Raw genomic sequence first — 57,671 nt, 5'->3', positions numbered from 1 at the left:
ACCCTGGACTTAAGTATACAAACGGTATTGATACAATTTCTGTTTTAATTGCCCTTGTATTAGGTACTGCAGGTCTTCCACATATCTTAATGCGTTTCTTCACAGTAAAAGATGCAAAAACAGCTCGTTCTTCAGTTATTTGGGCTACTTGGATTGTAGGTCTATTCTATGTATTAACAATCTTCTTAGGCTTCGGTGCTGCTGCATTCGTTGGTAAAGAAGACATTATCGCTGCAAACGCGGCTGGTAACATGGCTGCTCCTCTTCTTGCAGAAGCACTTGGTGGCGACATTCTGTTCTCATTCGTTTGTGCAGTAGCATTCGCAACAATCTTAGCGGTAGTAGCAGGTCTTGTACTTTCAGGTGCATCTGCCCTATCACATGATATTTATGGTCAAATTATTAAAAAAGGTAAGATTACAGAAAAAGAGCAAGTACTTGCTGCTCGTATCGGTTCTATTACAATCTCTATAGTATCAATCCTTCTTGCACTTGGTGCACAAACATTAAACGTTGCGTTCTTAGTATCACTAGCATTCTGTATTGCTGGTTCAGCAAACTTACCAGTAATTATTTACACAATTTATTGGAAACGCTTTAATACGGCTGGTGCAGTAACAGCGATGTTAACAGGTTTAATTTCTGCTTTAATACTTGTAGCTGTATCTCCAAACGTTTGGAATCCAGTTGAAGGTAAAGCAATCTTCGTAGGTAATCCGTTAATTATGTTAACGAATCCTGCAATAATTTCTGTACCACTTGGTTTCCTAGGTGGTTTCATCGGAACGTTACTTTCTAAAGAATCTGATGATGCGAAATATCGTGAAGTTGATGTAAAAGCAAACACTGGTATTTCAGTTCAAGACGTATCTCACTAATACTATCACTAAAACCCCGTAAACTTTATGCTTACGGGGTTTTACTTTTCTCCCTCTTTTCGGTAATATATTGGTAATGTGAAATGGAGGGATTAGCATGGCACTATCCAAAGCTAAAAAGAAACGTATGCATTTAAAACGGACGCAAGGTAAGGATGTTGAAAAAAAACGTCAAACTGCCCCTTTTAGTACGCATGAGCGCGTGACAAAAACGAAGCATGCTACATTAGAACACAATAGAACAAAACATAGGAAACAGCCACACGGAGACGATTACTCGCTCTAAATGTGGCTGTTTTTGTCGTGTCTTTATAAATCGTAAAATAATTTTGTGTTTCGTGTCAAAGTATTGGCCGTTTCTTGCGTTGTTATACCTTTAAGCGTTGCAATGACTTCGATACTTTTAGCCATCATAGACGGCGATGTTCGAGCCTTGTCAAAAGGTCCTTCAAATGGCCAAGGTCCATCCGTTTCCACCATCATCAGTTCCAATGGATACTTTGTAATCAAATCTTGTATTTCCGCTTCATAAACACAATCAGGCGTAATGGAAATATAATAACCATTATGTATCATGCGCACAATTGCCTCTTCACTTCCCTTGAACCAATGAAAATGAGCTTTCTTTACACCATGTTTCTCAAGTAAATCACAAGCGATGAGTGCATCCTCATAAACAGCATGTAACACTATCGGTTTGTGAAGTTCTTGCGCTAACAAAATAAATTGTTCTAATAACGCAATATAAGGGCGCTCATCCAATACATGCGTCTGTTTTCGATAATAAGGTAAACCAACCTCTCCAACAGCAATCATCTCACTTGCGTGCAGTCGTATCCAATTAAATAAAGCTTCTTTCTCCTTATCATTAGGCAACGACTGTTCAGGATGAAAACCATATGCTGCCTTGACCTTCGCATAGGCTCTCGATAACTTCAGCGTTTTCTCACAAGATTGTAAGTCCGTACTGACCGCTATAACCGTTTGCGCCTCATCAAGTAGCAAAGGTACTTCTTCTTCTTGATACTGATCTAAATGAATATGTGCATCAATCAACATATGCATCGTCCTTTTCTTCCTTTAAATACTGAAAAAGTTGTTGTTTTAACTGTGTAAATTGAGTGGAATGACGAATTTCCTCGGAACGTGGTCGTGCAAACGGCACAATGATTTCTTCCTTAACCGTCGCTGGACGTTTCGTTAATACAATAATACGATCCGCTAAAAATAGCGCTTCTTCAATACTATGTGTCACGAATAGGATAGATTTTTTATGTTCCTCCCAAATAGATAACAACCATGCTTGCATTTCTAATCTTGTAAACTCATCGAGCGCTGAAAAAGGTTCATCTAAGCATAGTATCGGTTTCCCGCTGACGATAGCACGCAAAAACGATACACGTTGCTGCATGCCTCCTGATAATGCATGCGGATAAGCATTTTCAAACGAAGCAAGACCAACCTTTTCTAGCCACGCTTTGGCAAGCTCTTTATTCGGACGACGCTGCAATTCCTCAACAATCATGACATTTTCTAAAATCGTCCGCCACGGTAATAAGCAAGGTTGTTGGGGCATATAGCCAATGCTACCTGTTTTTCGTTGAATATTGTCTCCATTTAACAAAATAGCGCCGCGATCGACAGGCGTTATTCCTCCTATCAATTGAAAGAGTGTGCTTTTTCCACTACCTGAAGGACCAATGATTGCCACAAATTCACCTTCCTGTACGGTAAAGGATAAATTATTAACCACTTCAAGCGAGCCAAAGGACTTAGATATGTCTTGAATGTTCAGCATGTGCGCCCCTCCCCTTTACAACAAGCTTTTCTACAAAACGAATCACACTAAATAACAATAAACTTAATAAGACAATGGCAAATATCGCTACAAAGACGCGATCCGTTCGAAACGATGATTGTGCGAGCGTCATATAAACACCAATTCCCTTTTTTGCACCAAGCCATTCAGCAATGACCGCTCCCATCACACTATAAGTCGCCGCAATCTTAATACCGGAAAAGATGGATGGATACGCATAAGGCCATTCTAATTTCCAAAATGTTTGCCCCTTCGTAGCACCAATCATTGCAAAATAATGTTTAAGCTCAGGAGAGGTTTGGCGAAACCCATCCATCGCCGCGATAACGATTGGAAAGAAGCAAACGAGACAAATAATAATCAGCTTGGGTAACAGGCCAAAGCCAAACCAAATAATTAATAATGGCGCTAAAACGAGCACTGGCACATTTTGAGACACAATAAGAATCGGATAAACAAACGCTCTAATGGTTGATGAGCGATGTAAAAATACCGCAACGCTTAAGCCACACATCACACCAATAGCAAGCCCTAATAATGCTAGCTGAATCGTGGCCCAAACATGGGGAATAAACGTTGAATACGATTCAATACCTTCAATCATAATGGCACTTGGCGCTGGCAATAGCCAATGCGGGATATCAGCTACACGTATAATAAGTTCCCATATGAATAAGAGGAAGGCGATAAAAATAATCGACCTTCCTTTCAGCATTACCTGTTTCACCCTCGATATTTCTCCGTTAATGTTCCCATTGTAATACCAGCTGGCTGATATAAAATTTTCACTTGTGTAATAACATTGATAGCGCCTAAGTCAATCATCTTTTTATTCATCTCTTCAATAATTTGTAACAAAGTGGATAATTCACCCTCCATTGTTGTTTCCAGTGGATGCACCTCATAGTGCACACCGGAAGCATCGATTACAGCAATTGCCGCATCTACAAATGGGATCACATCCTCATATTTTTCTGTTTTAGGTATGATTTGTACACTAATTAATGAATTCGCCATTTATTTTGCTCCTTTCTTTGGTAAGAAGTCGTTTGTAAATGCTTGTTGTGCATTAAAGTCGCCTTCTAAAACGTTATTCTGTGTCATCCAGTCCGCATAGTTTTCCCAAACTGCTAACTTTTGTTCTCCCCATTGCACCGCATCATCTTGATATTTACCCGCTAACCATTCCTGACTTTTATGCACAAGCTCTTTATCCAAATCAGGTACCGCTTCAAGTAAAATATCAGCCGCTTCACTCGGATGCGCTATCGCATATTCATAGCCTTTGGCAGTAGCTGCGACAAATGCCTTTACGACATCAGGATTATCCTTTATCATTTTTTCATTCGTTGCCAATACAGGTGTGTAATAATCAAGCTGCTCACTATAGTCGGTTAAATACTGCATATTTAACTTTTCCCCACGAAGTTCTGCCTCAATACCTGTCCAAGCATAATAAATCCACGCAAAATCAATATCCTTTTGCATCATTGTGAAAAAGTCGATATCTCCCGCATTGACGATATCTAATTTGTTTATATCAGCATTTTCTGTTTGCATCAGTGACTGTAAAACAGCTTGTTCCACTGGAGCACCCCAGCCACCATAGGTTTTTCCTTCGTAATCTTTTGGTGATGTAATGCCTTTTGAAGCGAGTGATGCAAAACCTGAAGTATTATGTTGAATAATTGCCGCAATCGATACAAGTGGTACACCTTGTACACGAGCTTGCGTAATGCCTTCTTGGATGCTTACGCCAAACTCTGATTTCCCAGACGCCACAAGCTGATCAGCACCTGCATCACCTGGTAAAATAATCTCTACGTCTAAGCCTTGCTCTTTAAAATAGCCAAGCTTTTGCGCCACATAAAGTCCCGTATGATTCGTATTAGGTGTCCAGTCCAGTACAACTGATACTTTTTTTTCTGAACTGGCTTCCTCTTTTTTGTCTTCTTTTGCGCTACACCCAACTAATGTAATTAGTGCAGCAACCATAATGATTAACCATTTTTTCATGCTATATCCTCCTAGCAAGTAATTTGAAAGTGTTCATGATTGAATGTTTCACCAGAAGAAAAGCGTATGCTGTTTTTAATCTGTTTGCAGACGATGCTCATTGTTTTCTATCTGCTTAAGGGAATTATCATCCTTAAACAAAAAACGCCTAGGAATTATCCCAGGCGTTTGCAAACGGTATCAAAAAATAGTGTACGAATATTTTTGAATAGATGTTCCCTACGCTGGTACGAGCCAAATCAGGTTCAAAGGGTCAGCATCTGAACGGACGCAATCTCAGCTGGCAACTTCCAGCCCCCCTACATTCTTAACTTATGAACTTTTCGTTGATTATTATACCCCTATCTATCTTCAAATGACAAGCTCGTATTTTTAAACCTTTAAAATCAGCCTTGCTGTCGATGCCTATCATAAGCGAGCAAACTTCTTTCTAATTAGTAATTCGTTTTCCAAAGCATTTTGCTAGATGAAAAAAGCCCAGTTCTGTATAAGAACATGGGCATAATAAATTATTCTTCTTCTTTTTTCATTTTCATTACATGAGAAATGGTACCGTCTGTAGCGATATCTATTTTAAAGGAGCCATTCGAATGGCGATCTGCGCGCGTTAAACCTTTGACATCAATGATTTCTTTTACGCCTTTTTCTGTTTCAACAATGACTTGCTCCTGATCACTTGCTTTTACTACCGCAACAATACGATGTGGATTGGCTTTTAATTCGGTTAACACTTTTAAACCACGTTTTGCTCTACTTGCCATATCGACTTCAGCGACATTCATCTTCTTCACAGCACCTCGTTGGGTAACAATCACGACATACTCTGTATCAGACGGCTTTAATATTGTTACACCAACAAGTACTTCCCCATCTTTTAACGTGATACCTTTCACGCCACCCGTTTTAACACCTGTGACAGGAAGTTCTTCAATTGGGAAGCGGATAGCGTAGGCTGTATCAGTAATCAATAACAGCTCTGCCTCGTCTGAAACAATATCCGCCATGATCATTTCATCGCCTGATTTGACATTCATCGTCTTAATCGGCTTCGAATAACGTGTTACTGCATAATCTGGCAGTGGCGAGCGCTTAATTTGCCCTTCCTTTGTAGCGGTTAAAATATAGGTGTTTGGCTGTTCAAAGGAATCAAAACCATAGACCGCAATAATTGTTTCATCTTCACCTGTTGGCACAATACTTGAGATATGCTGACCAAGATCTTTCCAACGAATATCCGGCAATTCATGTACAGGCTGATAAATATAATTCCCACGATTTGTGAACAACAACAGATGATGCTGGGTATTTAACGTTGCCTCATACAGTAAATAATCGGAGTCTTTCATGGCGAAATCTTGTCCATTAGATGCTGCATGCGAACGTGTGGATGTGCGCTTAATATAGCCATCCTTCGTCACTGTGACCACAACATCCTCACTTGGAACAAGCACGTCTAACGTAATTTTAATTTCTTCAATCTCTTGTTCGATTTTCGAACGGCGTGGTTCAGAAAAACGTTTTTTAATGTCGAGTAATTCTTGTTTAATGACACGTACAAGTTTCGCCCCGCTATGCAAAATACCTTCTAGTTTCGCAATCAGTGCATTTAACTCATCTTGTTCACGACGTAGCTCTGTAATATCCGTATTCGTTAAACGGTATAATTGTAAGCTCACAATCGCCTCCGATTGTACTTCAGTAAAGTCAAATTTCACCTGTAAATTTGTTTTTGCGTCGCGCTTATCATTCGATGAACGAATTGTTGCAATTACTTCATCTAAAATCGACAGTGCTTTAATCAAGCCATCAACAATATGAGAACGGTCTTTTGCCTTTTGCAAATCATAAATGGAGCGGTTTGTCACCACTTCTTTTTGATGGGCTATGTACGCATCAAGTAGCAGTGGCAATGTCATCATCGTTGGACGACGATTATGGATCGCAATCATATTAAAGTTATAGGCTACTTGCAAATCAGTAGTTTTAAATAAGTAATTTAAAATGCCCTGTGCTGGCACGTCTTTTTTTAACTCAATCACGACACGTAAACCAGTACGGTCTGATTCATCTCGAATTTCTGCAATGCCTTCCAGGCGTTTATCGACGCGTTGTTCATCAATTTTCTTTACAAGATTTGCCTTATTCACATCATAAGGTAACTCTGTAATAACGATTTGCTCTTTCCCACCTTTTAATGGTTCAATGGCTGCTTGAGCTCGAACAATAATTTTACCGCGTCCAGTTTCATATGCCTTTTTAATACCATCGACACCTTGAATAATCCCTCCTGTTGGGAAGTCAGGGCCTATAATCACCGTCATTAGCTCATCGACAGTCGAATTCGGTTGATCTAAACGCATTAAAACGGCATCTAACACCTCATCAAGTGCATGTGGGGGAATATCTGTGGCATAACCAGCAGATATTCCTGTCGACCCGTTGACAAGCAAATTCGGGAAGCGAGCAGGCAATACTGTTGGCTCCATATCCTGATCATCAAAATTCGGTACAAACTCCACTGTCTTTTTACCAATATCACGTAACATTTCAGCTGCAATTGCTGACAATCTTGCTTCTGTATAACGCATCGCAGCAGGTGGATCTCCATCAACAGAACCATTATTTCCGTGCATTTCAATCAGCATATGGCGTGCTTTCCAATCTTGACTCATTCGCACCATCGCTTCATATACCGAACTATCACCGTGTGGATGGTAGTTACCGATTACATTCCCGACCGTTTTGGCAGACTTACGGAACGGTTTATCGTTCGTATTGCCTTCTGTATACATCGCAAATAAAATACGTCGCTGTACAGGTTTAAGACCGTCGCGCGCATCTGGCAACGCTCGGTCTTGAATAATATACTTACTATAACGACCAAATCGGTCTCCCATTACTTCTTCTAATGGTAAATCTTGAAACTTTTCCGTACTACTCATGCTTGGTCCTCCTCTTGTTGGATGAATTCATTGTCTAAAATGTTCGAATCATCCTCCATGCCGAAGTTAACATTTGCTTCGATCCATTTACGGCGCGGCTCTACCTTATCGCCCATTAACGTTGTCACGCGACGCTCAGCACGTGCCCCATCTTCAATCGTGACACGAATTAACGTCCGTGTCTCAGGGTTCATCGTTGTATCCCACAGTTGGTCAGCATTCATCTCACCAAGTCCTTTATAACGTTGTAGGATATAGCCTTTCCCCACTTTTTTAATGGCTTTTTGTAAATCATTTTCGGTCCAAGCATATTCAATGACCTCCTTTTTCCCTACACCCTTTGATACTTTATAAAGAGGTGGTAACGCAATAAATACTTTACCAGCCTCAATTAATGGGCGCATATAACGATAGAAGAATGTTAATAGAAGCACCTGAATATGTGCGCCATCCGTATCAGCATCGGTCATAATGACAACTTTATCGTAGGCTGAATCTTCTACTGAGAAATCGGCTCCGACTCCTGCACCAATAGCATGAATAATTGTGGAGATCTCCTCGTTTTTCATAATATCTTGGAGCTTCGCTTTTTCGGTATTAATGACTTTACCGCGCAACGGTAAAATCGCCTGAAACGTACGATCTCGCCCTTGTTTCGCTGAACCGCCAGCAGAATCACCTTCGACTAAATATAATTCGTTTTTCGCAGCATTGCGAGATTGTGCAGGTGTTAGCTTTCCTGAAAGAATCGTACTTCCTTTTTTACTTTTCTTCCCGTTACGAGCATCTTCGCGTGCTTTTCGCGCCGCTTCACGTACTTGTTGCGCACGAATCGCTTTTCGCACAAGCGATGCAGACAATTCCGCATTTTCTTCTAGCACATATAAAACTTGTTCAGAGACAACACTATCGACTACCGAACGCGCTTCACTTGTACCGAGCTTTCCTTTCGTTTGCCCCTCAAATTGTAGTAAATGTTCAGGAATACGGACAGAAACAATTGCTGCTAAACCTTCGCGAATATCTGTCCCTTCAAGATTTTTATCTTTATCTTTTAGTAATCCTATTTTCCGTGCATATTCATTGAAAACTCTTGTCAAGGCAGCTTTTGCACCGGTTTCATGCGTACCACCATCACGTGTACGGACGTTGTTTACAAACGATAAGATTGTTTCTGAATAACCATCGTTGAATTGGAAGGCAAATTCAACTTCGATATCGTCTTGCTCACCCTCTACATATTTGACAGGATGAAGAACATCTTTTTCCTCATTCAAATACGCAACGAAAGCTTCAATGCCGTTTTCGTAAAAGAAAACATCACCTTTGCCTTCCTCGCGTTGATCAATTAACTCAATTTTTAATCCTTTTAATAAAAATGCAGACTCACGTAAACGTTCTGCCAGTGTATCATAATTAAATTTTGTGACGGAAAAGATCGTGTCATCTGGCAGGAAATGGACAAGTGTGCCTGTTTGCTTTGTCTGTCCGATTTCTTCTAAAGTCGTCACAGGATGTCCACCGTTTTCAAAACGCTGTTTATATTTTTTGCCATCGCGATGAATCGTCACTTCTAAAAATGTCGATAAGGCATTAACAACGGATGAGCCAACACCGTGTAAGCCGCCACTCGTTTTATAGCCGCCTTGTCCAAATTTACCACCTGCATGTAAGACTGTGAAAATAATTTCAGGGGTAGGTTTGCCCATTTTATGCATACCTGTTGGCATTCCACGTCCAAAATCGCGAACGCTTAAACTTTGATCTTTATGAATTGTGACAATGATATGAGAACCAAAGCCAGCAAGTGCTTCATCCACCGCATTATCTACGATTTCATATACAAGGTGATGAAGTCCTCTGCCATCTGTGGAACCGATATACATGCCGGGTCGCTTTCGTACCGCTTCTAATCCTTCTAATACTTGAATTGCGTCATCATTATAGACGCTAGGTGACTGTTTATTCGCCAAAAGATTCCCCTCCAAAAAACAAACGCATGTTCTGATTACGTTCTCATCCTAATAATAATAGCATTTCCTGTCAATAGCTAGTGACAGATATATATTTTTTTAATTACGCTACAACGTAATTGCTTCTATGAACTTTGTTTAGAGGCCAATCAAGGGCAGGCTGCTGTCATGAATGACTGCACTTATTTTAAGCTTACTGCCTTGTACGACCAAACAAAAATCCACGACAACTGTAGGAGGCGCTATCTTCACTAAAGCGAGCATTGAACGCCTTCTAATTACTTAACATTACAGCCTACCAAAACATCATCGGTAGGCGTTTTCTGTTGAGTGATGATTTTTAATAGCTTCACAAGAGAAATTAAAGATAGACTTCTATTCTACCAAAGGAATGTGTGATTGACAAAATTGCCATTTTACCTATATTTTAAGAAAGCACTTAGGTATTAATACAATACTAGTTCCGAATAACCGTACATAAGCTATCATAAGCCTGTGACTTTTAAAATCATGAAGTACTATTTCCTTTTGTATTGAATTCAAGGCTCATGATGAAATCTCCTTCATATCATTGTAGATTAAAGAGAAAAAGTGTAAAATACTTGTTACAAACTATTAGTACCAAGTGTTATTATTTGGATGAAAGGAGTCCACCTATGTTAAACGGACTTATTATTTTATGTGCCTATCTCATCGGCTCTATACCTTCTGGGTTATGGATTGGCAAAATATTTTACAAAACAGATATTCGCGAGCATGGTAGCGGCAATTTAGGGGCTACCAATACTTTCCGTATATTAGGAAAAAAAGCGGGTTTAGTGGTGACGGTGATGGATGTTTTAAAAGGAACAGCGGCCGTGTTACTAGTGACGCTACCAGTATTTGTTGATGTCACGATCCACTCACTTATTCTAGGGCTTGTTGCGGTCATTGGACATATGTTCCCAATCTTTGCAAATTTCCGTGGCGGTAAAGCGGTTGCTACTTCAGCTGGCGTCCTTCTAGGCTATTCTTTATTTATTCATTTTACTATTCATCACTTTTATCGTAACATTAAAGCTCACGAAAATTGTCAGCCTCACATCCATGATTGCGGCACTCGTCGCATTAATTTATTCGATAATCTATTATTTTGTGACAGGCGACTTTGCATTAGGGATTTTAGTAGCCTTTTTATTTACCTTTATCATTTATCGACACCGAGCAAATATTTCGCGCATTAAAAATGGCACGGAGCCAAAAGTTAAATGGCTTTAAAAATGAAAGGAGTTCTCGCATGAATATCGCACTGACAGCGCAAGCTTTACAATGGTTTAAAAATGAAATGGAAGTCGAAAAAGGTGATTCAATTCGCTTTTATGCTAGATATGGCGGCTCAAGTCCATTTCATGAAGGTTTTTCCCTAGGGATGACACGTGAAGAACCGATTGAGATAGGCGTTCAAACTGTAGTAGACGATGTCACATACTATATTGACGAAAAAGATTTATGGTTTTTTAACGATTATACCTTACACGTTGATGTAGACGAACAACTTCACGAATTAAAGTATGACTATAAAAAATAACACAGTATTTCCTTTCGCTATTGAAAGGAAATGCTGTTTTTTTATTTCAAAACTAAACCATCTTAAGTTGACTTGTTTTGGTTTAGCTCTCCGCAAAATTGACCATCCTCATACTAGTCAATCTATACTCTGAGGAGGAATATAAATGCCCGTTTCAGAAAACAACAATACCTCCCAACAGCCATTAACGAATTTACTGCACACTTCGCTTTCAGAAAATATTTTTACAATCAAAGAAGCACTTGGTCATAGTAATGATGTGATTATTCGTGAAATTATTATCGACAAACTTGATTGTTTATCTATCGCCATTATCAACATTGATGGTATTTCTGACAAAACTATTATTACGGATTTTATACTTGAAAATCTACTGCTTGAAATTGACAACGAACCGGAAAATAAAATTGACAACATAAATGACTATATGAAAAAACATTGTTTAGCGGTAGGTGATGTAAAAGATCTTTTTGATTTTACCGCATTATTTACGTCCATTTTAAATGGTGAGACCGTCATTTTATTAGAAGGGCAATCCGTGGCGATTGGAACAGATACTAAAAACGCAAAAGATCGAGCCGTCACCGAGCCACAAACAGAATCTGTGATTAGAGGGCCCCGCGAATCTTTTACTGAAACATTGCGGACCAACACAGCACTCATTCGTCGCAAAATAAAAAGCCCTAATCTTTGGATAAAATCTCGGGTCATAGGAGAGGTAACCCAAACAGATGTAGCTGTTATGTATATCAATGGCATAGCCAATGACAAAATTGTACAAGAGGTGCTTGACCGATTAGATCGAATTAAAATTGATGGTGTATTAGAAACTGGCTATATTGAGGATTTTATTCAGGACTCGAAATATTCCATATTTCCAATGATTTATAATACAGAACGGCCAGATGTTATTGCCGGTGAATTATTAGAAGGTCGAATTGCGATATTAGTGGATGGAACACCTATTGTATTAACCGTCCCTGTCGTATTTACATCCTTTTTACAGGCTGCAGAAGATTATTACCAAAATTGGATTATTAGTTCCCTAATCCGCCTTTTACGTTTTTTTGGTATTTCGCTTGCATTAATTATGCCTTCTTTATATGTGGCTATTACGACCTTTCATCAAGAAATGCTTCCGACGCCAATGCTTATTAGTATCGCTTCACAGCGAGAAGGCGTGCCCTTCCCCGCCGTCGTTGAAGCACTAATTATGGAAGTTGCCTTTGAAATATTGCGAGAAGCAGGTCTACGGATGCCAAGAACGATTGGTCCAGCCGTATCCATTGTTGGTACGTTAGTAATAGGACAAGCTGCCGTGGAAGCTGGCGTAGTATCCGCGGTGATGGTCATTATCGTGGCATTAACAGCCATTTGTAGTTTCCTGTTTCCTTCTTACGGCTTATCAAATACGATTCGTGTCCTACGCTTCCCTCTTATGATATTAGCTGCGATTTTTGGTTTATTTGGGGTGATGTTCGGCATTATGATGATTATCCTTCATTTATGTAGTTTAAGATCTTTTGGTGTTCCATATATGAGTCCCTTCGGGCCATTAATTGTAAAAGACCAAAAAGATGCGATGGTCTTGTTCCCACGCAGAAAGTTATTGACAAGACCGCGATTGGTTAGTCAAAAAAATAATGTTCGAGAACAACAATATCACGAAAAAAAGAACTAAACATTAAAGTGCAAATGAGGAATCCATCATGTCAAACAGAAAGATGATTTTGTTATTCTTAATCCTCACTTTATTATTGAGTGGTTGCTGGAGTAAGCGAGAATTAAACGAATTAGCAATCGTCGTGGCACTAGGTATCGATAAGGTCGATGAGGATTTTGAAGTTTCCATTCAAGTAGTAGATCCGAGTCAAATTTCTTCAAAGCAACCATCCAGTGGACGCGCACCCGTTGTTACCTACCATGCTAAAGGAAAAAGTGTGTTTGAGGCCATTAGAAGAATGACAACGTTAACACCTCGGAAACCTTATTTTGCTCATTTGCAAATTGTCGTAATAGGTGAAGAATTAGCAGAGGCAGGCTTAAACGAACCACTAGATTTTATTGCAAGAGATCATGAATTTAGAAACGACTTTGATCTTGTAGTATCTCATAAAACAGCGGCAAAAGAAGTGCTGAATGTCTTAACACCCATTGAAAAAATGCCCGCCAATAAATTATTAAATTCGATCAAGGTGTCGGAAAAATCATGGGGTTCAACCTTATCTGTTCGCACAGATGAATTGCTCAACACCCTTAGTGGTAAAGAAAAAAGTGCCGTTTTATCAGCAGTTGAGATACAAGGAGATTTGCAATTAGGGATTGACCAAACCAATGTAGAAAGAATTAAAACACCTGTTATTTTAAAATATGCGGGTATCGCTATGTTTAAAGAGGATAAATTAGTCGGGTTATTATCAGAAGATGACAGTATTTATTTTAATTACTTGAATAACAAAATTAAAAGTACAGTAGAAGTTCTCGCGTGCCCTAAAGGTGGAGAGTTATCCACTGAAATTACGAGTTCGTCCTCCAAAATTAAAGGGACTTTCAAAAATGGTACGCCGCACATCACGATAAAAATTGATGTTACGCAAAATATTGGTGAAGTGAATTGTGCCATTAATTTAACCCAAAACCACACCATTCAACAGATCGACAAAAAGACAGCAGAAAAGATAAAAGCACATACAGAAAAAACTTTAGCTATTATTCAGAAAAATTATAAGCTCGATTTATTAGGTTTTAGCGAGGCACTCCATCGCAGCGATCCGAAAAAGTGGGAAAAGATTCATAAAGAATGGTCAACACTTTATCCAACTGTACCTGTTACGATTCATGTACAGGTCACAACCCAAGGATTAGGAACAATCCAAAACTCATTATTGTACAATTCAAAGGAGTAACTCACGATGTTCATTAGCATGATCGTCATACTTGTTTCGTTGATGATTGCTTATCTTATGATTCCCCCATTGTTGAAAAAAGGCGAAAAAAAAACAATATTCGCCTTTTCTATTTTATTGTTTATAGGCGCCATTTTAAATATCGCCATTGGTTTAAAAATAAATATCCCTAGCCCATTAGATTTTATTACATTTATTTTTACACCTATTAGGAAAATGTTATTATCATTTTTTTAATAAGAATGACTAGAAAGGGTAGTGACTAATGGAAAAACAATTACTTAGTGCCAGACAATTTACAATCATTACCCTTCTCCATTCTATTGGAACGGCCATATTAATTGTGCCAGCGAGCATTACAAAGCAGCTTCATCAAGATGCATGGATTGGCGCAACTATTGGCGTCTTATTAAGCTTTTTAATTGTAAAATTGTATACAAGCCTTGGAACTCAAACACCGCACCTTACGTTTGTCGAAGCAAATGGAAAAATTTTAGGTAAATTTTTTGGAACTTTGACCTCTCTAGGGTTTATCACTCTCGCATTTTTTTCGGCTAGTGAATTGTTATATTTTATTGGCATCTTTATGCAAACAGAAGTAATGCCCGAGACACCTACTTTGTCCTTTGCTGTATTATTTACCATTATTCTTGTTTTTGCATCGTTTCTAGGCATTGAAGTGTTTGCACGGTCAGCAGAAATCCTATTTCCTATATTTCTATTTATATTTATTGTATTTCTTGTTTGTATTTCGCCTCAAATTAATATTGAAAATATCCAACCTATTTTTGAAACAAAGACAACATCTTTAATAACCGGTATTCTTAAATTTATGAGTATTTTTTCATTCCCGCTCGTTATGTTACTTATGATTTTCCCTTCTGCTGTCAATATACCGAAAGCAGCACAAAAAGGATTTTATTTCGGCACGCTCTGCGGAGGAATTGTATTAATTATCATTATCGCCCTCTCAACACTCGTAATTGGTCCAACGAATACTTCCATTGAGTCATTTCCTAGCTATGCACTGGCTCAACGGATTTCTATAGGCAATTTCTTTCAACGTGTTGAAATTGTTATGGCTGTCATGTGGATTATCTCCATCTATATTCGAACTTTTCTCTATTTTTATGCTTCTGTAATAGGTATAGCACAAATCCTAAATATTAAAGATCCACGACCATTGATTTTGCCATTAGGAATGTGCATGATTGCGTTGTCTCAAATTGTTCATCCGAATATTGTGCATTCTAATAATTATAATCAAAAAATTTGGCCTCTGTATTCAGGCTTATTCACTGTCTTGTTAGCCCTCTTATTACTTGTCATTGCAAAAATGCGAAAGATAAAAAGCAAAACAGCCGGTGATTGTTCAAATCAACAAACTGACCAAAGTACATTGAACTCAAGTGAAACAACATAAAAAATCCAATTTCTCAGTATTTCGATTGAGAAATTGGATTTTTTAAATCTTCACAAAAGCAAATGGAAAGCGACAAATTAGATATGGTATTCAATTTCATCAACAAAATCCCATTCATACGGCGTTTCTTGATAAACATAGTAGTTTAGCCAATTGGAGAATAATAAATGGGTATGTGCTCGCCATGTATTAATAGGTTCTTTAGCTGGATCATCATTCGGGAAATAGTTAACAGGCACTGCAATGTCGATTCCTTTTGCCACATCGCGACTATATTCATCGGCTAGTGTTGTCGCATCGTATTCTAAGTGCCCAGTAATCATAATATTTTTATTATCTTTTGATTGGACAATAAAAACGCCTGCATCTTCTGAATACGATAGTAAACGTAATTCCGGATGATTGCGTACTTCTTCGATTGAAACAGAAGTATACCGAGAATGTGGTGCTGTAAATAAATCACTAAATCCTCTTACTAAATCGACCGTTAAATCCGTAATCACATGTGAATATACACCCGAACACTTTTCTGGTAATTCAAATTTTCCGATGCCATAGTGATGATATAAGGCAGCCTGTGCACCCCAACAGATATGCAAGACAGATGTGACATTCTTAGCAGACCAATCCATTATCTCTGAGATTTCTTCCCAATAATTCACTTCTTCAAATGCCATTTTTTCCACTGGTGCACCCGTAATAATCATCCCGTCAAAGCGACGATGGCGTATCTCATTAAATGTTGAATAAAAGAGTTGTAAATGCGATTTACTAACATTTTTAGACTCGTGTGTTGCCGTATTTAAAAATGTTATATTGACTTGTAATGGCGTATTTCCAAGCAATCGAAGTAATTGTAATTCTGTTTTCTCTTTTTCCGGCATTAAATTAAATATTAAAATATTTAACGGACGAATTTGTTGTGTTTTGGCACGATCTTCTTCCATGACGAATATTTTTTCCTCACGTAAATGTTCTCCAGCTGGTAAGTTTTTCGGAATATTAATTGGCATATTGTTGTCCCCTTTTCTTTCATTTTTTTCTCTCTATGTAAATTAAAAAATCCCCCTCATTCCATAAGAGCAAGAATGAGAAGGATAATTATCACGTTCACTCTTATCTCTCAAAGGAAAAATCCTTTGGTGGAATTAGCACCTTTCTAACAATGTTAGAGGTTGCTGAAGCGTCATAGGGCCAAATCCCTCAGCTTCTCTTGATAAGATTATTCAATTAAAAAGAATTGTATCATGAACAATTAAGAATTTCAATAATACATAGAATATTTTGTATTTAAACGAATGGAAGCTTATGAATTGTTAAACACTACTATCAAGTTATATTTTTGACAGCCAGTCCCAATTCTAATAGGCATACACGAAAATTAATGGAACCAATAAATCGTAATGGCAATCATAGAGGTATTATGTTAACATATACCTTTAGTAACAGAGAGGAACGTGAATATTTTGATTAAAATTGAACTCCCAAAACCAGACTTAGTAATTCGTCAACGTGAGCAAGTATTAAAACCAGGGGATGTAGAAATTACGCCTTTCCACGGTTTTATTGATTTCCATAAAATCACTCGCGAAAAAGGTGGCATTTTCTTATTTTATAATGAAAAAAATGAGCTATTATTTGTAGGGAAAGCACGTAAAATTCGCCAACGTATTAAAAAGCATTTTGAAGATAATGTATCACCAATGAAAAAATACCGTGATGAAATTTTCAAAATCGAAGTGTATGAAATTGATGATCCAATGGAACGTGAAATTTACGAAACATATGCGATTAACACATTCCGTGCAAAATATAATCTAGATAAAGTATTTTATTAAGATTCAAGCCGTTAGCATACATGATGCTAACGGTTTTTCTATTCTATAGTGGCAAAAAGAAAAACCCCAAGCGTTGTCACTCGAGGTTTTCATCATTAGATAAATAGTTTTTCATCTTTAAATTTATGAGCTGTTAGCCAACTGACGATAACAAAGATAATCAATGAAGCTACTATCGGGATGGTCACCGTATGCATACCAAAAATCGTCGGATAAAAGCGATCAATCATAATATATAACGTCATGCCCGTAATCATGGACGCAATCGCCCCGTATTTATTGGCTTTTTTCCAATACAACCCTAGCACAACTGACCAAATAAAGACAGCCTCTAAGCCACCAAATGCAAATAAATTGAGCCAAACAAGTAAATCTGGCGGATTTAACGCAAATACAACGACTGCTAAACCAATCACCGTTGTTACCACGAAGCTAGCACGCTTGATTTCTCGATCATTGGCAGTGGGCTTGATATAGTTCAAATAAATATCCTTTACCACTGTTGAACTAACTAGCATCAGCAACGCATTCACGGTAGACATCGTCGCTGCCATTGGTGCTGCTAACACAATGCCCGCTAAAAACGGCGGCAACACTTTTAACGTAAGCAACGGCATTACCTTATCACCAATTTCAATGCCAGGAATTACTGGACGGGCTAATACACCAATCAAGTGCATCCCGAACATAATTGTCCCAATAGCAATTGTGCCAATAATAATCGCTAAATGCATGCTTTTGGAATCTTTATAGCTCATGGCGCGGACTGCTATTTGAGGAAGCCCTACCACACCAATGCCGATTAAAATCCAAAATGTTGAGACGTACAATGGTGTCAGTTCCCCTTCAGCACCAAATGGTGACACTAGGTTTGGATTTTCCGCAACAAGGGACGTCATAATTTGATTGATGCCACCACCGGCAACGATTGTCCCAATCAGTAAAATTACAGTACCAATCACCATAATGGAACCTTGAACCGTATCCGTTAACGCTACAGCACGGAATCCTCCTATAATCACATAAATTAATACTGAAACAGCAAAAATAAAGAGTGCTGCTGTATAGTTAAGACCTGTTAATGATTCAATTAAGCGCGCGCCCCCGACCCATTGTGCCATCATCGCAGAAAATAAAAAGACAATAATACTAATCGCTGACAATATAACGATGACATGGCTTTTGTAGCGTTCACGTAAAAAATCAATTAATGTAATCGCTTGATAGCGGCGAGCAATAATGGCAAATTTCTTGCCTAGTATCATCAGTACAAAATAGCCTGCTGGCAGTTGAGCCATCGCTAACAAGACCCATCCAAGCCCTTTATTATAAGCAACACCCGGTCCACCGATAAAGCTGCTTGCACTACCATACGTGGCAATCATCGTCATTGCTAGGATAAAGCCGCCCATTTCACGACCGCCAAGAAAATATTCCTGTAAAAATGAATTCGATGAACGAACATGCTTATTCGCCCATATGCCAATCCCAAAAATAATAATTAAAAAAACAAGAAGCGGAAAAATAACTTGCCAATGCATTATTCATCCACCTCCCCGTCATCAAATGGTACCTCTTTAAAAAAGAGCTTTAAGACGAGCCAGATTAATACAATCATAAAACCTGTTCCAGCGATGCAACTATAGAAAAACCAAGCTGGGAAACCCAATACATACGAATACGCTGTTGGATCCCCCGAACCTAGACCATAGGCAAAGCCATACCAAATCGCAAAGTTGACAAATACAAGTCCAATGCCAATAAGCGCCTCACGATGCGCAATTTTAAAGCGTTGATCTTTCAAAATAGAATCCCCCTAACCTACTCTATTTTACTGTGATGTAGGACTAATGGGAAGCATTGTGAGAAAAGTAGATAAAAAAAGCAAAAGTTAGCGAACAATCCCTATCAACTGGGTATCTTACAAGGCTCCAATCCGAATACGCTTTCTGCCTTTTCGGACGATTGTTGTGATTTTTGTGGCGATTTCCCCCATCTTATTGGCGGTGTCGGCGTCTTTCGTGGCGATTTCCCCCACCTTACCTATCTTCAAGAGCTTTTTAATTGCAATTGAAGTGCTTTTTTATCAATTTTCCCAACAATCGTTTTTGGTAATTCATCAATCATAATAATTTTTTTCGGGATTTTATAGTGACCTAAATAGCTTCGACACAGGTTTTCTACTTCGTCTACTAACGTATCTGACTTATGATGGCAGACAATAAATGCTGTGACAACTTCGCCCCAATAATTATCTGGTGCTCCAATGACTGCCGCTTCTTTTACGAGCTGATGACGAAGTATGCATTGCTCCACTTCTTGCGGATAGACGTTCTCCCCACCACTAATAATCATGTCTTTCCTACGACCGACGATATAAAAATACCCTTCTTCATCCATTGTCGCTAAATCACCAGTCCTTAACCAGCCATCTCGTATCGTATTGTCGGTTTCCTGCTGATTATTCCAATAAAATCGAAACATATGCTTGCCTCTAACGAACAGTTCGCCTACTTCATGGGCAGCGCAGCTTTCACCCGCTTGATTGATAATTTTCGCCTCATTAAATTGCATACTTTTACCCACTGCCCCCTTTTTGACATAAGCCTCTTCACGTGAGATATAAAAATTGTTCGGTCCAGCCTCTGTTAAGCCATAACCTTCTTTAAAAAAAAGTCCCTTTTTAAAAAACGCATCATATATCGGAAGTGGGCACGGTGCGCCGCCAGATAAAAACACTTTTACAGTGGGAAAACTACTTTTGTGAAAATAGTTTGTCGTTATCATGGCTTGATACATCGTTGGGACAAAAAGCGAAATCGTTGTCTTATAGAAATTAATTGCTTTGAGTGCTGTTTCCGCTTCAAACTTATCACCGATAACAACCGTCCCACCTGCCATTAACAATGGAATGGATAGTGCGTTAAGCCCACCCGTATGAAACATGGGCATATAGTTTAACGTACAATCGTCTTCACATAACCCCCAACTAATAATTGTATTAATTGCATTCCAATTTACAGAATTGAAAGACAACACTACCCCCTTTGCTTTGCCAGTTGTGCCACCTGTATAAATCATTAGCCAAGGTTCATTTAAATCCAGTTCTATTGAGCTCGCAATAGTCGCTGACGGCAGAACTTGTTGAATAGGGTACATCATTGCAAGTTGTAAAGGGCATGGTATTCCTTGGTCATATAAAAGTAAAGAAGGTGTAGCATCTGCAACAATTTCATTTAACTCCTCTGCACTTAAGCGCCAGTTTAAAGGAACATAAATCAGCCCCCGTAATCCACAAGCAAATAATATAGCAAATAAGTGACTATTATTTCGAGAAAAAACCGCTACTCGGCTACCTGATTGTAATCCTTGAACTTCAAAAAAATGGCTCCATTTGGCGATTTCAAGTGTTAATTGCCGATAAGTCCATTGTTCATTTGTTTCTAAGTTCACTAATGCTGGCCGATTCGGTGTTAAAGATGCACGATTTAAAATCCAAGCTTGCTCTGCAAACATCTTGAACTCCTCCTTTATCACATCATAATAGCGCCATCCACATGGAGTGTATGACCGTGGACATAGGAAGCCTCTTCAGATGCTAAAAATAAATAAGCATTAGCAATATCCCTAGGTGTACCTAATCGTTGAAGTGGCACGATTGCACGCATTTTTTCCAGTACCGTTTCAGGCATCTTTTTGACCATTTCAGTTTCTGTAAATCCAGGTGCCACCACATTTACATTGATGCCTTTACGCCCTAACTCTTTTGCCCATGTTTTTGTCATACCTACAATCGCCGCCTTTGAAGCAGCATAATTTGTTTGCCCTACATTTCCATATACACCACTTACCGAGGAGGTATTAATAATTTTTCCGTATCCAGCAGCTATCATATGAACACTAACTTCTTGCGTGCAGTGGAAAACCCCTGACAAGTTGACATCAAGTACTTGTTGAAATTGGTCTTCTGTCATTTTTGACAACATGGCATCGCGTGTTATTCCTGCATTATTTACTAAAATATCAATGCGACCAGCTTGCTCGATCACAGTTGTCACAAGCTTTTTCACACTCTCTCTATCTGCTACGTTAACCTGCACGAATATAGCTTTTTCACCTAGTTGATTGGCTGCCATTTTTCCCGCATAGTCATCAAAATCCGCAAGATATACAACCGCTCCTTCTTCTATGAATCGTTCTGCTGCAGCAAATCCTATCCCGTTTGCCGCCCCTGTAATAATGGCTACTTTATTGTTTAAGCGCATTGATTTTCCCTCCAAATTGTAAAAATGTTTCAATTTCAAATAGCAGTTGTTGTAAATCATCGATTAGCGGAGAATGCCCACAATTTTTTAAACTAACAAATTGTGCATGCTTTGCTAAATCGCCCATTGTTTCCTCATTCATTTGCTCCGTAATCACTAAGTCACGGTCTCCTCTTAACACTAAAATCGGAATGTTTAGTTGTTGTACTTCATTCGTCCCTTTCGCCACTTCATTATCTACTGCACTTAAATTAAAAGTATTTAACGCGTGGTAAACTTCGGCTAAATTTCTTTGTGTGAGCATATCGGCTACATAGGCATCATAGTGTTCAGGGTCGGGCTGACGATGGGTATAAATGAATGTATCCCAAATCGACTTCAAACCTTGGCTATTTTTTGTATCATAGAAACCTTGTACCGTCTTTGTTTTCGACGTATCCATCAGTACTTCTTGATACGTGGCAGCTCTTTTGAATGCGGCTGGATTGCCCGTACCGAAATCACTATAAAATGGATACCCCCTTGTCGAAGCGGAAGCTAATAAAATCAGCCGTTGACAATAACCCGGATAATTTGCAACAAACTGCATGCATACTGCTCCGCCTGTGGACCAGCCAATCATGTCAAAATGGTCTAAGTCAATGGCATCCACAAATAGTTTGACATCATCACTAAAATCTTGAATTGCGCGAATAGGTCGATGATAAGATGAACCTCCAAAACCTCTTAAATCAATGGCATAAATCGTGTAGTTTGTATCTAGAGATTCCAACAGCACATCCCAATGTTTGGAGGAGGTCATATTCCCATGAATACACAATAACGTTTGGTTACCTCCATCCCGCTTACGATAAGCCATTGTTTCCCCATTTTTTAGTTGAACCGTTTGTAACATCGTGCTTCCTCCCTATCCCCAGCGAATTGTTATAGCTCCCCATACATAGCCGATACCCGCACTAACAAGCGTGACAATGTCCCCATCCACAATACGCTTTTGCTCTAACGCAAGCTGTAATGATAATATTTGATCAATTTGTCCAATATGACCATAGTCTTGAAGATAAATGGATTGTTCCTCTTTCAAACCCAGTTCTGATAGGATATATGCGTGCGCAGAGCGCTTCATATGAAGCATGGCGATGTAGCGAATATGTTCTTCTTTTAATCCACTTTTCGCTAAAGATGTACGAATGACCTTTAAAAAATTATTTAAAGATTTTTGCTCAAGCCGTTCTTTCATACCGACTGGATCTAAAACATCTAATTGGTACAAGTTATTCGCTAAATCTTCTGGTGTCAGAGGCTTTTTAGTGCCCCCAACGGGGACAACAACATCCTCTGAAAAAGAACCATCTGTCATAATATCCGCCTCTAATAAATGGTTGTGCTTGTAATTTTTTTGTAAAACAATAGCACCCCCGCCAGCGCCCAAATTATACATAAAGCGTGTTCTCGGATTGCGATAATCGATAAAATCAACATTTCGATATCCTCCTGCAAGTAACACGGTGTGAATGCTGTCATCAGATTCCATTAAGCTTTTCGCTAACTTTAGTGCCATAATCGTCGTCCCACAGCGTAACTGCACATCGAATGCCCAAGCATTGACGGCACCAAGCTCTTCTTGCATTTTGATGGAAGCCGTCCAAAGTGGATATTCCTTATGTTCTTCTCCTATATACATCACGACATCAATTGTTTTAGGTTCAATCCCTGCTTTTTGTATAGCCTCTTGTGCAGCCCAAATGCCCATTTGCACCGTATGATCTTGTTCATCAGGAATTGGTTTTTCGTGTATACCCAATTTATGTCGAATAATGTGCTCAGGAATCATCGAACGCGCTGCAATTTCGGTTGCGGTCATTTTCCTTTTGGGCATATAGATTCCTGTACTGACAATACCTACAGTCATTCAAACCCCTCCTTTTCATGTGACAGGGCAGGTGATGTTTTCCTTTTTGCTTTAAGCTTCCTTCTCCAATTCCAAATCATAAAACGGATGGAGCCTATAATCCCTTTTGGGAAAAAGATGACGGCTAAAATATAGAGAATGCCAAAGAAAATAATCCAACGTTCAAAAATTGGATAATCTCTCGCCATGCCGGAAAGTGTATGTTGTGCATACTCAATCACGGCAGCACCAAGCAATGGTCCAACTAATGTACCGACGCCTCCAATAATCGTCATTAATAATGCATCTAGCGTGATGTCCATCGTCATAACACTTGTATTAACAAATCGTAATGACAGCGCATAAAGTGAACCCGCTAAGCTAGCTACCGTCCCAGCTATAATTGATGCGATTACTTTATAATGTAAGGTCTGAAATCCTAATGATTTTGTTCTTTGCTCATTTTCGCGCACCGCGATTAAAATACGCCCGGTTGGTGACTGTACGAAGCGATAGAGCGTAATAAAAACAACTACTAAACATGCGAGTACAAAGAAATAAAAGGTTATACGATCTTTAAACATTTCTGGTGCTCTAAATGTAAACCCGTCATTGCCATATGTAATGGAACGCCATTTTTCAGCAACAACTAAAAACAATCCAGAAAAAGCGAGTGTGAGCATCGCAAAAAAGTGACTTTTTAAACGCAAAGTTAGTAATCCAACAACAAAACTAACAATGCCTGCTAAAAACATCCCTACAACAATGGACAATAAAAAGATAGAAAGTGTCGTATCGACTTGCTTCAGCATGACTGCTGTTGTATAAGCACCTATTCCAAAGAACATGGCGTGCCCAAACGATACTATCCCTGTATAACCAAGCAAAATATCATAGCTCATTGCTAAAATACCAAAGATAAAAATTTGCGTTAATAAGATAATCAATGTCCTTGAATCATTGACGAATGGCAGAAGTACGAGGATGGCTAACATAAGAACAAAACTAAGATGCTTCCACGTCAGCTTTTTCATCATGTCGATCGCTCCTTCCCGATTGTAAATAAGCCTTGTGGTCGGAAAATTAACACGATGGCCATGAGGATCATATTGACAGCAAGTGATAACACCGGTACATAATAAGCCATAAAACTACCCGCAAGCCCTACTAAAATTGCAGCAAGCAGCGAGCCTGAAAAACTTCCCATCCCACCTATCACAACAACGATAAAGCCTAATATTGCATATTCCATCCCCATCTCGGCATAAATAACACCCGAATATGGGGCCATTAACATACCGCTCAATGCGGCTAAAGCAGCACCTACCATAAAGACATATAAGAATACTTGTTTAATATGAATACCAAGTGCTTGCGCCATTTCTTTATCCTGTACACCCGCTCGAACAATTAGCCCAATCTTTGTTCGCTTCAGCATGTATTGGAAAATCCCGAAAATCACAAAACCTACTACAATAATAAATAATCGATATTTAATTATAATGACATCGCCAAATTCCCAACTCCCTGCTAAATAGCTAGGCGTTTTCACGGACACACCATTTGGTCCAAACACGACCTTAATCATTTCTTGTAATACAAGCATTAACCCTAAAGTGATTAATATTTGTTGAATATGATTACCATATACTGGTGTAATAATAAACTTTTCTGTTAATAAACCTAAAATGGCACCTGCAACAAGCGCTCCAATAATGCCAATAAAGAAACTTTCTGTGTACATATACGTAAATATCCCTGCATAGGCACCCCAGACAAATAATCCACCATGTGCAAAATTCAAAACATCCATTAGCCCAAAAATTAATGTCAGCCCTGCTGCAAGCAAAAAGATTAACATGCCTGTAGCCAGCCCGTTAATAACCAAATTTCCAATTAGTTCCAATAATCTACACCTCCTTTATCCGATGCCAAGATATTTACGCTTCAACTCTTCATTTTGGATAAGCTCTTTCATGTTCCCTGAATGTACTGTTTTACCATCATCAATTAATGTATACGTATCGCCAATTCGACTTGCCATCATAAAGTTTTGCTCCACAAGGACAATGGACGTTTGCTTCTTCATTTCAACAATGGCTTCCATCACTTTCTCCACAACAATTGGCGCAAGCCCTTTAGAAGGCTCGTCAATCAAAATCAATTGACTATCATTGATAAATGCTCTTGCCATTGATAGCATTTGCTTTTGACCACCAGAAAGATGGCCACCAGCTTTTTTCCAAAATTTCTTTAAATCCGGAAAAAGCTCTAGTACATACTGCTGTCGCTCCATAGCAGCCGTATTCTCTTTGCGCATCGCCACTTTCATATTTTCTTCTACCGTTAAATCGGAAAAGATTCCTTGGTTTTCGGGTACATAGCCAATACCTAATTTCGCCACTTTGTGGGTTGGGCTTTTTTTTATCGATTGCATTTGAAATTGAACATCCCCTTGTGAAGCGGGTGTCAAGCCCATAATCGTTTTTAATGTGGTTGTTTTCCCCGCGCCATTTCTCCCTAGTAGAACACTGACCTGCCCTGCCATCGCCTCAAAATTCACACCCTGCAAAATATGGTATTGCCCAATATGCGTATGAACATCATGTAATTTCAGTAAGCTGTTCATCATACAGACCTCCTAAATAAGCATTTTGTACGGTTTCATTTTGCATAATGGCATCTGGCGTTCCATCGGCAAGAAGCTGACCATTAAATAAAACCATAATGGAATCAGACAAATCCAAAATCATATCCATCTTGTGTTCAATTAACAAAATGGTTTTATCCCCTTTATGTTTAATTGTTCGAATTACATCTAAAATAGCTGGTACTTCTTCTAATGACATACCGGCAGTAGGCTCATCGAGCAGTAAAATTTCCGTATCCAGTGCAAGCAACATCGCAATTTCTAATTTACGTTTTTCCCCATGCGATAGCATCGTTGTCAACGCATCTCTTTTGTTATGGAGTAAAACAAGCGTCAATAGCTCTTCCGCTTTTTCTGTAATTGCTTGATAACTTTTAAAATGACGAAACATTTGATAACGTATTTTTTCTTTAGATTGCACAGCTAGTCGCACATTTTCTAACACTGTTAAATTTGGAAAAACATTTGTAATTTGAAATGAACTACTAAGCCCCATACGTGTTCTTTCAACCGAAGATGCTTGCGCAAGCGACTGTCCTTTAAAATACACATCACCAGCAGTGGGTTTTAACTCTCCACTAATTAGATTAAAAAATGTCGTTTTGCCTGCCCCATTCGGACCTATAATGGATTTCAAATGTTTTTCTGGCATTGTAAAATTCACATGATCGACCGCAATATGACCACCAAATCGAATCGTTAAATTTTCTGTTCGCAAAATAGGCTCCATATTAATCTCCTTTCCAATGTTTCTATTGCTCTTCACCTGCTCTTCCAAAGAAGAGATGAAGAGAGACAGAATGACATTGTTTTTTCTGTCTCTCCAAGTAAAGGAAGGATCGTCTAATTCGAAATCGGTGGTGCTGTTTCCTCAGGACTAAGCTCACGAATTAGCACGGGCACTGGATAGTCAACCCCCTCTTGTTGTTCTAAACGAATCGAATACATCGACTGTAAGGCTTGATGATCTTCTTTTCGGAAAGTCATTGTGCCTTTTGGCGTTTCAAATGACATTCCTTCCATAATGCCAATTAGTTTCTTTCCGTCCGCGTCCCCTTGCGATTTTTTCAACGCTTCTACAATCGAAATCGCGGCAGACATCCCACCAGGTGTAAATAAATCTGGCACTTCATCAAAGCGTTTTTGGTGCTCCTCAACTAACCATTGATTCACATCATTTTGTGGCAACGTATGATAGTACACCGAGAACCCTTCCATTCCTATTAGCGGATTCATAAACTTTAGGGCAATAATATCTGGCGCGCCTGTAGAAATTTTAATGCCTTTCTCTTGAATTTTAAGATCGGCAATTTGATTCCAAGGCGAGTTAGCCCCAGCCCACACAACAAATAAATAATCGGGCTTGGCATCAATCACTTTTTGCAAATTAGATGTAAAATCCGTTGCTGCTGGATCAGCATATTCTTCTAAAACAATGTCTGCACCTAGTTTTTCCGCCGCTGTTTTAAATGCTTTTACCCCATCCCAGCCGAATGAGTAATCAGGAGCAAATGTTGCAATTTTAACGCCCTTGTTAGCGATTGCAGCCGCTGCAGCATATGCATCTTGTGAGGAGTTTCGCCCTGTACGGAATATATAGTCATTAAATTCTGCACCAGTAATACTATCAGCTACTGCTGGTTCAACGACCATAATTTTTTCGTATTCCTCGGCTAATGGCAGGACAGCGAGTGTATCACCAGAGCTAGATGAACCAACTAAAAAATCGACTTTATCATCTTCTAGCAGTTTGGTAGCCTTTTGTACAGCTACTTCGGGTTTCGTTTCTGTATCTTCATAGACAATTTCTATTTTTTTACCGTTTACCTCCATGCTACCGTTTGTTGCATATTCGATACCTAAGTCAAACCCACGCTGTGTTTGCTTTCCGTACGATTCTAATGCACCTGTCAATGACGCCAGTACTCCGATTTTAATCGTGCCGCCTTGTTCTCCTTCCGCTTCCTTGGAAGCAGAATTGTCAGTGGAGCTTTCTTTTGCTCCTTCCCCATTACAAGCTGCTATCAACAAAGTCAAAACGGCTAACAGTAACACTAACCAATACTTTTTCATTCCAAAACCCCTTTCATTGTGAACTATAGAAAGCGCTTTCTTCGCCATGCATTTACTATATAAAAGTCCAGTTACAAATCAGTTACAAATTCGGAATCGTGATTGGAAGAAATAAAAAATGAGTTTGGCTCATGCCAAACTCATTGAAGTGATTTCTTTGCATTTCCCTCTTTCATACGAGTACTTGCGCTACAAGAAAAAAGAGCAATTCGTTTCTTCTACTCGATCTAACCATTCGCTAACAAGCACATGAAAAAGATGAGATTGTTCTATTTGGAGATTATGCCCTGCTCTATCTAAGATGGAGAATGTTGCTCTTGGGAAAAATTTAAGCAAGTCAAGGGCATCTTGATAGCCGACGACCGAATCTTGCTTGCCTACTAAAAACAGACTCGGTTGTTGGAAAAGAATGTCCTTTACAGCAAAGGAAAACCCATAGTTTTGCAGGATTTTTTCAAGAAAAGCCTCATCTGCCAGTTGACAGCCAGCTAATACTTCATTCGTATATCGATGCCAGTTATATGCATCTAAGACCACTTGATGGGTGCTGAAATCGTCTACTTCTTGTTTCGTCAATGTGGCTAAAAAAGGTTGATCAGTTGCAACAATCGTATGTGCTGGCACAATGCGATCTTGTTTTTCGGGTACAATCATCGGACAAATAAGGGCAACACCTAAAATACGATCCTCAAGTTTCTGCATTATACCTCTTGTTAAGTAACCACCATAAGATTCACCCGCTATAACAAAAGATTGACTCGGCAAAACTGTCTGGATAAATTCTACTACTGCTTCTAACATATCATCTGTATTATGGATGTGTTCATAATCTTTTGTTTTACCCATACCTGGTAAATCAAGATAAATACGTTTCCATCCCTCTCGTTGCGTAAAAATCGGCTCCATACATCCCTTCATCAGTCGATGATCGGGAGTAAATCCGTGGAGCATAATAATAGGTTGTCCTACACCTATCTCTTCATAATAGATTGTTGCATTCGTTACTTGACAAAATGGCATTTGAGCTCCTCCAATAATTCGACAGATATTACGAAATTATTTAAATAACATTTACAGCTTTACCTATGCTTGCTAGCTCATTATTAAATCATACACAGCCATTGTTGATTCCAACGGCGTTGTTTTGAGCTCTGTTTGTAATTGTTGTACACATCTTTCATACCATTTCAATGCCAGTGAGCGGTTATTCAATTGGTAATAACTATACATTAAAAGACGATACCCTTCTTCCCAAAGTATATCTTCTTGAATTATTTTCTCTGCATAGAAAATGGCTTGTTTAAACTGATGTTGGCGCGTGGCATTTTGGGCTAATCGTTCAAGTACTTCAATATATAAAGTCTGTAATTTATCACGGTCTTGCGTCAACCAATCAATTTGCTTTTTTCTGCATATAAAACATCTGTATAACTATCCGCAGCCAGTTGTAGCCACTCATCCGAAAAATGAGGGTCAAACTCCTCTATCCCTAACGTATAATAATAATAAAATCGTTCGACATCAATATGCAAAAACTGAATATGCTGTAGCTGATACATATTGTTTTTGCGATGAATAAAAAAGCTATCCTGACGGGCATTTCGCCTTGGTTCTAGCACTTTTAACAAAGTATTTAAAACAACTTTAAAATCGCGATCTACTGTCTCCACAGAACGTTCTGGCCATAACGCATGCGCAATTTCCTCTTTAGGCATATACCGTTGGCGATGACAATACAAATAAACAAAGAGCTCCTTCGATTTTTCGCGTTGCCATTCTTTATCTCCCAGTTTCTGATGATTTCTGATTAAATTTAAACTACCAAATAAATTCACTTGTATGTCATCTGTAGGGTACACGATATTGCCTTCCATTTGAAAATCATTTCGCAATGTTTGAATTTCGGCATTGTCTAGCCCACAGTGTTCACTATACTGCAAAAGCTCATAAAAAATCATTAAATTTGCTGGGCCAAGAATCGATTTCCTTTGAAAAAAATAATGATAGCCATTAGCAATACAAGTACTAGCAAAGTGCTGAAAACATTGACAAAATAGATGGGCGTTTTTCTCTTGCAAGGCAATAACAGATTGATAGAAAAAAACATGCATCTCCCCATATTGATCGCCACAATCAAGAAATAGCTTATGTGCCTTCACTAATATTTGTTTGGCTTCCTGCCACTCCTGACATGAAATCATCACCTTCACTTCAGCAAGTAAAATAAGGGCTGTCATCCAAGCATCTTGTACTTGCTCCGTTTCCTGCAATCCTAAAGCTAAATATTTTCTGGCAGCAACGTTATCCCCTTGTGCATGTTTGGTAATGGCAAGTCCCATATAGGGTTCCGCCTTTACACGCGAAATATTAATGGTATTCATTAACGCAATCGCCTTCTCATAGGCTTCACAAGCCCCAGCATAATTCGGAAAATCTAATAATAGCAAGGCATGTGCTTTTCGATTGTAGCCTACTGCTTCAATAAAAATAGACTTTTCTCGCACGCCTCTTCGAATGCCATGCTGAGCGGTATACCACGCTTCTTTGCCTTGACCTAATAGGGAGAAAACAAAGGATGCTAAAAGTTCACTTTCCCTATGTGTAGCTACTAATTGCGGAGGCATTTCCAATCTTTCAATCAAAAGATTCTTTGCTTCCACTAGTTGACCCGTGCGTAATAAAATACGTACATCTACATTTGCCCTATGCAACACAGCTTCATTTAACTTGACTTCATCTATAAATTGTTGTGCCTTTTTTGCCTTTCCTAAATTCACTAGATTCTCTGCATACTGACGTTGCAATTCTAAAAGTGCTTCCTCACTTAACGCAGCTTCCGGAGCCAATTGTAAGGCACGCTTTAAATAGGGTTCTGCTAATGCAGGTTGGATTGTATCAAGATAAATGTGCGCTAATCCAGCCTGTGCCTTTGTCATATAGAGCACATCATGATTACTTTTAGCGATTCTTTCAGCCATTTCGTACGCATATTTAGCCTTTTCATAATAGGCTCGATATCGATGGCATTCTCCTTCAAAAAAATAGAGACGATAAAATTGCACTTTTTCCGCCGCCGAAAAACGATGAATTTTCTCTAATAGCCACTCAAACTGACCAGCTTTTACTAGATTTTCCGCATAATCTTGCAATAGTGTGCCACTAAAGTTGGAATCATTTGTTTTAAATGCATGATGTAAAATAGCATGCACATCGTTTTCTTGAACGTAAAACAAGGCAGCTTTTTCATGCAATTGAACAAATTGTTGCGGATTTTTCTGCCATTTTAATTCTAAAAATCGACGAAATAAAGCATGAAAACGGTAAAATCCATTTTCAGCCATTGGTTGAATAAATAAATGTTTTTGCAACAACTGTTTGAATGTCTCAGCAGTTTCACTCTGATAAAACTGCGCAATTAACGCTTCGGAGAAAGTAGGAAATATCGCTAATTGAAGTAATGTCTTTTGCTCAAATTTAGGCATCTTGAAGAAAACTTCCTCCGATAAGTAAGTAAACAAGTCGTTTGAATGGATTGTTAACCAGTAATCTAGCGCTTCATAATTCCATTGTTCAGCTAGTAATGTGATGGAGATTGCCCAGCCTTCTGTAATGTCCAATACTTTTAGTATTTCATCTTGTGACAAGTGTGTGGCTACATAGTCTTCAAAAAACACAGCAATTTCTTCAGCAGAAAATGCTAAATCCGTTTCTGTTATAAAATGAGCTTTCATCTGCATTTTTAATTTTCGAATGATATCCCATTTCGGTAGTGTTCTAGAGGCGATTATAAAATGAATATGAGGTGGCGAAAATTCAATAATTTTTTCCATAACATAGTTTATATGAAATTCATGGTCGACTAAATGATAGTCGTCAATTACTAGTAAAAAGGAGTGTTCAATCTCACATAAACTATTGACAAATATCTTATACCAACGATTCAATTCTTCAATTTTAGGAAAACGTGATACCTGATTCCAATTGTCAAATTGTACACCAAAGTGCGGTATCACTCGTTGAATACTATAAAGTAAATGTCTTAGAAAGGGTAATATATTATCATCCTCTTCGGAAACACTATACCAAGAAAACGGGCTCGATTCCGCATGTAAAAACTGTGCTAAAATTGTGGTCTTTCCGTAACCAGCACCGCTATGAATAAAAGTACAGGTGTGTTCAAGACCTTTTTTTAGTTTTTTCATCAATACAGCCCGACGAATACAATGATTGGATGGAATTGGTGGAATACATTTCGATTGAATAATAATATCTGCTGTCATTTTTACACTAACCTCCCCATAAGAACGGTAAGACGGGTTGTGGAATAGACTACATTCCATTCTTTTTGAATAGTTAAATTATTGACAGTTTACCATATACTATATGTAGTTTTACATATTTCCAGTAAATATTGCGACAAGCTATTATTTTATGTAGAAAATAAAAGATAGAGAAATAAAATAATCCCGATTATCATGGCTAGATAATCGGGATTGGGGCTTTATTTTTATAATAATTCCTTACGTAATTGTGCAGCTGATTTTGGAGATAACAGACCGAACGGAATATCGAATACTGTTTTTGCACCTTTTTCCCCCGCTTGACTTAAGCGGTGTGCTGCACGTGCATAAGCCACAAGGACACTTGACGTGAAGTTTGGATTACTTTCAAGTTTTAACGAGAATTCTAAAATTTGTTTATCATTAGCGCCGCTTTCACCACTACGAATAACGAAGCCACCATGTGGCATGCCTGTATGGTTGGCATTAAACTCATCTTCAGAGATAAAGTTTACAGTTGTGTTATACTCATCGAAATAGTTCGGCATTGTTACAATTTCTTGCTCTACTTTTGCCGCATCTGCACCTTCTTCAAGCACTACCCAGCATTCACGTGCATGCTTTTCACGTGTAGTAAGCTCTGGATTCTCACCATTACGAACACGTTCTACAGCATCTTTGATAGGTAATGTATACTGTACAGCATTTTTAACCCCTTCAATACGACGAACTGCATCCGAGTGACCTTGACTTAAGCCATCACCCCAGAATGTGTACGTTGTACCTACAGGTAATACTGCCTCGCCTAAAACACGATTTAAAGAAAATAGACCTGGATCCCAACCTACAGAGATAACAGATACTTTACCAGATTTTTGAGCAGCAGCGTCAACCGCATCGAAAAACTCTGGAATTTTCGCATGAGTATCAAAACTATCAATTGTATTAAACCATTGCGCAAAGTGTGGACCTTGCTCAGGTAAATCTGTTGCAGAGCCACCACATAAAATCATTACATCAATGTCATCTTGAAATTTTTCAGCATCATCTACTAAATATACGCTCGCGTTACTTGCAACGCTCACTGTTGAAGGATCGCGACGAGTGAATACCGCTACTAATTCCATATCTGGATTTTGTGAAATAGCGAATTCAACACCGCGCCCTAAATTTCCATAACCGACAATACCTACTCGAATTGCACTCATTAAAATTCCTCCTCACGTTAACGTAACAATGTGAAACCTTTCACGTTAATTCTACTTACAATAATACTGTGAGTTAGAAAAATTCACAATAGTTTGAGTACGTGTTTTTCTTTAGAAATTATACAAGTTTTCTATGATTTCTATACACATATGGCATGAATGCGGTTACAAATTACTAAAAAACAAGGAGAACTTTTAAGTTTTCGTAAAAGCCATGTAAATCAAGACTTTTTACTCGCTAGGTCTTGTACAATATAAGTAACGACGAAGGGGGCATGATGAATGAAAGGTTATGGTTTCTCACCTAGTACAACGAAGGTTTTTCTAAAAAACGATAAAAAAGCCAAACAGCAATCGAACTCGGTATTCGTTAGACAATTGAGAATTCCCATTGCAACAAACAAAAAATCTACAGCAAAAAACCTCATGAATCACCAAACGGCACTAAAGGTAGCTTATTTTGTGAATATGCCTTTAGCACCGATAAATGACCTTCCTAACAGTATCATAAAAAATGGTTGCAAAGTCCGTAACTGCTACCATAGTGAAAAGCAAATAGCCCGCTGGCTCGTTAAAAAAAGTGAGTACAACAGAGCAAGACACAAACTCCACCGTTATTATTGAATTTCTTGTGCTAATTGCATCAGACGTTGCTCATCCATTATATGATAGCCGTTCTTTTTCTTTTCTAAAATGTTAGCTTCGCAAAATTGAGCAAGAACATATAGTAAATGCCGGTAAGAGACCCCCAAGTATTCACATATCTCTGTATGTTTTTCTTTATAAATGCCTTTGTCAGATGAAAGCTGGATAAAGGCAGCTAACCGATTTTCCAGTGGATAAGCCTGATTTTGCGTATACTTAGATGTCATTTTGGAAGCTTTTTCCCCTAAAAAGACACATAATCGACGTAAAAACGGCGCATCTGCTAATAACATGTCTTTGCATCCCTGCGTCGCAATGGATAAACAGATTGTCTCTGTCACCGTTTGAATCCCCTTTGTATACCTCGCCTCATTCAACAATTCAATTTCTCCCATAAAACATGGCGCTTCTATATATTCAATCAGTGATACCTTTCCATTTTTATGGGTCATATACAACTTTGCTTTGCCTTCCATCATATAGTACAGCGTATCTGGAAAAGACCCTTCTTTAAAAATCCATTCCCCTTTCTCAAATTTACATATTTCTATATAAGGATGAATATTAAACGAAAAAAAATCTTCAATTTGAAAATTTTCTATATAGTAAGAACGTTCTTCCCCTGTAAGTTTTTGCATTTTTTATGGACTCCTGTTCAAAATATGAGATATCTCACATTATTGTAGCGAGGAACATGCTATTATTCAACATAGTTAAATGGAGGTACCGAATTTTATGAACAATCAACGATGGCTTTCTCAAAATTTCTTTGCTTTTTTTATTACATGGGGTATTTTCTTACCTTATTGGACAGGTTGGTTAGTCGATGCAAAGCACCTTACTGTATCTCAAGCAAGTGTTGTAATGGGCTGCGGTCTTTTAGCACGGGCAACATCGAATCTATTTTTCTTTCCTATCCTTGCAAAATATGTGCACAATAAACGACTGATTACGATACTAGCAATTGGTGCATTGCTGACAGCTTTACTTTATATTCCAAGCACAAGTTTTATCGCTCTTCTTTTCGTTACCATTTTATTTAGTATTTTTTACCCAGCGCTATTGCCTGCCGTGGAAAGTAGTGCGGCAACGCTTGTACAATATGGCAATATCCATTACGGTAAAAGTCGTTCTTACGGATCATTGGGCTTTGTTATCGCAGTACTGATTATTAGTATGTTAACAGGCGTTTTTGGGAAGGATATTATTTTTTGGAGCATGATTTTAGGGATTATCGGGATGTTATTCATGCAACAAATGGCAACACCAAAAGAATTGCTTATTGTACCTACGAAAGAACAACGTGCAAAATCACTATCAATGAAAACATTATGGAGCATTAAAGGGTTTCCGATTGTATTATTGATCGTTATTTTATTACAAGGTGCCCATGCATCCTACTATAGTTATGGCTATATCTATTTAGAAGATTTACACGTCGATCCATTCTATATGGGGATGATTATCAACATTGCGGTTGTTTGTGAAATTTTATATTTCATGAAAGCTGATACACTGTTTACGAAATGGCGCTCCTCTTCACTATTACTGTTAGCAGCTAGTGGATCGTCGTTACGTTGGTTACTCATCTTCCTTTTTCCAAACGTTTGGGTATTTATCGGCTCACAAGTATTACATGCCTTATCATTTGCATTAGCACACTTTGCCTTTATCGGTTATTTAACAAAGAACTTACCGAAGGAACAAATTCCTAATGCACAAGGCTTATATTCAGCACTGGCAATGGGTTTAAGCACTGCCATTCTCACATTTTTAGGCGGCTATTTATACGAAATATCCCCTGGTCTCGCCTTTGCGGCGATGCTGATTTGTACAGTACCAGCAATCGGTATATTGCTAGCTACTCGTAACAGATTCCAGTACTAAAATTAGAATAACCCCAATGGTTTTGATTACCATTGGGGTTTTATTTATATACACTATTTTTCATTGATTTTATGCAAAGTAAACCCTCTAACCAATAACAGAATACCTAAGATAAAGAAAACGATACTGAAAAGAAATAATACATAGCCAGAATCAAAAAAAGAATTATAGAAAGTTTCCTGACCTACATACGTTAAATTTGAGACACTGATAGCCGTAACAATATACTGAGTTGAAATTAAAATAGCTGCAATAATTAAAAACAGGCAACCTACAATTTTGTCTTCCATAGTATCCTCCCTTTCAATTTTTAGAAAAGTGTATATTATTTTTACTTTTTTAAAAACAATATACACGAAATATTCAAAAAAAAAAAGTTGAAATTACTCTGATTTTTCTTAAAATTATTTATCTATTAATTAATTTAAGGGAGGAAAATATATGAAATCTACTATTTTGACCTTATTACTAGCTTTTGCAGTATTTTCTACTACAGCACTTACTGTCTCAGCTTCAGGGAACGATAGTCCATTACAAAATATGCGTCAAACTACAAACCCAAATATTTTATATGATATGGAAACCCTTAAATACTTTGATATAAGAGAAAATGGTTATATCGACGAGATATACAGGGTTGAAGGCGGAAAAGTAGTTGAATCTATTTCTGTTGAAGAGTTTATTATAATGGAAGAAAATGATAAAAATGAATTCTCGAATACGCAAGAAGAACCTATTCCGAAAATTTCTCCTTTCGCTGTTGCTTGGAGCCATATTTACAATGAATTTAGTAACTACGAAACAAGGATATTTGGAAAACGCGCTAGTATAATTCAAGAAAATCCAGGACCTGGTTCTGATACTTTTACTCTCTCTTACGAATATACAGAAACTTTTTCTACTAGTACGAGCCTTACTCATTTGCAACTTCAATCAATAGAGAATGGAGTTTCATATACTTTTTCAAGATCTAGAAGTATTAACTCTTCACACACTATGACAATAGAACCTGGTTATTCAGGGTATTGGCGATTTGATCCAAAAGTAAGAAAATCAATAGGTAAAATACGTAACTTGCTTCATGGACAGTTTATATCAGAGACTTCCGTTACAACAATGTATCCTACCCATGTAAATGGTCAATTAGATGGGTGGTTAGTTGCTGTGAAAACTAAATTGTAAATAAAAAAGCCTATATAGGGCTTTTTTTATTTACATACGTATCTTATCACTAGCTATCGAATGGTAAAGTAACTCCTGCAAACAACATAGACGTAATTACTGTATATCCTATACCTTTTTTTATTAATTTCATTATTAACACTTCTTGGCATTATTGGGGATTTTTCTTTTTGTAAAAAAACCCTTCGAAGGTCATATATAACGCGACTGCAATACAAAAAATAAGTAACCATGTGTTATTTTCTTTTAGGTCTGTAAATATTAACACTGCACCCAACAACGTTATTAGTATTTTAATGATTAGTTTCATCAAAATAACCTCTCCTCTCTATAAAAATAAAGATATGCCCGAGCAAGTACAAATTAACATTTCCAAACGTCAAAATCAATACCATTTATACACTCGACGGTGTTAACTCTCAAAAAACGGCAATAATTATTCTATCATTTGTATATCATGACAAATAACGTAAATTATATCAAGTATAGAAGTATTTTTGTAAAAATGTAATTTTATTAAAAATTTACATGTTGCATTATAATGATTTCTGACGCCTGATTACTTATAATGTTTTACAGCAGCACTTACATTATCCATTAGTTTTTTGTCCCTGCCTCAAACACGAAAAAATTAATAAAAAATTGATTTCAAGCTAAATTTTTATAATATTAATTATATATTATTCAATTTTAAGGAGGATTTAATATGAAATCTATTTTTAAACCCTTTCAACGGCTTACTACCTAGGTTCGCTGGCATGCCCAAACTAAAATCTTTTTATAAAAAACACCAAATTTCCGTTAATTTCTCAACTATTTTTATATTTACATGTTTAACCATGTATCATACCACACAAGCTATGTACCCTACTGTCATACTTTTTATTCTAATGGTGTTAAACATCTTTTCTTTTGAATATTTTTTGAATCGTAAATACGACACTCCACAAAAAAGAGCTATTCCTGCAACTTTGTATTTTATCATAACTGGTATTCTATCTATTTTAGGTTATTTATGGATAACAGATAATTTACTAGAGTAGCAGATGTCTATCCAAAGTGGTTGATTATAATTGAAAGTGTTTTGCATTGTTATTTTATCAATGCAAAACGCTTTTTCTTGTTTCAACTAACAAATTTAGTAAATTACTCCCCGTTTTTCGAATGCGACTTAGCTACTTGAACCAACATCTCTATTCCATATTGCAATTCTTCTGGTGTTGCATACGCATATGAAAGTCGAATATGCTGTGTATCTTGCGCATCATAAATATAACCTGGGTTAATCAGAACATTGTACTGCAATAACTTTATAAAAAATGCTTTATCCACGATTGGTGCGTGAAATTTTAGCCATATATAAAATCCACCTTTTGATTGTTCCCAACTCGCAATGGCCTACAGTTTTTCATGTAATAACTGTTCAACAAAGTTTGCCCGCTGCTGAAGCGTTTGTCGTAAGCTTTCAATATGGCGTTCGTACTTTCCTGATTGGAGCCAATGCAAAACGATTTCTTGCGAGATTGCACTTGATCCATAGTCTGTTTGCATTTTAATATCCGCTAAGCGTTCAATCACAGTTGTTGGCCCGATTAACCAACCAATGCGCAGTCCAGGACTAAGTGTTTTGGAAACACTGCCGATATATAAAACTTGTCCGCTATCATCCAGTGATTTTATAGATGGGGATTCTTCATTGAAAAGTAATTCATGATAGACATCATCTTCAATAATGGGAATGCGGCATTGTTTACAAGCCTCGTAGAGTTGCTTTTTTTCTAATGATGTCCATACGCCTCCAGTTGGATTATTTAGCGTAGGAACAGCATAAAAGACAGCCTGCCTTTTTCTTTTCTTGTGCGCTAATGTTTGAGCTAGCCCTTCATCTCGGTCAATCGCCACCATTTGCATCCCGACAGATTGGAATGGATGAACAGAATTTAAATAAGATGTTTGTTCCTGAAATACGATGGAACCTTGCTCTAGCAAACCAACTGCAATAAGCTGTAATGCTTGTAGTCCACCCGAAACAATGCAGACATTTTCGGGTTGTGCCTGTATGCCTCTTTTTTGTACATATTGGCAAATTGCTTCCCGCAGTTGCTTGTTACCTTGCGGAGATGAATAACCTAACACTTTCGGTAGTAAAGAGATTTCCTTTAAGGATGCTTCTATTTCTCTAGTAGGTAATAAGCTTGGTGCTAATTCTCCTGTTCCTAAGCGAATGATACTATCCCGTTGCTCATATTCGTTGATTAATTGAATCGTATGATAATTTGGTTTGTGGAGACTTGTTTCTATGTACGTCTGCCAATTCGGTTGTCTGTGTTTAATTAATGTGTGCCAAGAAGTATTAGCAACATAAATCCCTGAGCCTATCGTCGTTTCTAGTATGCCCGCTGCCTTTAATTCCTCTAGTGCTTGCTGTACTGTACTGCGGTTAACACCTAATTGCATTGCGAGTTGCCTTTGCGTTGGTAACTTTGTTCCTGCAACCCAATCCCCTCGTTCAATGCGCTCTGTAATCCATGTTACAATTTGTTGTTGTAATGTACGATTTCCTTGTCGAGTTGGTTGCCAGTTCATATGTTCACCTCGTAAATTGGGTGGGTAAAATACCATCCAATTGGTCGTTTTCTTTTAGTTATAGCACAGGTAGAATGTGAATGGAAAGGAGGGATTGTCATTGGAGGCATTTCTGCATGGTATGATTTTAGCATTTGGACTTATTTTACCTTTAGGTGTACAAAACGTCTTCGTTTTTTCACAGGGTGCTACGCAACAACGTTTAATATTAGCCCTACCAGCTGCTATGACAGCGGCACTATGCGATACTTTATTAATTTTGCTTGCTGTTTTTGGTTTATCCGTTATTGTTTTGCAATTTGAATGGCTACGGCTTGTCTTAATGGGCGTCGGAATTGTATTCCTTTTATATATGGGCTATAGCATTTGGCGCTCGGATTCGACAACTAGTCAAAAGAGCGAAACGTTGCCCGTTAAAAAACAAGTTTTATTCGCGCTGTCCGTATCCTTATTAAATCCACATGCTATTTTAGATACAATTGGTGTAATTGGCACCAGCGCATTAAAATATAATGGCACAGCACAAGTACTCTTTACTATTGCATGTGTGCTCATTTCGTGGTTGTGGTTTTTCGGTCTAACATTGGCCGGTGCTTCTTTCAAAAAGCTTGATGGCTCCGGCAAGCTGATGAATTTCTTCAATAAATGTTCAGCAATCTTTATTTGGGCAACTGCTATTTATTTACTGAGTGGATTACTTTAATCTAGTACATAATTTAGAGTTCTTTGATTGATCAACGTTTTGCGTTTTATGAATTACGTTATAATAAACTAATCTTTTAATAAAGCTATTCATATTTATAATGTTGGTCGCTCCAAGTCGCCTATTATACTTCTTTAAGTTTCATTAAGACCGCCTCGGTGGAGTGGTCTTAATGTTTCAAAATCTTTAATTTACAATATATTTATTTACAAACCAATCCAAGTAATAGCTATTCTATATAGCCCCTTTTTGCTCACATTATTAATAAAATAACTGTAGCGAGTGATAACAAAAATATAGCTAACGCAAAGACGAAATCTATATATTGAATTGAAACGTTTATTTTAACAATCATAGAAATCTACATATGTGGTGTAAGCTTTGTGAAAATCATCTCAATTTTTTTAAAATTATCTTGCGTATTTATCTAGTGAATTCTAATATATGAAAAAATATTTCTTTTATTTTACTTAGTTTTATTAAATTTAAGTATCTTCAACAGCTTTAATAAGAGCTTAGTATTTATTATTTTTCTACATTTAGAGGAAGCTACCCCCTCTTTTCATGTAATTATCTCATTTTAAAATATTATAATTTTTATAATAGTCTGACTTATCTCTATATACTTAAATTATTATAAGAGGGAGGGGTATAGAAATGAGCAACTTACAACCTATTTCTTCAGAAGAATTAGTAAAGTTTGAAGAAGTTCGTAACGGTGACAAAATTACTGTTATTCGATGCTAGTTTTAAGACACAAAGAACGAATATTATTCGCTCTTTGTGTTTTACTTTACGTTTGAGTTTTGATTAGGAAAAGTAAATTACAAATGATTTTCTTTGAAGGTTGGGGAAAATGATATTATTTTATCTATTTTTATTCTTTATAGTTTTTAATTTATATACGTATTTAAGTCTATATGTTCATGAATTTGGACATTTTATTGCTGCAAAACTTCTTGGAGCAACGCAAACAAGAATTATACTAAATATTAAAAATGTTAACCCTTGTACTACTTTCAGTTTTGGAAGGAAAATAAGCAATTTTGAAAATTGCATTATAACGCTCTCTGGGGTCATATTGCAACTAACGCTTTCCATACTGATTTTGTTACAAAACTATAGCTTATTCATAAAAATAGTTGCAGTTATTCATATACCGGCAATTTTAATTAATATTTTGCCTTTAAAACCGTTAGACGGATATTATTTATTGCCACTATTGAAAAATATAAAAGGTTCTATTATTTTCTTTTATTTGCTATTTATTTTATCTATCCTTATATCAATCTACCTCACATGGCAATATTTATTTTTACTATTCGATAGTTCATTCAATAATACATTAATTATTATGATATTACCCGCGCTAATACTATATAAAATTTTCAGAAAAATAAGTAAATATAGGAGGGTTGAATATGGAAATAACTCATAAAAAATATAAAGTAAGATATGGTAATTCCAAAATTCTTTTAACAAACGAGAACAACTCCTTATTTTGGGAATCTGAAATTTGCCATACAGAAAATACAGATAAAGAAGAAAGGAATTTCTTTACCGCCGCGGATAAAGCCTTCTTTTCCTACCCATTAAAAAAATTAGGGAATGTTCATTTATTTGGAATCCCTTTTAATAAAGGTTCTAATAAAAGTAATTCAAAAGTGAAAAATTTTGCTGCTGCTTTAAGGGAATCGAGCCTACGACTTCCAATATATTTAGATGAATATAATGAACAAACTTCAGGTATTTATGATTATTTAAGAGATAAATATTTGATGAAAAATTGTTTGTTAGTCGATCATGGTGATTTATCAATAGTCAACGATAGTTTAGAAGAAACTAATCACCAAATATTTCAAGTATTGAACTACATAGAACCTCAAAAAACAAAATTTTGTGTAGTAGGTGGAGATCATTCAATCACATATACTCTTGTAAAAAATCTAACAAAGATATTATTGAAAAGAATGCTTATTATTCAATTTGATGCTCATCATGACTGCGGATCGGATATTTTAAAAATGGATAAAGAGATTTGTCATAGCAATTTTGTTCGTTTTTTATTACAAGAGGAAATGATTGCTGGAATCATTCAAATAGGTGTTAGAGGGCTTAGATCATTAGGGCAATATTATAATCATCCTAAACTTTTTCAACTCAATTTTACTGATATAGATAAGCTTCATTCAATTGTATCTGAATTATTAAATACTGGCGATGAAATAATTGGGTATGTTTCATTCGATGTTGATGTATTAGAACCTAGAGATTTCCCTTTAGTAGATTTTCCAAAAATTGAAGGACCAAAATTACAAGAAGTTATCAATATGATACAGGAAATTTTTAAAATTGTACCTTCCATAAAAGCAGTAGATATAGTCGAAGGACAATCAGGTGGTGAGCCTGAACAATATGATTCGGTTCTTCATATTTTATTATATTTACTGGATGAATTAACTAAAAATGGAGATGAAAAGTAGTCATGTTAAAAAGTGAAGATCAAATTCAACATGATTGTATGCTGAAATTAAGTGAGGAATCGATATATGGTTCTGATTTTGATAATTTTATAGCATTAGTAAATTTATCAAAAGAACTACAACCTTTATTACAATATGATAAATTAAAAATAATACAAGTATGGGAAAAGTATCGCTTTAATAATGAAGTACAAAACTACTTAAGACAGGAGCCATTTGCTTTTTCGGGATTCAAGGAAAAAATAGGTATGGAGAATATTATTTCTTGCTTTGAAAAAGGCGGTATTTTTGCTACTTTTCATTTTGGCCATTACCGTCATGTGCCTCTTGAGTTAACAAAATCTTTGAATAAAGGTAACAATTTTTCATTGGATATTGCAGTAGACAGAGAATCTTATGATAGTGAATTAGAATTAACAAAGTGGAATGAAATTAAGCAAGAGAATAATATAAGTTACATAATAGCAGAGGAAAATATAAGTGGCTTAAAGTTGCTTCGCTTACTTAAACAAGGAGGCTCATTTCTATTATATTTGGATGGAAATACAGGAGCTGGTGAAGATTCAAAACCAATTGAAGTTCAACACATTACATCATTAATAAGGTTAAGAAGCGGTATTTTCCGATTGCTGCTGTTAACTAAAAAGCCACTGTGTCTTGTAATGGCAGATTTAAATTCGGATGGAGAACCTCGTTTGAAAGCTGAGAATCTAAGATACTTTAGAAAAGAGAACTTTGAGCAATCTGTAAATGAAATTTACACGATTTTTAGAAACACACTAATCAATCATCCTGAATTATGGAGGTTTTGGTATAGACATCATCTTTTTGTGAATAGTTGGATAGAAATAAACAATTCAATGACAAATAGTCCATCGATTGATTGGCGAAGTAATAATGGCTTAGGATTAGATATAACTACAGGAAATGTATACAAGTTAGATTATTAAACAGCAGATTATCTTAACTTAATTCAGCTAGTCAAATCTGTTCAGCATGTGGATACAAAGACAGCAAGAAACCGTCGAAATTCTGGAATGGACTTGTCCTATTTGTCATGCATATCATGCGATATAGAAGCAAGTATCAATATTCTGACTGAGGTCTAAGAATGAAAGCCATTTGCTTAGCTAGAAATAGATACCATAGGAACTACGGAATAGCTTAGGAAATAATAGACACCACTGCAAGTAAAGACACACTTGCAAGTATGCTCTATCCCCAAGAAACGTCCACTTCAAGCGTTAAGAATTGTTATGTTTAACTGAGTGGTGAGTAGTTTACAAAGTAAAGATGACCAACCAGTAATCATTTGCCTAGGGGGACTACTATGTTTAAAAATCATAATTTTGTTTTACTGTTTTTCTCTCGTTTTTTTAGTGTATTTGCAGATGCTATGTTATTTATAATTCTATTATCTATGTTAGGCAATTTTGGTATTCGCGCTATCGGACTTTCAATTTTCTTTATTTTTTCTACACTTCCAGCAATAATATTTTCTTTGCCAGCGGGGGCAATTATTGAAAGAAAATACCTTCAAAAGGTCATGAGTTTTACTGACATAATACGATTTGTTTTAGTTGGATGTCTAGCATTAATTAACACAATTCATTTAACACCTGCTACCATTTATATATTTGTCTTTGCCATTGTCTTGTGTAATATATTTTACATCCCGGTCAATTCTTCTCTATTGCCCAAAATTGTTAAGAAGGAATATTTAGCAAATGCAAATAGTTATATCCAAATCACAATGCTCTTTGCAAAAATAGGTTCTTATAGCGTGGGGGCGTGGTCGATTAAAAGTGGATTGAGTTATTCTAGTTTGCTACTTATCGTTGGCTCATTTTACATTATTTCGATGATTATGATTTTAGCAGTAAAGCCATATCACAAAAATTTATCAACCAACGAACCAAAAACTATTATACAGGACGTAAAAGCTGGATTAGCTTATATTAAAATAAATAAATTATATAGTAAGCTGTTTCAAATATTTGGTGCAGCATGGTTAGTTGGTTCGTCAGTGGATCTTTATTTAATATCGTATTTAGTGGAAGTATTGGAACGACCACATGAAGATTTATATATAATTACCACATATAGTTTGATTGGAATTGGTTTAGGATCTTTCATATCGCCTTACTTATACAAACGAATTAATCCTAAAATAGGGCTTTATGCTTCAAGTCTATTCTTTGGTATTATTATCGCTTTATTCTCATTGAAATTACCACTGGCGGTATTGTTAATAGGATTACTTTTCGGTGGATTTGCACAAGGTTTATTTTTAATTTTTATAAATACGTATTTACAAAGCAATGTAGAAGAGAAATATCTTTCACGAGTATACAGCTTATACCACTTCGTTTACACTGGAGTAAGCTTGCCAGGTTATCTACTTTTCGGATACTTTATTGATCGTATCGGCATAATTAATACAGGTTTTATTATTGCATCCTATTTAATATTAATTGCTTTAGTAACGATTTTCTACTTACCATCTTTACGAAATAAAAAGGAAATCTTAGAAGAAAGGCATTCTTAAAAAAATCCAGCTATCTGTTTTTTTATTGATAGCTGGCTATTATATTATTATTCTTTTTTAAGCCTTTTTATATATGTTTGTAAGTATTCTTCATAATTTAGAGCATGATTCAAGGATTCAACCTTATGCAATATATATATTGATTCTTGAGCAAGTTCAAGACCTTGTTTATATTTTGTATGCATTTTAAATATACCAAAGTAAAAATTTAGAATTGTTTTTTCTAAAATAAAGGTTTCAGGTATATTTTGATTTTTTAATTCATATAAGTATGCTTCGGTTTCTTTCAACTTATTATGCTCCAGACATGTTCTAATAGTATTAAAATAGATATCAAATAAATTACGCTTGTAACTTAACATGTTTTTGAAATATATACTCTTTTTAATGACTTCTGATGATAGCATAATTACAACATCTATATCCAATAAATGTAACGTATTTCCATAAAGAATTATTTCATATTCTCCCCAGACCTCTACTTGCCATAAATAATCAACGAGTATTTTTAAATTTTCTTGTTTAACTTTGTTGGCAGTAAGGTCCGAAATAATTGCTTCGATCATGATGCTGTTTAATTTATATGACAATACATTAGTTAGTTCAAATTTAAAAATTTCATCATTTCTTAACTTATTCAAAAACTTTAAATCTCCACGTAAATAAGATTCCTTCATGTTTATAATTAATTCTTCAAAATGCTCTACTTTAAATTCATTATTGATATAGATAAATTCTTCAAAACTTACATTAATTCGATTAAGTAACAATAATAACTTAGAAACAGTTATGCCAGTTTCATCTCTTTCAAATTTAGATAAATGAGAAACAGACATTATATCTTTTGCTGTATTATTAAGACTATAACCTTTGTGTAACCGTAACTTGCGAAAAGTATTACCTAAGTTATCCATAAAAATCACCTTTATCATGTATTAAAGTAGAAATTATTGATCAAATTGTCTAAAAAAATAATAATAAAGAAATAGTGAATAAATATTCTTTTGAACCTAATATTAAAGAATTAGCGTTCTTAATCAAAAAAGCAGGTCGTTCAATCAAAGCGCTTATACTAGGGAACCACTTTTCTGAATAGCTTACTTATATTTTCTACTTTTATTAATTTTAAAGACATTCTACCCACCCTCTTTGAAGATAAATATTATTTTTACAAATTAGTATAAAATGCCTTTTACAAGATGAAAAGCGTCTATTTTTTGAATATTTTGTGAACAGAATTGATATATAATATAATTTAACAATAAAGAATATATACATTTTTAAAAGTAATTTATTGTTTGCTGGAGCTGATATCTTGAAAGGATTAATTATAAAAACCCTATTGAGGCAAGCTATCTATTTATCGGTGGAATATTTATAGTCTTAGGTTTTTCTCAAGGTTTAATCTTCTTTCTAATAGGGGCATTTTCTACTGTTGTGGGCATTAAAGAAAACAATAAGCTTTCTTAAATAAAGAAAATATCTTAGTACTAAAACATTGTTTAATTTGTAATTATGTCTAAATATAAATAGTAAGAAAAGTCGATTAAAAGGTTTTAGCGCATCCTTTAATTGACTTTTCTTAAACTATATATAATTAGAAAATAAACGTAATCCCCATTTCCCTATCAAACAATTTCGCCTGAATCACATGTTCTCCAAATTGCACTTTCCCCGAACAAAATGTCATTTAACCATACATTAGCTTTTAATAATGCCGTATACTGTTGGATGATTTTCACTGTTTCAGCATCTGTAGAAATAGAAAGCGAGATATATTGTTCAACTGGTAACTGCCATTTTTTGCGGGTTTCTTGAATGGTACGTATTAACTCTCTTATTTGACCTTCCTGAAGTAAGTCTTCTGTTAAATGTGTATAAGACACGACATTCATTCTCTTTTGCTAACACATAATGCTCCTTTACTATGGACTCTTTTAACACATGTGTTATTGCTGTAGGTGGTTCTTCGTAAAATACAAAGGGCTTACTAGCAGAACGATTACTGATGGATGCTTGAAACGTTCGTTCTTCCTCCCATATTTTATGAATTCTTGTTTCCCTTTCTACAGTTGTCTCTTTGTTGTTGTCAACTTGCATGTAAATTCCTCCTATACAGTCGTGTATAAAAGGCATACAAAAACCCCGTCCCAAGTAAGGGACGAGGTTAACCGTGAATACCACCCTAATTCTATTGAAACCCGCTCAATAGCACTTAGCAACGTACAATCATACGTGTTCACTTTAACGGTAGACACCCGAATTGGCTTAATTTATTTAACTAATCTTCTCCGAGAGGATCTTCATGAAACATTTGCACACCGACTTCCACCAACACGTCAGCTCTCTGTAGAGCAAAATGTAACACTACTCTTTCTCATCAACGAATTTGTATGCTTTTATTGTGACTCACCTTAACAAACTGGCAATTACTTGTCAACTTTCAGACAATCCGCGATGCTTTGATGAAGGGCCACATATTGAGGACTGTTTGCAGTTTGAATATAAAAACTTTTTAAAAATGATTTCCAGTTAAAGCGTAATATTCGATAGTGCCAGACATCAAGCTGTGCCTTTTGAGCAGATAGTATTTCCGTAGTTTCGCTTAATAATGTAATAATTTCTTGCTCCTGCAAACCTTGTTCTAGCATAGTGAATATAGGTACTAACAACCTTTCATCTTCATCATGAATAAAAGCATAATTTGTTTGTAACATCATTTGCCATAAAGGACGCAAAATATCTAGAAAAGAAGCTGTATTGAATTTAGGGCTTTTCACTAATTCATCTATTACGTCCGAGACATGTGCTACACTATGCGCCCAGCCTTTATCCGGCACATATCCCCTTACATCTTTTTCAGCTAATAAATACGCGATCAACTTATGTGTTAATTCTTCTATCTTGTTCGCTTCAATAAAATCCGACTCATTATCTTTTGCTAATATTAGTGCAACTAGTAACATTGTAAAGGTTCTTGTAAAAACTGAATCGGATTCGCTCTCTCCAATGCCTTTATCTAGTAAGTCCGTTACACAGTATTGTAAAGTGTCGTTTAATAATGCAGGATGTAGTAAATCTTGTTCTACAATCATTGTATAAAAGCAACCATAGATTAGTCCGTCTCGTAGCTCACTATCAACTGAGCCAATATGCACTAGCATAGACTGTATAAGTTTATTTTGATCTACTTGTTGCCAAGCATTACTGTCATTTAGCAATGCTTGAAGTTCACATTTTAAATCCGCTTCACTAAATAATGTTTCATGTAATATCATATGTAGTAATTTCTCCTTATGTTTAGAATACATACAATTAATAACATTAATTGTACCTTAATCCATAATCAGAACCACCAGTCTAACTGGTGGTTTGCTCTACGCGTGAAACGCTGGGGTACTACCATGTCTAAAGACACACTGAAAGGTCCGCCAACCGCACTCCGTTTTCACGCTACCACTAAAGTGGTTTTATCATTTTCGCTTTTTTGCTTTTATTTCTTCTCCTGTAAATGGATCAATGAATTCTTTCATGCTCATTTGATCCTCAAGAATATCCTCTTGTAATTGATTTTTTATATATTCCTGAATGATTTTTCTGTTTCTTCCTACTGTATCTACATAATATCCGCGACACCAAAACTTCCTGTTTCCATATTTGTATTTCAGGTTCGCATGTCGGTCGAATATCATTAAACTACTTTTCCCTTTCAAATAACCCACAAACGATGAAACACTTAATTTTGGTGGAATACTTACCAACATATGAATATGATCAGGACAGGCTGTTGCTTCTATAATTTCTACTCCTTTTCTTTCACATAACTGGCGAAGAATTCTACCTACATCTACTTTAATTTGTCCATAAATAATCTGCCTTCTATATTTTGGCGCAAAGACGATGTGATACTTACAATTCCATGTTGTGTGTGCTAAACTTTTATTATCCATTTGGATCCCTTTCGTACGAAGTCGGTTGACCAGACCTGAATTTATTGTACGGCTGGGGATTTTTTCTTGTCCATAGCTAGAAGCTCTTTAGAACCCCTCGCATAGCAAGGGGTTTTCAAAAAATACAAGAAAAAACAGCTTATCATGATAAGCTGTTTCCAAATGGTGCTAGTCTGAGATTTCAATCTTCTCCAAATCCGCAACAAAATCATATTGATTTAATGGTTCTTGCCAATTGTACGTGACAGTTACACTTTGTCCAATTGCAATTTTATCCTGTACTTCCTGAAGTGGAAACCAGACTCCATTCGTGTGTTTAGTAATGATTTCTTCATTCGATAAATGCCCGATTTCCTCTTGTAATGCCCCTGTCACAACTAAAAATCGGTCTTCCTCCATAGCAACGACTGTACCATATTTATACTGTTTAGACATGTTAGGTTTAGACACGTTATATTTGTTCTCTAAATAAGCAATTTGTTGACCATATTTAGCAGTGAAATAATCCATCGCTTCTTTTTTCACTGCAAAGTAAGCCTGCATTTGGTAACTATTTTCGTATTTTTGATAATATTCCTTCATTAGTTCTGCTTGGGCAAACCATTTAAGTGCATTTGCTTTCAGATATTTATCGAAAAATTCATCAAATGTTAGATTGAGTTTTGTTAAACCGTCTTTAAATACTGCACTCTCTTTATATGACTTTTCATATTTTTCTCTTTCCGCTTGCATGTGCTTAGCAATTGCCTTTTCGCTAAATTTGATGTTTTTACTTTCTGCATAGACATAATAAGCATCCAATTCGAATAATGATTGAAAAGTCATATTAATAGATTCTTGGCTTTCATTTGCCTCAATTGCATCTTGGAAAATCATATCATAGTATGTTTCATCTAATATCGGTACAGCATTTGCTGATAACTCGTCCCCATTGTTGACTTGTGTGTATATAAATAACCCTATACATATTGTCAGGATTACAGTATACATACTATACTGCCCGCGTCTTGATTTCATCGGGATAGCACGTTGTTCAATTTGCTTTACTACATTTGTCATCACACGTTTTTTACTTTCTGTTAAATCTCTTATTACTCGTACATCCACTTTACTCATGCAGCAACACCTCCCATTCAATATGCTGTAACTTAGGCTTTAATAATTCACGTCCCCTGCGCAGCCTTGTTTTCACTGTACTGTCAGGGATGCTTAGAAGCTTCGCAATTTCAGCAACAGGCATGTCTTCAAAGTAAAAATAACTTAGTACCTCTCGTTGCTTTAATGGTAGTGAGAATATAGCATTTTCGATTAACGTTTGTTCATCTTGCTGAACGAGCATATCCCTTCTTGAGATTGTCTGCTTGGCAAAAATTTTCTGTTGCACTTGAATTTTGCGATAAGTCCAACTACGTAAATAATCTTTACTTTTGTTCATGACAAGCCTCGATAAATAAGCTTTTAATTCTCCACGTTCTTCATATTTTTGCCGATTGTCATAGAACTTAATAAACACATCCTGAACAATATCCTCTGCTTCTTGTAGGTCCTTTACATAATAAAAAGCAAGACGAATAAGTCGTTCCGTGTGCTGTTCCATTATTTCTTCTAGTTCCTTTACTTGCAACGTCTCGCGCCCCTTTCTGTACCCTATAAACGGTGCTCAGAAGCGAAAGGTTTGTTTTTTAGGGAATTATTATTATTTTTCATCAAAAAAAGGAAGAACCATCTTTTTTTCTGTTGAAGATAACACAATATTTGTAGAGGGTGTACCATAAGGCATTGCAGCATCAATAAACTGCTCTAATGTTTCGACAGAGTAAGTTGCGAGTTTAACAATATAACTAATTTCACCAGCTACTCTGTAACATGCCAAAACATCTGGATGGGCATTACAAAAGTCTGACAGGCTTTTACAGTCAATGGACTTAAACAAGACAATCGCTTGAATGGAGCGATCCATTTTCTTAAGATTTACTTTCGTTGTATAGCCTTCAATACTGCCCTGTTCTTCTAGTTTTTTAACGCGTTCGATAACAGCTGGTGAAGATAAATGAACGATTGTCGCTAGCTCCTTCATTGAGATTTTCGCGTTTAATTGTAATTGGCGTAAAATTTCTGTATCGATATTGTCCATTAGAATCCACCTTTTTTTATTAATTGTTTTTTAATTAATTCCTTTCGTTATAAGGAAAATAGACTTGATTACATTATATAACTTCTGTTATTCAGTTACTCCATTTATTACAATTAAAGCAATAAAGGAGGCATCAACCATATGAAAAAAATCTTACTACTTTTAGCAAATGGCTTTGAAGCGGTAGAAGCAAGTGTCTTTACAGATGTGCTAGGCTGGAACAAATGGGAGGGAGATGGCACAACAGAGGTTGTTACAGTAGGATTACATAACAAATTACAATGTACATGGAATTTTCAAGTTACGCCCGAAAAATTATTGCATGAAATTACACTCGAGGACTTTGATGCACTCGCCATTCCTGGAGGTTTTGAAGAAGCGGGTTTTTATGATGATGCTTTTAGTGAAGCATTTCAACAAGTTATCCGCCATTTTAACGAACATAAAAAGCCCATTGCGACGATTTGTGTAGCATCGCTCGCTTTAGGACATAGTGGCATTTTACAAAATAAGATGGCAACTACTTACAATCACCCAACAAGTAAACGATTAGGTCAGTTACAATCCTATGGAGTAGAAGTTATCAACGAACGGATTGTTCGCACAGAACACATTATTACCTCTTCAAATCCAGGCACTGCGTTCGATGTCGCCTTTCACTTACTCGAAATGCTTACATCTACTCAAAATACATTAAAAGTAAAAGAACTAATGGGATTTAAATAATCTTTTTTACGAAATAGGATCAGCTTATATTGCTTTCGTCCATTCACTGTGCGAAGCCATATAAGAAGGTCCTATTTATTTTATATGACGAGTTATATTAAAAGCTATGTAAACATAACTTACTGTAAAGCGTAACGATTATCATTTATCGAATAATCGTTACTACCCGATTAAGTCAAAGAATTAGGAGGCAAATGTGAATCGTCCACTTTCCAAACAATTATTAAATGCTCGATTTTTTCTGTTGCTCATGATTATTTTGTTTCTTACCCCATCTTTTTTTCCTAGTAGTGCCTGGCTCTTTTCTTTCGCAACGCCACTATTAAATCTCAATACTATATTTTTGAGTATTTTAATAGAAGCTTTACCATTTGTTTTAATTGGGGTTCTAATCGCTGGGTTTATTCAAATTTTTATTACGGAGCAACATATTCAAAAGTGTATTCCAAAAAATAAATTTCTGGCAATTATCATGAGCTGTGTCGTTGGTGCACTATTCCCCGCCTGTGAGTGCGGAATAGTACCCATTGTAAGAAGACTTGTATCAAAGGGGGTACCTATCCATGCCGCAATGGGTTTTATGTTAACGGGACCTCTTATAAATCCTATTGTCATTATTTCTACATATATGGCTTTCGGTAATGATCTAAAAATTGCAGGGTTGCGCATGATATTAGGCTTTATCATAGCCATTATCGTCGCACTGCTTATTAGTATGCTGTTTACTGGAACACAATTTAAAAAGGGTATTCGAACTAATCATGCCCAGCATGGTACAGCAAAACTATCATTCTTTAAAAAATGTTCAAACATGGTCAATCATTCGATTGATGAGTTTTTTGATATGGGCAAATATTTAATCATAGGAGCTTTTTTAGCAGCTTTTGTGCAAACCTTTGTATCTACTAAAACGCTTGTAGACATAGGCGATCATTTTACATCTTCTATGTTAGTCATGATGCTGTTAGCCTATATCCTTTCGTTATGTTCCGAAGCAGACGCCTTTATAGGTGCATCGTTTAGCTCTATTTTTCCAACGCCATCAATACTTGCTTTCTTAATTTTTGGACCTATGATTGATTTTAAAAACACGATTATGATGTTGGGCGTCTTTCGATTGAAATTTGTCCTATCCGTACTAACGATCGTGTTTCTCGTTATCTTTTTTATAATATGGCTAATCGCACCTTTTCTTTAAGGAGGCAACTAATGAAATTTCACTTGCAACAAGCTGTAAAGGCCGTTATTTTATGTGCTTTCTCTGTTATGATTTTCAATTTACATGCAACTGGTGAAATAACGAAATTAATTAACCCAAAATATGAGATGTTAAGTAAAACCGTAGCGATTATATTTTTAGTACTGTTTGTAGCCCAATTAAAAAGAATTTTCTCTTTTTCTAATCATCGCAATCATAACGAGTTATGCGAGTGTTGCGCACATAACTTAGTCAACCCACCGTTTAATTGGAAAAGAGTATTATCGTATCTCATTTTAGTTGTTCCATTGTTTACTGGATTTACATTGCCTACAAAATTTTTAGATGCATCCATAGCGCAAAAAAAAGGCGCGACGCTAATGATGACCAATCAATCTCAAGCCTCAAAAAAAGATGAAGTGGCAAGTCGTAACGAAGTCAATAACGATGGTTTGTTGATAGATCATCCTATTGATCCAAAACTATTAGAAGAAAAACAGGAAATGTCAAAAAAAGAATACGACCTTTTAAAGCAACAACTGGCTCAAAATCCAATTGTCGAGATGACAAATTATATATTCTCAGTATATTACGAGGATATTAATAATAATTTATCACAATATCAAGGCAAAAAAATACGACTAAGTGGTTTTGTGTTAAAAGAAACTGATTTACTAGAAAATCAATTCGTCATTTCCCGATTTTTAATTACGCATTGTGTTGCTGATGCAAGCATTATTGGATTTCTAACGGAAATGCCCGAAGCTGCGAGCTTACAAGAAGATAGCTGGATTGAGGCTGAAGGCACAATTGATATTGGTTACTATAATGGTGTTGAACTCCCTATCATTCGAATCGAACAATGGAAAAACATACAGGAGCCTGCTGAACCGTATATCTATCCAATTGACATTCTCATTAGTATGTAAAATAAAAAAAACCGACCTCCTAAGAGATCGGTTTTACTAAAATAATTATTCAGCAGCTTTCGCGCGAAGAACCATTTGTAGGATACCACCGTGACGGTAGTAGTCTACTTCTACTTCTGAGTCGAAACGAGCTAAAGCTTGGAAAGTTTTAACTGTACCGTCTTCAGATTTAGCAGTAACTGTTAAGATATCACGTGGTTTTACATTGTCAGTAATGTTTACAGAGATTTCTTCTTTACCAGTTAAACCTAGAGAATCAGCAGATTCGCCGTTTAAGTATTGTAAAGGAAGAACACCCATCATTACTAAGTTTGAACGGTGGATACGCTCGTAAGATTGTGCGATAACAGTTTTCACGCCAAGTAGGAATGTACCTTTCGCAGCCCAGTCACGAGAAGAACCCATACCATAGTCGTTACCAGCAAGTACTACTAAGCCAGTACCTTGCTCTTGGTATTTCATACATGCGTCATAGATGTACTCTACTTCGCCTGTTTACCAGTAAGTAGTGAAACCACCTTCTGTACCAGGAGCTACTTGGTTACGGATACGGATGTTTGCAAATGTACCACGCATCATAACTTCGTGGTTACCACGACGAGAACCGTATGAGTTGAAGTCACGGATTGCAACACCGTTTTCGATTAAATATTTACCTGCAGGTGTATCTTTACCGATTGCACCAGCTGGAGAAATATGGTCAGTTGTAATTGAGTCACCGAACTTCGCCATAATGCGTAAGCCGTCTAAGCCTTTGATAGCTTCTGGCTCTTTTGCAAGACCTTGGAAGAATGGTGGGTTTTGGATGTAAGTTGATTTGTCATCAAATGTGTATAGAGACTCAGTTGATGTTTCAATTGCATTCCATTTTTCGTTTGCTGTGAATACAGTTTCGTATTCTTTTTGGAATAATTCACGGTTAACTACAGTACCTAATACAGCGTTAACTTCTTCAGTTGAAGGCCAGATATCAGCGAAGAATACTTCGTTTCCATCTTTGTCTTTACCGAATGAATCTTTTTGTAGGTCGATATCCACAGTACCAGCAAGTGCGTAAGCTACAACAAGTGGTGGTGAAGCTAAGTAGTTCGCTTTTACAAGTGGGTGTACACGGCCTTCGAAGTTACGGTTACCAGAAAGAACAGACGTTACGAATAAGTCGTTCGCTTTGATAGCTTCTTCGATTTCAGGAAGTAATGGACCTGAGTTACCGATACATGTTGTACAACCGTAACCTACAGTGTTGAAACCGATTTGGTCAAGGTATGTTTGTAAACCTGAATCTTCAAGGTAACCAGTTACAACTTTAGAACCTGGTGCTAAAGAAGTTTTCACCCATTTTGGTACAGTTAGACCTTTTTCTACAGCTTTTTTCGCAACTAAACCAGCAGCGATTAAAACGTATGGGTTAGATGTATTTGTACAAGAAGTGATAGCAGCGATTGCTACAGCACCTGTTGGAATTTCTACATCACCTTCAGCAAATTTAGCTACAGAAGTTTTTTCGAATTCATCTTCAGTTAAACCGAAACCTTGAGTTCCTTGTGGAGCCACTACTGCTTCTTTGTAACGAGAACGCATTTGAGATAGTGGAATTAAGTCTTGTGGACGTTTAGGACCAGAAAGGTTTGGTTCGATTTCAGCTAAGTTTACTTCTAATACGTCAGTGTAAACTGGCTCTAATGCTGGATCAAAGAACATGTGGTTCGCTTTTAAGTAAGCTTCAACAACCGCGATGTGCTCTTCGTCACGACCAGTTAAACGCATGTAGTTTAATGATTCTTCGTCAATAGCGAAGTAACCACAAGTAGCACCATATTCAGGAGCCATGTTAGAGATTGTTGCACGGTCAGCTAGTGGTAATTTAGATACGCCAGGTCCGAAGAACTCAACGAATTTACCAACTACGCCGCGTTGACGTAAAACTTGTGTTACTTTTAATGCTAAGTCAGTAGCAGTCGTTCCGTTTGGAAGATCACCAACTAATTTAACACCGATAACTTCTGGAATTGGGAAGTATGAAGGTTTACCAAGCATACCAGCTTCAGCTTCGATACCACCAACACCCCATCCAAGAACGCCGATACCGTTGATCATTGTTGTATGTGAGTCAGTACCTACTACTGAGTCAGGGAATGTTTCGAATGTACCGTCAGCATTTTCGTTTACGTGTACAACTGGAGCTAAATACTCTAAGTTTACTTGGTGAACGATACCTGTTGCTGGAGGTACAGCACGGAAGTTATTGTAAGCAGTTTGAGCCCATTTTAAGAAGTTATAACGCTCAGCGTTACGTTCGAATTCAAGGTCCATGTTAGCTTGTAATGCAGATGCATTACCGTATTTGTCAACTTGTACTGAGTGGTCAATTACAAGGTCAACTGGAATAGCAGGGTTGATTTTGTTTGGATCTCCGCCCATTTCTTTCATTGCTGAACGAAGAGATGCAAGGTCAACTACTACTGGTACACCAGTAAAGTCTTGTAATACTACGCGAGAAGGTTTGAATGGTACTTCAGCTTCTGGATCAGCACCGTTACCCCATTTTGCTAATTCGTTTACGTGCTCTTCTTTGATTACGTATGCATCATATTGACGTAAAACTGATTCTAATAATACTTTGATTGAGTAAGGAAGGTTTGAAACTTTTGCAACGCCAGCTTTTTCAATCGCAGCTAAGTCATAGTAATTGTAAGTTTTACCATTAACTTCGAATGATGCGCGGCTGTTGTGTAAATTACCTTGTGCCATTTGCGGATCCCCCTAAATATCTTTTTGAAAAGGCCTATGTAAAGCATCTTTTCTCCACCACCCATAATAACGTATTTATATTCATAAGTAAATTACATTAATATTATCTTTTTCAATAAGTATTTCTTATGACAAGTGATGTCTTTTATTTATTTTACATGAATGAGCGAATTTGTGACGAAAATGACATATTTCGGCTTGTTTTATTTTAGACATTTTT

General features: G+C 36.7%; 50 protein-coding genes, 3 pseudogenes, 2 riboswitches and 1 other annotated feature (1 of these 56 only partly in view). Of the genes and pseudogenes, 19 read left to right on the top strand and 34 right to left on the bottom strand.

All coding sequences use genetic code 11. The annotated features are described in order from the left end of the window. Together LO754_RS10435 and LO754_RS10430 are read left to right on the top strand one after the other, a co-directional pair. Window positions 1–878 carry the 3' portion of a solute symporter family protein gene (locus LO754_RS10435; protein ID WP_024361776.1) on the top strand. 667 nt of this gene lie to the left of the window's left edge, so 878 of the gene's 1,545 nt are visible here — the last part of the coding sequence; the start codon falls outside the window, past its left edge; its stop codon occupies window positions 876–878. 97 nt (window positions 879–975) lie between these two features. Further along, window positions 976–1,164: a hypothetical protein gene (locus tag LO754_RS10430; protein ID WP_024361777.1), complete on the top strand. Its 189-nt coding sequence runs from the start codon at window positions 976–978 to the stop codon at window positions 1,162–1,164. 23 nt (window positions 1,165–1,187) lie between these two features. Here LO754_RS10430 and LO754_RS10425 read toward each other — a convergent pair whose 3' ends face one another. The 7 genes from LO754_RS10425 to parE form a co-directional block, all read right to left on the bottom strand. Next, complete coding sequence (locus LO754_RS10425) at window positions 1,188–1,937, bottom strand: TatD family hydrolase (protein ID WP_231786310.1); 750 nt, start codon at window positions 1,935–1,937, stop codon at window positions 1,188–1,190. Next, window positions 1,927–2,676: an ABC transporter ATP-binding protein gene (locus LO754_RS10420; protein WP_231786190.1), complete on the bottom strand. Its 750-nt coding sequence runs from the start codon at window positions 2,674–2,676 to the stop codon at window positions 1,927–1,929. Before LO754_RS10420 ends, LO754_RS10425 begins: the two co-directional genes overlap by 11 nt. Then, window positions 2,651–3,412 (bottom strand): ABC transporter permease, encoded by a 762-nt coding sequence (locus LO754_RS10415; protein WP_051147716.1) that lies wholly within the window; start codon window positions 3,410–3,412, stop codon window positions 2,651–2,653. Before LO754_RS10415 ends, LO754_RS10420 begins: the two co-directional genes overlap by 26 nt. A gap of 8 nt (window positions 3,413–3,420) precedes the next feature. Continuing rightward, complete coding sequence (locus tag LO754_RS10410; RefSeq protein ID WP_024361781.1) at window positions 3,421–3,714, bottom strand: thiamine-binding protein; 294 nt, start codon at window positions 3,712–3,714, stop codon at window positions 3,421–3,423. Then, complete coding sequence (locus tag LO754_RS10405) at window positions 3,715–4,713, bottom strand: ABC transporter substrate-binding protein (protein WP_231786189.1); 999 nt, start codon at window positions 4,711–4,713, stop codon at window positions 3,715–3,717. A gap of 199 nt (window positions 4,714–4,912) precedes the next feature. Further along, window positions 4,913–5,024, bottom strand: a riboswitch (TPP riboswitch). Window positions 5,025–5,222: 198 nt separating this feature from the next. Next, a complete protein-coding gene (gene parC / locus LO754_RS10400) occupies window positions 5,223–7,655 on the bottom strand; it encodes a DNA topoisomerase IV subunit A (protein ID WP_231786188.1) in 2,433 nt (810 codons plus the stop codon). After that, a complete protein-coding gene (parE, locus tag LO754_RS10395; RefSeq protein ID WP_024361784.1) occupies window positions 7,652–9,628 on the bottom strand; it encodes a DNA topoisomerase IV subunit B in 1,977 nt (658 codons plus the stop codon). Before parE ends, parC begins: the two co-directional genes overlap by 4 nt. A 656-nt stretch (window positions 9,629–10,284) precedes the next feature. Between parE and plsY the strand changes: the two are divergent. From plsY to LO754_RS10365, 6 genes and pseudogenes are all read left to right on the top strand, one after another. Further along, window positions 10,285–10,885: pseudogene (plsY, locus tag LO754_RS10390) on the top strand (glycerol-3-phosphate 1-O-acyltransferase PlsY). A 19-nt stretch (window positions 10,886–10,904) separates the two neighbouring features. Further along, complete coding sequence (locus tag LO754_RS10385) at window positions 10,905–11,195, top strand: HesB/YadR/YfhF family protein (protein WP_024361786.1); 291 nt, start codon at window positions 10,905–10,907, stop codon at window positions 11,193–11,195. Between the two features lie 145 nt (window positions 11,196–11,340). Beyond that, the gene (locus LO754_RS10380; RefSeq protein ID WP_231786187.1) at window positions 11,341–12,876 is read left to right on the top strand and encodes a spore germination protein; all 1,536 of its coding nucleotides are present in this window, start codon (window positions 11,341–11,343) and stop codon (window positions 12,874–12,876) included. Between the two features lie 28 nt (window positions 12,877–12,904). Next, window positions 12,905–14,101, top strand: coding sequence for a Ger(x)C family spore germination protein (locus LO754_RS10375; RefSeq protein WP_024361788.1), 1,197 nt, complete (start codon window positions 12,905–12,907; stop codon window positions 14,099–14,101). A gap of 6 nt (window positions 14,102–14,107) precedes the next feature. Beyond that, window positions 14,108–14,338, top strand: coding sequence for a hypothetical protein (locus LO754_RS10370; RefSeq protein WP_231786186.1), 231 nt, complete (start codon window positions 14,108–14,110; stop codon window positions 14,336–14,338). 28 nt (window positions 14,339–14,366) lie between these two features. After that, window positions 14,367–15,524 (top strand): GerAB/ArcD/ProY family transporter, encoded by a 1,158-nt coding sequence (locus LO754_RS10365; RefSeq protein ID WP_108030855.1) that lies wholly within the window; start codon window positions 14,367–14,369, stop codon window positions 15,522–15,524. Window positions 15,525–15,601: 77 nt separating this feature from the next. Here the strand turns inward: LO754_RS10365 and metA are convergent, their stop codons facing one another. Then, the gene (gene metA / locus LO754_RS10360; RefSeq protein WP_024361791.1) at window positions 15,602–16,537 is read right to left on the bottom strand and encodes a homoserine O-acetyltransferase MetA; all 936 of its coding nucleotides are present in this window, start codon (window positions 16,535–16,537) and stop codon (window positions 15,602–15,604) included. Between the two features lie 100 nt (window positions 16,538–16,637). After that, window positions 16,638–16,747, bottom strand: a riboswitch (SAM riboswitch). A gap of 243 nt (window positions 16,748–16,990) precedes the next feature. Between metA and LO754_RS10355 the strand changes: the two genes are divergently transcribed. Further along, window positions 16,991–17,362, top strand: a complete 372-nt coding sequence (locus LO754_RS10355; RefSeq protein WP_024361792.1) for a nucleotide excision repair endonuclease — start codon at window positions 16,991–16,993, stop codon at window positions 17,360–17,362. A 95-nt stretch (window positions 17,363–17,457) separates the two neighbouring features. On the opposite strand, the gene panF is transcribed toward LO754_RS10355, so the two are convergent. From panF to LO754_RS10280, 15 genes are all read right to left on the bottom strand, one after another. Further along, window positions 17,458–18,903 carry a sodium/pantothenate symporter gene (gene panF / locus LO754_RS10350; RefSeq protein ID WP_231786185.1) on the bottom strand — a complete coding sequence of 482 codons (1,446 nt, stop codon included), beginning with the start codon at window positions 18,901–18,903 and terminating at the stop codon, window positions 17,458–17,460. After that, complete coding sequence (locus LO754_RS10345; protein WP_024361794.1) at window positions 18,903–19,166, bottom strand: YhdT family protein; 264 nt, start codon at window positions 19,164–19,166, stop codon at window positions 18,903–18,905. The genes panF and LO754_RS10345 overlap by 1 nt, the downstream gene beginning before the upstream one ends. 245 nt (window positions 19,167–19,411) lie before the next feature. After that, entirely contained in the window at window positions 19,412–20,878 is a 1,467-nt protein-coding gene (locus tag LO754_RS10340) for a class I adenylate-forming enzyme family protein (protein WP_024361795.1), read from the bottom strand. A gap of 17 nt (window positions 20,879–20,895) precedes the next feature. Next, window positions 20,896–21,627: a 3-oxoacyl-ACP reductase FabG gene (fabG, locus tag LO754_RS10335; protein WP_231786184.1), complete on the bottom strand. Its 732-nt coding sequence runs from the start codon at window positions 21,625–21,627 to the stop codon at window positions 20,896–20,898. Then, window positions 21,611–22,522, bottom strand: coding sequence for an intracellular short-chain-length polyhydroxyalkanoate depolymerase (gene phaZ / locus LO754_RS10330; RefSeq protein WP_231786183.1), 912 nt, complete (start codon window positions 22,520–22,522; stop codon window positions 21,611–21,613). The genes fabG and phaZ overlap by 17 nt, the downstream gene beginning before the upstream one ends. A gap of 12 nt (window positions 22,523–22,534) precedes the next feature. After that, window positions 22,535–23,539: a 3-oxoacyl-ACP synthase gene (locus LO754_RS10325; protein WP_024361798.1), complete on the bottom strand. Its 1,005-nt coding sequence runs from the start codon at window positions 23,537–23,539 to the stop codon at window positions 22,535–22,537. Then, window positions 23,536–24,555 carry a branched-chain amino acid ABC transporter permease gene (locus LO754_RS10320; RefSeq protein WP_231786182.1) on the bottom strand — a complete coding sequence of 340 codons (1,020 nt, stop codon included), beginning with the start codon at window positions 24,553–24,555 and terminating at the stop codon, window positions 23,536–23,538. The genes LO754_RS10325 and LO754_RS10320 overlap by 4 nt, the downstream gene beginning before the upstream one ends. Next, the gene (locus LO754_RS10315) at window positions 24,552–25,424 is read right to left on the bottom strand and encodes a branched-chain amino acid ABC transporter permease (RefSeq protein WP_231786181.1); all 873 of its coding nucleotides are present in this window, start codon (window positions 25,422–25,424) and stop codon (window positions 24,552–24,554) included. The genes LO754_RS10320 and LO754_RS10315 overlap by 4 nt, the downstream gene beginning before the upstream one ends. A 15-nt stretch (window positions 25,425–25,439) precedes the next feature. Beyond that, window positions 25,440–26,147 (bottom strand): ABC transporter ATP-binding protein, encoded by a 708-nt coding sequence (locus LO754_RS10310; RefSeq protein WP_231786309.1) that lies wholly within the window; start codon window positions 26,145–26,147, stop codon window positions 25,440–25,442. Next, complete coding sequence (locus LO754_RS10305) at window positions 26,122–26,898, bottom strand: ABC transporter ATP-binding protein (protein ID WP_231786180.1); 777 nt, start codon at window positions 26,896–26,898, stop codon at window positions 26,122–26,124. The genes LO754_RS10310 and LO754_RS10305 overlap by 26 nt, the downstream gene beginning before the upstream one ends. A gap of 113 nt (window positions 26,899–27,011) precedes the next feature. After that, a complete protein-coding gene (locus tag LO754_RS10300; protein ID WP_229389659.1) occupies window positions 27,012–28,241 on the bottom strand; it encodes a substrate-binding domain-containing protein in 1,230 nt (409 codons plus the stop codon). A gap of 189 nt (window positions 28,242–28,430) precedes the next feature. Further along, window positions 28,431–29,261, bottom strand: a complete 831-nt coding sequence (locus LO754_RS10295; protein WP_231786179.1) for an alpha/beta fold hydrolase — start codon at window positions 29,259–29,261, stop codon at window positions 28,431–28,433. Window positions 29,262–29,333: 72 nt separating this feature from the next. Continuing rightward, the gene (locus LO754_RS10290) at window positions 29,334–29,630 is read right to left on the bottom strand and encodes a bacterial transcriptional activator domain-containing protein (protein WP_231786178.1); all 297 of its coding nucleotides are present in this window, start codon (window positions 29,628–29,630) and stop codon (window positions 29,334–29,336) included. Beyond that, window positions 29,627–32,521, bottom strand: a complete 2,895-nt coding sequence (locus LO754_RS10285) for a winged helix-turn-helix domain-containing protein (RefSeq protein ID WP_231786177.1) — start codon at window positions 32,519–32,521, stop codon at window positions 29,627–29,629. Before LO754_RS10285 ends, LO754_RS10290 begins: the two co-directional genes overlap by 4 nt. A gap of 227 nt (window positions 32,522–32,748) precedes the next feature. Further along, entirely contained in the window at window positions 32,749–33,729 is a 981-nt protein-coding gene (locus LO754_RS10280) for a diaminopimelate dehydrogenase (RefSeq protein ID WP_024361806.1), read from the bottom strand. 282 nt (window positions 33,730–34,011) lie between these two features. On the opposite strand from LO754_RS10280, the gene LO754_RS10275 reads away from it, so the two are divergent. Next, window positions 34,012–34,353 carry a hypothetical protein gene (locus LO754_RS10275; protein WP_024361807.1) on the top strand — a complete coding sequence of 114 codons (342 nt, stop codon included), beginning with the start codon at window positions 34,012–34,014 and terminating at the stop codon, window positions 34,351–34,353. Here LO754_RS10275 and yeiL read toward each other — a convergent pair. Then, the gene (gene yeiL / locus LO754_RS10270; protein WP_024361808.1) at window positions 34,347–35,012 is read right to left on the bottom strand and encodes a transcriptional regulator YeiL; all 666 of its coding nucleotides are present in this window, start codon (window positions 35,010–35,012) and stop codon (window positions 34,347–34,349) included. The genes LO754_RS10275 and yeiL overlap by 7 nt on opposite strands. A 97-nt stretch (window positions 35,013–35,109) precedes the next feature. Between yeiL and LO754_RS10265 the strand changes: the two genes are divergently transcribed. Beyond that, the gene (locus LO754_RS10265) at window positions 35,110–36,261 is read left to right on the top strand and encodes an MFS transporter (RefSeq protein WP_231786176.1); all 1,152 of its coding nucleotides are present in this window, start codon (window positions 35,110–35,112) and stop codon (window positions 36,259–36,261) included. 53 nt (window positions 36,262–36,314) lie between these two features. On the opposite strand, the gene LO754_RS10260 is transcribed toward LO754_RS10265, so the two are convergent. After that, window positions 36,315–36,551: a hypothetical protein gene (locus LO754_RS10260; RefSeq protein WP_229389646.1), complete on the bottom strand. Its 237-nt coding sequence runs from the start codon at window positions 36,549–36,551 to the stop codon at window positions 36,315–36,317. 151 nt (window positions 36,552–36,702) lie between these two features. Between LO754_RS10260 and LO754_RS10255 the strand changes: the two genes are divergently transcribed. Next, window positions 36,703–37,443, top strand: a complete 741-nt coding sequence (locus LO754_RS10255; RefSeq protein ID WP_025219447.1) for a hypothetical protein — start codon at window positions 36,703–36,705, stop codon at window positions 37,441–37,443. A gap of 1,146 nt (window positions 37,444–38,589) precedes the next feature. Here LO754_RS10255 and LO754_RS10250 read toward each other — a convergent pair. Next, a pseudogene (locus LO754_RS10250) lies at window positions 38,590–40,029 on the bottom strand (aminotransferase-like domain-containing protein). Window positions 40,030–40,129: 100 nt separating this feature from the next. Here LO754_RS10250 and LO754_RS10245 point away from each other — a divergent pair. The 4 genes from LO754_RS10245 (at window position 40,130) to LO754_RS10230 (ending at window position 45,763) form a co-directional block, all read left to right on the top strand. Further along, complete coding sequence (locus LO754_RS10245) at window positions 40,130–40,732, top strand: LysE/ArgO family amino acid transporter (RefSeq protein ID WP_229389642.1); 603 nt, start codon at window positions 40,130–40,132, stop codon at window positions 40,730–40,732. A 1,421-nt stretch (window positions 40,733–42,153) separates the two neighbouring features. Continuing rightward, complete coding sequence (locus tag LO754_RS10240) at window positions 42,154–43,215, top strand: arginase family protein (RefSeq protein ID WP_024361814.1); 1,062 nt, start codon at window positions 42,154–42,156, stop codon at window positions 43,213–43,215. 2 nt (window positions 43,216–43,217) lie between these two features. After that, a complete protein-coding gene (locus LO754_RS10235) occupies window positions 43,218–44,165 on the top strand; it encodes a hypothetical protein (protein ID WP_231786175.1) in 948 nt (315 codons plus the stop codon). A 380-nt stretch (window positions 44,166–44,545) separates the two neighbouring features. Further along, complete coding sequence (locus LO754_RS10230; protein WP_231786174.1) at window positions 44,546–45,763, top strand: MFS transporter; 1,218 nt, start codon at window positions 44,546–44,548, stop codon at window positions 45,761–45,763. 47 nt (window positions 45,764–45,810) lie between these two features. Here LO754_RS10230 and LO754_RS10225 read toward each other — a convergent pair whose 3' ends face one another. The 7 genes from LO754_RS10225 to LO754_RS10195 form a co-directional block, all read right to left on the bottom strand. Further along, the gene (locus LO754_RS10225) at window positions 45,811–46,677 is read right to left on the bottom strand and encodes a helix-turn-helix domain-containing protein (RefSeq protein ID WP_229389640.1); all 867 of its coding nucleotides are present in this window, start codon (window positions 46,675–46,677) and stop codon (window positions 45,811–45,813) included. 714 nt (window positions 46,678–47,391) lie between these two features. After that, window positions 47,392–47,649 (bottom strand): DUF5915 domain-containing protein, encoded by a 258-nt coding sequence (locus LO754_RS10220; RefSeq protein WP_231786173.1) that lies wholly within the window; start codon window positions 47,647–47,649, stop codon window positions 47,392–47,394. Between the two features lie 268 nt (window positions 47,650–47,917). Beyond that, window positions 47,918–48,156, bottom strand: a binding site (T-box leader). 36 nt (window positions 48,157–48,192) lie between these two features. After that, window positions 48,193–49,041 (bottom strand): DUF2785 domain-containing protein, encoded by an 849-nt coding sequence (locus LO754_RS10215; protein ID WP_231786172.1) that lies wholly within the window; start codon window positions 49,039–49,041, stop codon window positions 48,193–48,195. 195 nt (window positions 49,042–49,236) lie between these two features. Continuing rightward, window positions 49,237–49,713: an IS200/IS605 family transposase gene (gene tnpA / locus LO754_RS10210; protein ID WP_024364892.1), complete on the bottom strand. Its 477-nt coding sequence runs from the start codon at window positions 49,711–49,713 to the stop codon at window positions 49,237–49,239. Window positions 49,714–49,881: 168 nt separating this feature from the next. Further along, window positions 49,882–50,829, bottom strand: coding sequence for a DUF3221 domain-containing protein (locus LO754_RS10205; RefSeq protein ID WP_024361821.1), 948 nt, complete (start codon window positions 50,827–50,829; stop codon window positions 49,882–49,884). Continuing rightward, a complete protein-coding gene (locus LO754_RS10200) occupies window positions 50,822–51,337 on the bottom strand; it encodes a sigma-70 family RNA polymerase sigma factor (protein ID WP_024361822.1) in 516 nt (171 codons plus the stop codon). The genes LO754_RS10205 and LO754_RS10200 overlap by 8 nt, the downstream gene beginning before the upstream one ends. Before the next feature lie 72 nt (window positions 51,338–51,409). After that, entirely contained in the window at window positions 51,410–51,847 is a 438-nt protein-coding gene (locus tag LO754_RS10195) for an Lrp/AsnC family transcriptional regulator (RefSeq protein WP_231786171.1), read from the bottom strand. Between the two features lie 141 nt (window positions 51,848–51,988). Between LO754_RS10195 and LO754_RS10190 the strand changes: the two genes are divergently transcribed. From LO754_RS10190 to LO754_RS10180, 3 genes are all read left to right on the top strand, one after another. Next, window positions 51,989–52,573 (top strand): DJ-1/PfpI family protein, encoded by a 585-nt coding sequence (locus LO754_RS10190; RefSeq protein WP_231786170.1) that lies wholly within the window; start codon window positions 51,989–51,991, stop codon window positions 52,571–52,573. Between the two features lie 196 nt (window positions 52,574–52,769). Then, on the top strand, window positions 52,770–53,771 hold the full coding sequence (locus tag LO754_RS10185) for a permease (protein ID WP_024361825.1): 1,002 nt from the start codon (window positions 52,770–52,772) through the stop codon (window positions 53,769–53,771). Between the two features lie 11 nt (window positions 53,772–53,782). Next, window positions 53,783–54,700 (top strand): TIGR03943 family putative permease subunit, encoded by a 918-nt coding sequence (locus LO754_RS10180; protein WP_231786169.1) that lies wholly within the window; start codon window positions 53,783–53,785, stop codon window positions 54,698–54,700. 45 nt (window positions 54,701–54,745) lie between these two features. Here the strand turns inward: LO754_RS10180 and acnA are convergent. Continuing rightward, a pseudogene (acnA, locus tag LO754_RS10175) lies at window positions 54,746–57,451 on the bottom strand (aconitate hydratase AcnA). Between the last annotated feature and the right edge of the window lie 220 nt (window positions 57,452–57,671).

The sequence above is a fragment of the Lysinibacillus sp. GJ-1 genome (genome assembly GCF_021166035.1).
Lineage (GTDB): Bacteria > Bacillota > Bacilli > Bacillales_A > Planococcaceae > Lysinibacillus > Lysinibacillus sphaericus.
The sequence above is the reverse complement of the archived record's forward strand: the minus strand, read 5'-3'. Positions and strand labels throughout refer to the sequence as shown.

Excerpts from the sequence above, each read along its gene's own strand:
- LO754_RS10340 (WP_024361795.1), bottom strand. The coding sequence starts at position 20,878 with ATGTTTGCAGAGCAAGCTTGGATTTTAAATCGTGCATCTTTAACACCG.
- phaZ (WP_231786183.1), bottom strand. The coding sequence starts at position 22,522 with ATGTTACAAACGGTTCAACTAAAAAATGGGGAAACAATGGCTTATCGT.
- LO754_RS10385 (WP_024361786.1), top strand. The coding sequence starts at position 10,905 with ATGAATATCGCACTGACAGCGCAAGCTTTACAATGGTTTAAAAATGAA.
- LO754_RS10265 (WP_231786176.1), top strand. The coding sequence starts at position 35,110 with ATGAACAATCAACGATGGCTTTCTCAAAATTTCTTTGCTTTTTTTATT.
- LO754_RS10300 (WP_229389659.1), bottom strand. The coding sequence starts at position 28,241 with ATGAAAAAGTATTGGTTAGTGTTACTGTTAGCCGTTTTGACTTTGTTG.
- LO754_RS10180 (WP_231786169.1), top strand. The coding sequence starts at position 53,783 with ATGAAATTTCACTTGCAACAAGCTGTAAAGGCCGTTATTTTATGTGCT.
- LO754_RS10195 (WP_231786171.1), bottom strand. The coding sequence starts at position 51,847 with ATGGACAATATCGATACAGAAATTTTACGCCAATTACAATTAAACGCG.
- LO754_RS10275 (WP_024361807.1), top strand. The coding sequence starts at position 34,012 with ATGAAAGGTTATGGTTTCTCACCTAGTACAACGAAGGTTTTTCTAAAA.
- LO754_RS10225 (WP_229389640.1), bottom strand. The coding sequence starts at position 46,677 with ATGGATAACTTAGGTAATACTTTTCGCAAGTTACGGTTACACAAAGGT.
- LO754_RS10305 (WP_231786180.1), bottom strand. The coding sequence starts at position 26,898 with ATGGAGCCTATTTTGCGAACAGAAAATTTAACGATTCGATTTGGTGGT.
- LO754_RS10190 (WP_231786170.1), top strand. The coding sequence starts at position 51,989 with ATGAAAAAAATCTTACTACTTTTAGCAAATGGCTTTGAAGCGGTAGAA.
- LO754_RS10215 (WP_231786172.1), bottom strand. The coding sequence starts at position 49,041 with ATGATATTACATGAAACATTATTTAGTGAAGCGGATTTAAAATGTGAA.
- fabG (WP_231786184.1), bottom strand. The coding sequence starts at position 21,627 with ATGCGCTTAAACAATAAAGTAGCCATTATTACAGGGGCGGCAAACGGG.
- LO754_RS10425 (WP_231786310.1), bottom strand. The coding sequence starts at position 1,937 with ATGTTGATTGATGCACATATTCATTTAGATCAGTATCAAGAAGAAGAA.
- LO754_RS10240 (WP_024361814.1), top strand. The coding sequence starts at position 42,154 with ATGGAAATAACTCATAAAAAATATAAAGTAAGATATGGTAATTCCAAA.
- tnpA (WP_024364892.1), bottom strand. The coding sequence starts at position 49,713 with ATGGATAATAAAAGTTTAGCACACACAACATGGAATTGTAAGTATCAC.
- LO754_RS10430 (WP_024361777.1), top strand. The coding sequence starts at position 976 with ATGGCACTATCCAAAGCTAAAAAGAAACGTATGCATTTAAAACGGACG.
- LO754_RS10375 (WP_024361788.1), top strand. The coding sequence starts at position 12,905 with ATGTCAAACAGAAAGATGATTTTGTTATTCTTAATCCTCACTTTATTA.
- LO754_RS10420 (WP_231786190.1), bottom strand. The coding sequence starts at position 2,676 with ATGCTGAACATTCAAGACATATCTAAGTCCTTTGGCTCGCTTGAAGTG.
- LO754_RS10370 (WP_231786186.1), top strand. The coding sequence starts at position 14,108 with ATGTTCATTAGCATGATCGTCATACTTGTTTCGTTGATGATTGCTTAT.
- LO754_RS10320 (WP_231786182.1), bottom strand. The coding sequence starts at position 24,555 with ATGATGAAAAAGCTGACGTGGAAGCATCTTAGTTTTGTTCTTATGTTA.
- yeiL (WP_024361808.1), bottom strand. The coding sequence starts at position 35,012 with ATGCAAAAACTTACAGGGGAAGAACGTTCTTACTATATAGAAAATTTT.
- LO754_RS10260 (WP_229389646.1), bottom strand. The coding sequence starts at position 36,551 with ATGGAAGACAAAATTGTAGGTTGCCTGTTTTTAATTATTGCAGCTATT.
- LO754_RS10325 (WP_024361798.1), bottom strand. The coding sequence starts at position 23,539 with ATGACTGTAGGTATTGTCAGTACAGGAATCTATATGCCCAAAAGGAAA.
- LO754_RS10230 (WP_231786174.1), top strand. The coding sequence starts at position 44,546 with ATGTTTAAAAATCATAATTTTGTTTTACTGTTTTTCTCTCGTTTTTTT.
- LO754_RS10405 (WP_231786189.1), bottom strand. The coding sequence starts at position 4,713 with ATGAAAAAATGGTTAATCATTATGGTTGCTGCACTAATTACATTAGTT.
- LO754_RS10255 (WP_025219447.1), top strand. The coding sequence starts at position 36,703 with ATGAAATCTACTATTTTGACCTTATTACTAGCTTTTGCAGTATTTTCT.
- LO754_RS10205 (WP_024361821.1), bottom strand. The coding sequence starts at position 50,829 with ATGAGTAAAGTGGATGTACGAGTAATAAGAGATTTAACAGAAAGTAAA.
- LO754_RS10280 (WP_024361806.1), bottom strand. The coding sequence starts at position 33,729 with ATGAGTGCAATTCGAGTAGGTATTGTCGGTTATGGAAATTTAGGGCGC.
- LO754_RS10235 (WP_231786175.1), top strand. The coding sequence starts at position 43,218 with ATGTTAAAAAGTGAAGATCAAATTCAACATGATTGTATGCTGAAATTA.
- parC (WP_231786188.1), bottom strand. The coding sequence starts at position 7,655 with ATGAGTAGTACGGAAAAGTTTCAAGATTTACCATTAGAAGAAGTAATG.
- LO754_RS10365 (WP_108030855.1), top strand. The coding sequence starts at position 14,367 with ATGGAAAAACAATTACTTAGTGCCAGACAATTTACAATCATTACCCTT.
- panF (WP_231786185.1), bottom strand. The coding sequence starts at position 18,903 with ATGCATTGGCAAGTTATTTTTCCGCTTCTTGTTTTTTTAATTATTATT.
- LO754_RS10410 (WP_024361781.1), bottom strand. The coding sequence starts at position 3,714 with ATGGCGAATTCATTAATTAGTGTACAAATCATACCTAAAACAGAAAAA.
- metA (WP_024361791.1), bottom strand. The coding sequence starts at position 16,537 with ATGCCAATTAATATTCCGAAAAACTTACCAGCTGGAGAACATTTACGT.
- LO754_RS10415 (WP_051147716.1), bottom strand. The coding sequence starts at position 3,412 with ATGCTGAAAGGAAGGTCGATTATTTTTATCGCCTTCCTCTTATTCATA.
- LO754_RS10285 (WP_231786177.1), bottom strand. The coding sequence starts at position 32,521 with ATGACAGCAGATATTATTATTCAATCGAAATGTATTCCACCAATTCCA.
- LO754_RS10310 (WP_231786309.1), bottom strand. The coding sequence starts at position 26,147 with ATGAACAGCTTACTGAAATTACATGATGTTCATACGCATATTGGGCAA.
- LO754_RS10295 (WP_231786179.1), bottom strand. The coding sequence starts at position 29,261 with ATGCCATTTTGTCAAGTAACGAATGCAACAATCTATTATGAAGAGATA.
- LO754_RS10380 (WP_231786187.1), top strand. The coding sequence starts at position 11,341 with ATGCCCGTTTCAGAAAACAACAATACCTCCCAACAGCCATTAACGAAT.